This window comes from Acetobacter persici, assembly GCF_018256955.1.
In the GTDB taxonomy this organism is placed as follows: Bacteria; Pseudomonadota; Alphaproteobacteria; order Acetobacterales; family Acetobacteraceae; genus Acetobacter; species Acetobacter persici.
Genome location: NZ_JAERKU010000001.1, coordinates 112,561 through 169,303, shown reverse-complemented (window position 1 = coordinate 169,303; position 56,743 = coordinate 112,561). Strand labels below are relative to the sequence as shown.

The following is a 56,743-nucleotide window of genomic DNA, read 5'->3' as shown; positions in this document are numbered from 1 at the left end:
GGCGCGTTCATGGTCCAGCCAGCCATTCTGGATGGCGGCCATCAGCATCGCATATTCCCCGGATACCTGATACGCGAAGGTCGGCACGGCAAACGTGTCCCGCACCCGGCGGATAATATCCAGATACGGCATGCCGGGCTTGACCATGACCATGTCGGCCCCTTCAGCAATATCCATCTCTACTTCTCGCAGAGCTTCATCGCTGTTGGCGGGGTCCATCTGATAGGTCTTTTTATCGCCTTTCAGCAGGTTGCCGGAGCCCAGAGCGTCCCGGAACGGGCCGTAGAAGGCGCTGGCATATTTGGCGGCGTAGGACATGATGCGGGTATCAACAAACCCGTTTTTATCCAGATCCGTGCGGAAGCTGCCAATGCGTCCATCCATCATGTCGGACGGGGCGAGGATATCCACCCCTGCAGCAGCCTGATTGACAGCCTGCTGGGAGAGAATGGTGACGGACTCATCATTCACCACATACCCATCACGGATAATGCCGTCATGGCCGTGGCTGGTGTAGGGGTCGAGTGCTACATCCCCGATCAGCCCGACATTGGGGAATTCTTTTTTCAGCAGGCGGGCGGCCCGGCACATCAGATTGTCCGGGTTCAGAGCTTCGGACCCGGTTTCATTCCGCGCTTCTGACGGCGTGATGGGGAACAGGGCCAGAGCCGGGATGCCCAGTTTGGCGGCAGGCTCCACATGGGCGGCCAGCCGGTCCAGCGTGACGCGCTGCACGCCGGGCATGGAGGCAACATCCGTGACAGAGTTGGTGCCTTCCATAAAAAAGATTGGCCAGATCAGATTATTGATGCCCAGAGAGGATTCAGCGACCAGTCTGCGCGTGAAATCATCAAACCGGTTACGGCGAGGGCGGGCCTGAGGGAAGCGACCAGCCAGCATGGGCGGGATCTCCATTGCGTGTCGGGCGGGGTCGGATCAACTGGCCGGGCACAGGAGCATGCGCGGCCGGATCAGGCAGAAACCCGACGGGGGTGAACAGCGGGGAGGGAGTATGCGCCGCTCCCCGCGTTATGCAACCCCATGCGCGCGGGGGTCAGGACCGCGCCAGAACGCTCCGGTAGCGGCCATAGCCAAGATAAATGGCCATGCCGATGGCCAGCCAGACGATCAGCCGGATCCATGTCAGCTTGTCGAGTGAGACCATGACGGCGGAGCAGGAGATGATCCCCAGCACCGGAATGATATCCCCGCCCGGCACACGGAAGGCGCGCGGCGCATCCGGGGATTTGCGGCGCAGGACCATCACCCCCGCACAGACCAGCACAAACGCCAGAAGCGTGCCGATGGACGTCATGTGCCCAAGGTCAGAAATAGGCAGGAAGGCGCTGAGCAGGCAGGTTATCACCATAAAAAAGATGTTGGACAGCCAGGGCGTCTGAAATTTGGGATGCGTGCGGCTGAACATGGGCGGCAGCAGACCATCGCGCGACATAGCGAAGAACACCCGGCTCTGCCCCAGCAGCATGCCCATCAGCACCGAGGTAAAGCCGCAGATAATCCCGATTTTTACGGCAAGCTGGAGCCAGTGGTACGGCGTGCGGTTAATGGCGGTGGCCACGGGTGCGGCATCGCCCAGCATGTCCTTGTAATTGACCAGACCTGTCATGACGAAGGAGAAGGCAATATACGCCAGAGAGCAGACCAGCAGGCTGCCGAGAATACCTATGGGCATATCACGCGCCGGATTTTTGGTTTCCTGCGCCGTGGTGGAAACGGCGTCAAACCCGACATAGGCGAAGAAGATGGTGCCCGCGGCCCGCATGATGCCCGACCAGCCATAATGGCCGAACGTGCCATCATTGGGCGGAATGAACGGGTGGTAATTAGACGGATTGATATAGGAAAGCCCGAAGCCGATGAAGGCCGCGATCACCAGCAGTTTGATCACAACGATGATGGCGTTGACTTTGGCGGACTGGGAAATACCCCGGATGAGAATGAAGGACACCAGCCCGATAATGAAGACGGCGGGCAGGTTCATCAGCCCGGCTGTCACACTGCCATCAGGCATCTGCACGGTTTCAAACGGTGAGGCTGTGAGGCGTGGTGGAAGAACAAGCCCCCACGAATCCAGCAGCGAGACCACATAGCGTGACCAGCTGACCGCCACCGTGGCGGCCCCTACGGCATATTCCAGCACCAGATCCCAGCCGATAATCCACGCCATCAGTTCCCCTAGCGTAACATACGCATAGGTGTAGGCACTGCCGGCAATGGGGATCATGCTGGCAAGTTCACTATAGCACAGCCCTGCGAATCCGCAGGCGATCGCGGCGATCAGGAAGGAGAGAATAACGGCTGGTCCGGCATTTTCAGACGCGGCGATGCCTGTCAGGGAAAAAAGACCAGCGCCGATGGTCGCCCCGACGCCAAGAGCAACAAGACTACCCGGACCAAGAACACGCTTAAGACCCTGCGAGGTTTCCAGCTTGTCTAAAGGCATGCAGCGCGTAAGGAATGACGCTGCGGAAGATGCAGGCCTTTGCGTCATAGAGTTTTCTCTCCTGTCTCGACCGTGAACAAAACCACGTATAGAGCAATTGGTGGTCTTCGTCCCATAGAGAGGCTAGAGTGTCTCTCTTAGCAAGATGTGTTTTAAACGTAACGAACGGCCCGGCATTTCACAGGACAGTGTACGGGGCAGTTGAACGAGATAAATGAGGAGCTCCTGATGAGCCAGACGGATCTGGATCGTTTCTTTCACGCGCCGGTTACAAAGACGGATCCGGATGTTGCGGCCGCACTTGCCAGTGAACTGAAGCGGCAGCAGGACGGCATTGAACTGATTGCCAGCGAAAACATGGTGTCTGAAGCCGTGTTGCAGGCTCAGGGCAGCGTGCTGACCAACAAATATGCGGAAGGCTATCCCGGCCGCCGCTATTATGGCGGGTGCTCCGAGGTCGATAAAATTGAAACACTGGCTATTGAGCGCGTAAAAACGCTGTTTGGTGCCGGTTTTGCCAACGTGCAGCCGCACTCTGGCGCCAACGCCAATCAGGCCGCGTTCATGGCGCTCTCCAAGCCCGGTGACACCGTTCTGGGCATGAGCCTTGCGGCCGGTGGCCACCTGACGCATGGGGCCGCCCCGAACTATTCCGGCAAGTGGTTCAATGCCGTGCAGTATGGCGTCCGCAAGGAAGATGGCCTGCTGGACTATGAGGAAATGGAACGTCTGGCCCGCGAGACAAAGCCCACCCTGATTGTGGCTGGTGGCTCTGCCTATCCGCGGATCATCGACTTTGCCCGCTTCCGCCGCATTGCGGATGAAGTTGGCGCATTCCTGATGGTCGATATGGCTCATTTTGCTGGTCTGGTGGCTGCTGGCCTCTACCCGAACCCGCTTGAGCACGCGCATGTGGTGACGTCCACCACGCATAAAACGCTGCGTGGCCCGCGTGGGGGGCTGATCCTGACCAACGATGAAGCGCTGGCCAAAAAGATCAACTCCGCCGTCTTCCCCGGTCTGCAGGGCGGCCCGCTGATGCACGTTATTGCCGGTAAGGCCGTGGCGTTTGGCGAGGCGCTTGAGCCGGAATTCAAGGAATACCAGAAAGCCGTTCAGAAAAACGCCAATGTTCTGGCGGAAGTTCTGGTGGAACGCGGCTTTGATATCGTGACGGGTGGGACGGACTCTCACCTGCTGCTGGTTGATCTGCGGCCCAAGAAAGTGACCGGCAAGGCCGCCGAGCATGCTCTGGAACGCGCAGGCATTACCGCTAATAAAAACGCTATTCCGTTTGACCCGGAAAAGCCTGCCATTACCTCTGGCGTGCGTCTGGGCAGCCCGGCAGCCACGGCGCGCGGCTTCCGTGAAGCGGAATTCCGCCAGATTGGTGAAATGATTGACGAAGTACTGACCGCGCTGGCTGCGTCTGGCGGGGAAGGCGATGCAGCGGTTGAAAACGCTGTGCATGACCGAGTGCGTGCGCTGTGCGCCCGCTTCCCGATCTATAATCGCTAAAACAAAACCCCTCTGAGGCCGGGCTTCGGCTCAGGCCCCGGAGGGATGTTTTCAGGTGCAGCGGGCCAGTCTGACGGCTGTATGCCCGCGCATCGGCCTGAGGTTGGGCATGACCAGCAGGCAGTTCTCATACGGGGTGCGGATTTCTTCACACCCGTCAAATGCCAGAAGAGTCCCTGCTTTTTTAATGATCTCCCCGCTGCGGAAGGGCCTCGCAAAAACAAAGCGGGACGTACAGGCCAGCACATGATCTGTCACCGTGACCTGCCGGGTTTTCTGGCGGCAGGGGGACCGAAGATTTCTGGGCGAGACGGTGCCCATCTGCTCCAGAAACGTCTGACAGACATTCAGAGCCAGTGTCGCGGCCTCGGGCTGCCAGTGCTGCCCCGCCTCCAGCAGGCAGGCCCGGGCTGTTGTGCGGTTGGAGGCAAAGCGCACATAATCAATCAGCCGGGGGCCTTCTTCATGCCCGCTATCCTGCACAATAAGAGGCGGGGGCGGCTGGAAGGTGGCGAGTGCCGTGGCCAGCGCACAGCTTTTTTCTGTCAGGCCACTTAAAAAAAGCGGGTCGGCAGGCCAGAGCATGGAGTGCAGGTCCAGCAACGCATCCACTGTGTTGAGAATGGGGGCCACAGCGCGCACGCGCTCCATCTCATAGGATGTATGGCCAGAGGCCATCAGACCCGGCTCCCACAAGCGGTTCATATCCTCATCAATAAAGCGGGAGAGTGTGGGGCGGCCCGGATCGAATCGTGCAAAAGCCGCCAGATTGAGAAAAATCAGACTGAGGCGGCCACGTTCGGGGCGCACTTCCTGCATCAGCAGATGAGCCAGCGCGCAGGCTCCGCTATATTCATTGCCGTGCATAAGGGCGGTGATGGCAACATGGGGGCCGGGGTGAGAGGCTTCAAAGTGATAAGCGCCGGGAACCCCGCAATTGCCCTCCTGCCAGCGGCTGAGGTCAGGTGGCGGTAAGGCGATTTCAAACCGCGGCAGCGGAAGCTGGGGTGGCGGCAGTGTTTCTGAAAGCGTACGAAGACGGATGCGTCCCTGTTGCGTGCTCTGGCGACGGGACGCACAACTCATGACGAAACCCAGCCTGTTATGGGGTTTGGCAGGGGGGCGCTTTCGCCAGATGAGGGGGTAAGGCACAGCATGGCGAGGGAAGTATTATCTCCCTTGGCTCATGCTGCAATCCCGTCGCTCTCAGGACTCGCCGGCAAGGGTCACAATGCTGGGATGTGTGCGGGAGGTATCGTTACGGAACCCGTCACGCAGCCCGGCAAGCACGAGTGCCCGGATATGCGGGACTGTCCGGTTTTTCCAGTAGAGTTTCAGAATACTGAGCAGCAGCAGGGGGGCAAAAGGCAGAAACAGGCCGCCCGCAATTTTTTTGTAAAAAAGAATCCTGTTCCGCACGATGTAGTAAATTTTCCACCGGTTGCGAGCAAAGCTGACGGTGGTCTTGCAGTCATGATTAAAACGAACGGCGGGAACAAACAGAATTTTGCGGCCCAGACAGCGTAATTTCCATGCGTAGAGGGTGTCATCCGCGTAGATGAACAGGTCCGTCTGTGGCAGGCCCAGCGGGCCACGCACCAGATCAGAGCGGACAAAAAAGCCGACGAAAGATGCGTAATCAACGGGCAGGGGTTTGCTTTGCCGGTAGCTGGACGGGTCAATAGCAAACGTGGGTTTGCGGCTTTTGAGCAGGCGCAGGAGGCCGCGCCCGCTGGTAAAGGGGTTCAGGCCGGGGCGATTCATGTCACAGACCGCGTCACCGGGGAAATAGACCGCCGCGGCCACGCCGCCCACAGCAGGCGGCAGAGGCAGGGACTGAAAAACACTCAGGGCGTCGGGCTGCGGCCAGGCATCATCATCAAAACAGACCATCCATTCACAGTCTGTATGGTGCGCAGCATACTCCATGCCCCGCGCAAACCCACCAGCGCCCCCGCTGTTGACTGTTTCATGCAGGCAATGCAGGCGCGGGTCTGTCTGGGTTTCCAGCCAGTCCTGTGTGCCATCCTGACTGGCGTTATTCACCACCACTACGGCTGAAAACTTCTGGGCAAGCGTGTGGTCCAGAACCGTTTTCAGCATGGCCAGCCGGTTACAGGTGACAATAACGGCTGCCACTGTGCACGGCGTGTGTCCTGCCGGTGTGGAGGGGGGCTGGGGCATGCGGGTTTACAGCGCCTGTTTGAGGCGGGACGCCACGCCGGACAACGGCCTGCGCAGCGGGCGGGGGAGCAGATGCCAGCCACGTGTCAGCACACGGCGGAGCAGGCTGTGGCGGAAGGGGGCCGGATCATCCCCCGGTCCGGCCTCACCATTAAAGACGGATTCATACCAGAAGGTTCTGCGCAGGAAGTACCAGTAGAAAAAGCTCAGCGGCGCGCGGCGGTTGTTCCAGGGTTTGGCTTCATACCCGGCGTAGTGCACAATTTTGGGGTCCTTGAGGTCTTCAAGGACCTTGGCACGCCAGTCGGCATTCAGGTGCGGGAAGATCTCGCGGATGCTGTTCACGCAGTTCCAGGACGTATCCAGCATTTTCACTTTGCCGATCAGATATTTGTTCAGAATATCCTGATCAAGGAACCAGTAGCGCCGGTTGCTGAGGTCTTTGATGGCGGCGTCGGAAATATTGGCGGCCCGGAAGGCGTCAAGGTCGAACAGGATCACGCCCGCCTGAAAATACGCATCGCCCCGGCCTTGCAGGCCCAGATACTCGCTCAGATACTGGCTGGCGGGCAGGGCGCCCGTTTCTTCCATGGAGCGGATCCCGGCCTTCACGAAGTTCTTCATGATCAGGTCAGGCGTGGCCCCAATGACGGCGCCGTTCAGAGGGGTGTCCCACAGGCGGCACAGGTCGGCCAGAACAATGGTGTCACAGTCAATATAGAGGGCGCGCTTATGGTTTTGCAGAAGCTGGCCCAGCGAGAGCCTGTAGAATGTCGCCGGTGAAAAATGCATATGCGTGCTGATGCCGCGATACATATGCTGGCAGTCCAGAAAGGTCAGGCTGCCTTTGCTGGCAGGCAGGCCCATATGGAACTGCCGCCGCAGAAGATTGCGTTTGAGCGGCGGGATGCCGCCATCCAGCACAATCAGGTCCAGAAAGCGGTCCGGATTGAAGGACGCCTTGATGGATTCCAGCAGAGCGGCCAGATGCGGTACAAAGTTCTCATCCGCCGCAGTAACAAGGGTGACAGCGTTTGCCGCTGGCGCCGCAGGGCTTTTGGGAAGGGCAACTTCCTTCCCGGTTTTAGTATTTTCAAAAAAGCAGCGCGCGCGTTCAATCACGCCTGTTTTAGGCACATGGGGCGAGGCCATGAAGACATTAAACAGCCGCTCCCCCAGATAGCCGTAAATGCGGCGTGCCTGAGCGGAATAATTGGTCAGATCGGCTTTGCGTTCCACTTCAGCCAGAATGGCAAAGAGCCACGCGCAATAGGTGTCAAACAGGTCCCGCCGGAAGACAAAGACGTTGGTGAAGTAGCCTTCGTCTGCTGCCATGACCGTATCAAACGCGGGCAGATCATCGGGATACAGGTCGGCAATGACGGACCGCGTCAGCGCGAGGTCATGCGCGAAGTGGTAATCGGCTTCCACATAATGCTGGTAGAAGGATGTGAAGCCGACATTCCGCACGGACCATTTCTCGGGGAGAATGGCGCAGGCGTCCGGTGTGTTTTCAATCGTCTTACGGACCGTGGCGGCGTTCAGGCCCATCTGTTTGAGGGTCTGGGGCGTCATGTCCGGCAGAGGAATACAGCCGAACTGGTCAGTCTTCAGCCCTGTGCAGGCAAAGTCCAGAAAGCGCCGGTAATGCATGAAGCCGATCCACGCGGCATCCGGGTCATTTTTCCAGGCCCAGTAGAGTGCTGTCAGCTCACAATATTCCCGGTTTTTGCTGGAAATATTGTCACCGGTGTCATCCCCGCGCATTGGCAGAGTGGTGGTGGCAAGCGCACGACCAACCTGAATGGGGCGGAAGACATCATCTTCAAACGCAATGCCCGCAGCATGATGGCAGACATAAATATGAACCGGGCCTAAGCCGGGCTGGCTGGCGCTCATCGGGCGTTCTCTGTGCAGATCATGGCGCTATGGTCCACTCTTTTGGGGCCGTGTTCAAGAGGCAGATGGGCGGCGGGGGGCAGGTTTTCCGCTGCGTGGTGGGCGGCTGGCGGCGTCCTGCCCAGAGGCGCCCTTTCCGGTGGCGTCCTTTCCAGTAGCGTCCGGCAAAGCCTGATCCTGTGAGAGAATACGCAGGCGCACCGAGGCCCCGAGTTCAATCTGCCGGAGCTTTTTGCGTTCCGCCGCCGCGCAGAGTGTCAGGGCAGAGCCGGTCTGGCCAGCGCGGCCTGTGCGGCCAATACGGTGCAGATACGCTTCCGGCTGATCCGGCGGGTCATAATTCACCACGGTTTTAACGGCAGGAAGGTCCAGCCCGCGTGCCGCAATATCGGTTGCCACCAGCACCATAAGCTTGCCTTCGGCATAGCTGGCGACGGTTGCGTTGCGCTGCGCCTGAGACAGATCGGCATGCAGAGGAGCTGCCTGAATACGGGCTTTTTTGAGGGTGGCCGCCAGAAGATCAGCTTCCGCTTTGGTTTTGACAAAGACAATGGCGCGGTTTGTGCGGTCACGCATAAAAAACTGCCGCAGGAAGCCGGTTTTCTGCGCGGGTTCCACAAAGACTGCGCCCTGACGGATCGGCCCGCGTTTTTCAGCCGACCGGGTAATCCGGATCTCTTCGGGCCGCCGCAGAAGCTGCTGCACGGTCTGCTTCAGGGCATCCGGCAGGGTGGCGGAAAAGAACAGTGTCTGCCGGACAGGCGGCAGAAGGCTGACAATGGCCGCACTTTCCTCAAAAAATTCAGGGGAGAACAGGCGGTCCCCTTCATCCATCACGACGCGGGTGCAGGAGGCGAGCAGAATTTCTCCGCCATCGGCAAAATCCAGCAGGCGTCCGGGGGTGGCAATCAGCACACGCGGGCCATCATGCAGCAGGCGCTCGGCCTGATGCGCGCGGTCCGCACCGCCATAGAGCGGGATAACGGCAATGCTGCCGGCTTTCTGGCGGGAGTTGTCGGCCTTCAGGCCCAGACAGGTTCTGAAAACACGGGCCGTCTGCAAGGCCAGTTCCCGCGTCGGGACCATAACCAGCACGTCCTGCGCGCGTTTGCTTTCCAGAAGCTGTTGCAGCATGGGCAGGGCATAGGCCGCCGTTTTGCCCGTGCCCGTAGGGGCAATGGCCAGAATATCTTTCCCGGCGAGGGCTGCTGGAATGGCGGCCTGCTGGATGGGCGTTGGCTCTTCCATGCCAGCCTGTGCGGCCCATGTGCACAAAGACGGCAGAAGGCCCATTGCCTCAAAGCTGTTGGACATGCTGTGTGGTATCCGTCCTGACCGGGTGTGAAACGAGAAAAAAGCAGGGGAGCCTGATGGCTGAAGACGTATATGCCGGAAAGGTGCCGGGTTCAAACCCTGTCTCTGCTCTGGTGGTGGGGGAAGATTTTGCAGGCATGCGCTCTCAGGCGCTCGGGCTGGCAGGCCGTGCCGGGTGGGAGAGCCGTTTTCAGGCGGTCAGCCCGTCCCGTCTGGCGCGGCTGATGCTGGCCGGACCGCAGGTTCTGGCCCGGCCTTTCCTTCGCACGGCTTCCGGTACGCGGCTGGCGGGCATGGCTGATCTGGCGCAGGCGGATGTGGTGATCAGCATTGGTGGTAAAGGGGGGGCAGTCGGTGCGGCTTTGCGCGCACCGGGGCGTCGGCCTGTGGTGCAGGTGCAGAACCCGCGCCAGTCTCTGGACCGGTTTGATCTGATTGTGGCCTGTGAGCATGACGAGATTACCGGCCCCAATGTTCTGCTCGGGCGTACAGCCCTGCACGGTCTGACGCCGGAGGTGCTGGCACAGGCTCGTGCGCACTGGGCACCCCGGTTTGCGGCTCTGCCGCGCCCGCTCATTGCCGGGCTGGTCGGTGGTTCCAACGGGCGTTTTACATTTGGTGTGCCGGAAGCGCACCGGCTGGGCACACTGCTGGCGGGGGCCGTAACGGCGCAGGGCGGCAGCCTGATTGTTACCCCCTCCCGCCGGACGGACCCGGAGGCTCTGCGGGTGCTGACTGAACTGGTTGAAGGAGCCGGAGGCACGGTCTGGAACGGGGAGGGCGATAACCCGTATCAGGGGCTGGTAGCCTGTGCGGATACGCTTGTGGTGACGATGGATAGCGTCTCCATGGTGTCCGAAGCGGTGGCCGGGTCAGCCAGCGTATTCATTTTCCCTCTGCCGGGCCGGTCCCGGCGCATTACCCGCTTTCTGCAAGGGCTGGAAGCCGCCGGGCGTATCCGTATGCTGGAGCCAGAGAGCCCGGCGCAGAGACTGACGCCGTGGGTTGCGGCTCCGCTGGATGATACGCCGGAGCTTGTCGCGGAGATGCACCGTCGGCTGGGATTCTAGGGGCTGTGTTTCGCAGATCGGTCAGTGACTTCCCGCCCGCAGGCGCGTAAGTGAAACAGGCAAAGCAGAACCAGAGGAAAAGCCATGAACAAGCAGCAACCCGGTGGCGTGGTGTTCAGAACCCTTGTGCAGATTAATGCCGGACGGTCCTTTCTGGCCAATCTGGGTGGTTTTGTCTGCGTGGCCTTTATGCTGGGGCTTGCCAATATTTTTTGTCGGGGTGTGCTGCATACAGACCTGATGTTTGAGCTGCGGCTGCTGATTGTTGCTGTTGCGCTGTATTTCTTTATCCCGCCGCTTGTCCTCTGGCTGTGGACGGGCCGGACGTCTGATACGCAGTAAATAAAGTCTGAAAGCTGCCGCTCTTTTTGTTGCCGGTGTTGTCTGCCCGGCAGGCGGAGGGGTAGGAGCCGCGCGTTATCCGTGCTTTAGGACAGGACCATAACAACGAGGTTGATTATGGATAGTAATGTTAAGTGCCCCAAATGCAGTTCCGCCTATGCGTATCAGGATGGCGCATTGTGGATCTGCCCGGAGTGCGGGCATGAATGGAGCCAGCAGGATCAGGCCGCAGACGCGGACGGTGCGGACGGCGTTGCAGAAATCCGGGATGCGAACGGCAATGTGCTGGCAGATGGGGATACTGTGACCGTGATCAAGGATCTGAAAGTCAAAGGATCGTCTCTGGTGGTCAAAGGCGGCACGAAAGTAAAAGGCATCCGCCTGACAGATGGCGGGGACGGGCATGATATTGCCTGCAAGATCCCCGGGATCGGCGCCATGAACCTGAAATCTGAATTTGTGAAGAAGTCCTGAGGTCAGGGCGGGGCAGCCCGCCCTTTTTAAACCCAGATTGTTCCAAGCAGAATGAGCGTGCCGACAATCAGGGCGGCCACATGCCGCATGACATGCTCCGGCGAGTCCGGCGGCAGTACCAGATAATACTGAACGCAGTAGGCCATCAGGGCGCAGCCGATAATCACCAGAATGATGCGGACAATGGGGAAGGAAGAAAAATCACGCGGGTCAAGCTGCATGGTGTGGTTTTCTCCCTTCGGGCGCTGGTCTTTGCGTTATGTGCCTGAAAAAGCCGATGCCGGGTAGCCTTGTGCGAACAGGGCTGTCCTGAGAGACGTCTGGTTGATCTGGGCTGCAATGGCTTTGCGCACGACCGGCTTGGCGTGGAAGGCCAGCCCCAGCCCGGCTTTTTTCAGCATCGGCAGGTCATTCGCGCCATCCCCGATGGCCAGTGTTTCCGCGACGGGAATATCGCGCTCGGCCGCCAGACGCTCCAGCAGGGCCAGCTTGGTGTCCGGCCCCAGAACCGGGTGGCCGGTCTCGCCGGTCAGAACGCCCTGTGCATCATCGAGCATCAGCGTATTGGCGTGGTCTTCATCAAATCCGCACAGGCTGGCTACGCGGGCCGTGAAGAAGGTGAATCCGCCGGACACAAGGGCCGTATGGGCCCCGTGGGCATGCATGGTCTGCACGAGGGTTTTTGCGCCCTCATTCAGCGTGACATCGTTCCATGCTTTTTCCAGCAGAGCGGAGGGGAAGCCCTTGAGCAAAGCCACCCGTTCCCGCAGAGCCGTGGCAAAATCCAGCTCACCATTCATGGAGCGGGTGGTAATAGCGGCAATTTTTTCGCCAATGCCTGCGTGAGCCGCCAGATCATCCAGCGTTTCATTCGCGACGATGGTGCTGTCCATGTCAGAAACCAGCAGGCGTTTGCGTCGGCTGGCCTGATGTGTCAGGACCGCATCAATCGCCCGGCCTTCCAGCGCAGCATGCAGGGCAGGCAGACGCTCCGCTGCTGTGGCGGGGCAGGGGATATCCACCGCTTCTTCCGGTGAGAGAAGGGTGACGTCCCGTGCGCCATCCAGTGTATCGCGCGCAAGGGCGATGGTGGCGTTATCAAGGGTGGTGGCGTCGCGTTGTGCGACAAGTGTCAGAACAAAGCTCATCATTTCAGATCGGTGTGTGACAGGAATGCCTGCATGAAGCAAGCGGAAGACCAGACAACCCAACCCGCAGCCCTGATCCCTCCAGCCCTGATTATTGCCGGCCCGACCTGCTCGGGTAAATCTGCTCTGGCGCTTGCCGTGGGGCGGGAATTGGGTGGCACAATTATCAATGCGGATTCCATGCAGGTCTACCGGGACCTGCATGTGCTGACAGCGCGCCCGGGTGCCGACGACGAGCAGAGCGTGCCGCACCGGCTTTATGGCGTGCTGCCCGCGGCGGAAAAAGGAAGTGTGGCCTGGTGGCGTACGCAGGCGCTGGCCGCCATGCAGGAGGCATGGGCTGCTGGCCGCCTGCCTATTCTGTGCGGCGGGACGGGCATGTATCTGCGTGCCCTGACAGATGGTCTGGCGGAAATTCCGGACTGTGGGGAAGCCGCACGGACGGAGGCCCGCAGGCTGGTGGCGGAAGAAGGTGCGCCCGCCGTGCATGCCAGACTGGCCGAGGTCGACCCCGATATGGCGGCGCGCCTGCAACCGGTTGATGCGCAACGTGTCTCCCGCGCGTGGGAGGTGTGGCGCGGCACGGGCCGCAGTCTGGCGTGGTGGCAGGCTCAGCCGGGGCTGCCGCCTGCGCCGTGCCGGTTTGTGGCGTTGCGCCTGCTGCCGCCCCGGCCAGACCTGCGCGCCAGAATCGCTTTGCGGTTTGAGGCTATGATGCAGCAGGGCGCGGTGGACGAGGTGCGCGCTTTGTTATTACAAAAACTGGACCCAGCTCTGCCTGCCATGCGGGCGCACGGTGTGCCGGAACTTGCGGCCATGCTGCGCGGCGAGATCCCGGAAGAGGAGGCAATCCGCCTCGCGACCCTTGCAACTGGCCGTTATACGCGGCGTCAGGCAACGTGGTTTGCGCATCACGCCCTGACACAATCCGGTCTCACATATGATCTTGATATGTGCATGCCGGATTTTGAGAAATTTTCGGAAAGAAAATGGCATGAAATTATTTCTTTTATTCTTTCCGGGATTGACGCTGGTGCGCAGGTTCCCTAAAGATGCGGCCCACCCCCTTCCACGGGAGAACAGGATAAGATGACACCGCAGACCGCCTCCTCAGCACCCGATGCACAGAAACCGCAGACCCTTCCGGGCGCGGAAGTGCTTATGCGCGCGCTAGATGAGCAGGGTGTGGAGGTTATTTTCGGCTATCCCGGCGGTGCTGTGCTGCCGATTTATGATGCCCTGTTTAAGCAGAACCGCATCCGCCATGTGCTCGTCCGGCATGAGCAGGCGGCTGTGCATGCAGCGGAAGCCTACGCCCGCTCTACTGGTAAAGTGGGCGTAGTACTGGTCACCAGCGGCCCCGGCGCGACCAATGCGGTAACCGGCCTGCTGGATGCGCTGATGGATTCCATTCCGCTGGTCTGCCTGTCCGGGCAGGTGCCGTCCTCCCTGATTGGCAATGATGCGTTTCAGGAAGCGGACACCACGGGCATTACCCGCCCAGTGACCAAATACAATTATCTGGTGCGCCGCCCGGAAGATCTTGCTCCGGCAGTGCATGAGGCCTTTACCATTGCCCGCTCCGGCCGCCCCGGACCGGTGCTGATTGACCTGCCGAAAAATATCACGGTGGGCGATGCCCCTTATGTTGCCGCCAGCCAGACCCAGATGCGCGTTGCCAAAGGCACGGCAGAGCCGGACCGTGAGGCCGTAAAACGTGCGGTTGCCGCCATGAAAAAGGCGCGTCGTCCGCTGTTCTACACCGGGGGCGGTGTGATCAATGCTGGCCCGGAAGCGTGTGAAAATCTGCGCAGGCTGGTCAGGCTGACGGGCTTCCCCATTACCTGCACGCTGATGGGCTTTGGGGCTTATCCGGGGAATGATAAGCAGTATCTGGGCATGCTGGGCATGCACGGCATGTATGAGGCCAATCTGGCAACCCACGGCTGTGATGTTCTCATTGCGCTGGGCAGCCGGTTTGATGACCGCGTGACGGGCCGGGTGGATGCGTTCTCCCCTGACTCTTTCAAGATCCATGCGGATATTGATGCCTCCCAGATCAACAAGATCATTCCTGTTGATCAGCCGATTGTGGGTGATGCCGGGCGCATTATCGAAATGATGATCGAAGAGTGGGAAAAAGAACCCGCTTATGCGCATCAGGCTGATCTCGCGGCCTGGTGGGAGCAGATTGAGGCGTGGCGTGCGCTCAACTGCCTGCGCTTCTCGCAGGATCAGGCGCCGGACGCCGTTATCAAACCGCAGCAGGCCATCCGCCGGATTTATGAACTGGCGCGTGAAACGGGCCGGGATACGTATGTCTCAACGGAAGTCGGGCAGCATCAGATGTGGGCGGCGCAGTATTTCCGGTTTGATGAGCCGAACCGCTGGCTGACGTCTGGTGGTCTGGGCACCATGGGCTATGGCCTGCCTGCCGCCGTGGGCGCGCAGATTGCGCACCCGGACGCACTGGTGCTGGATATTGCCGGTGAGGCCTCCACCCTGATGAATATTCAGGAACTGGGCACCATCGCGCAGTATCGCCTGCCTGTTAAGCTGTTCATTATCAACAACCACTATATGGGCATGGTGCGCCAGTGGCAGGAACTGCTGCACGGCTCCCGCTATTCCGAAAGCTATAGTGACGCCCTGCCGGATTTTGTAAAACTGGCGGAAAGCTTCCACGCAAAAGGCCTGCGGGCAACGCGCATGGAGGAACTGGATGATACCATTCGTGCCGCCCTTGAGCATGATGGCCCGGTGGTGGTGGATCTGTGCGTGACGGAAGGGGAAAACTGCTTCCCGATGATTCCCTCAGGTGCAGCCCATAATGAAATGATCCTTGGCCCGGAACAGGAAGGACGCGACGCGAAAGTCACGCGTGAGGGCATGATGCTCGTCTGATCGTCCCACCTTTCTCCTCTGCCGTGTGAGGCACACGGCGTGTTCTGGCGTGTTTTCAGGAAGTTTTTCAATGCAGCAGGAAGCTCCCGGCTCTGCGGTCATCTCTCTTCTGGTCGATAATGAAAGCGGGGCGCTGGCCCGCATTGTCGGCCTGTTTTCCGGCCGTGGCTATAATATCCAGAGCCTGACTGTGGCTCCGGTGGATGAACATGGCGTGCAGTCCCGCGTCAATATCGTCACGACTGGCAGTCTGGCTGATATCCGCCAGATCAAGGCGCAGGTGGCGCGTCTGGTGCCGGTCTCCCGCGTGGTGGATCTGACGGCGGAAGGCCCGCATGTGGCGCGTGAGATGGCAATGATCAAAGTCGTCTCCTCCGGCGAACCCCGCACCGAGGCGCTGCGCATTGCGCAGGCGTTCCGCGCGCGGGCGGTGGACACAACCGCGACGTCGTTCGTGTTTGAACTGACAGGCTCCACCGACAAACTTGACAGTTTCATCGAGCTGATGCGTCCGCTTGGGCTGGTTGAGGTCTCCCGTACCGGAGTCGCTGCAATCTGCCGTGGACCCCAGACGATTCAGTCCCTCTGAAGGTGAAAGAGCAGAGCGTGCGCGCTCTGACAGAATAAGGAAGAAAGCAATATGACAATGCGTGTGTATTACGACCGCGATTCCGACGTGAATCTGATCAAATCCAAAAAAGTTGCTGTTATTGGCTATGGCAGCCAGGGCCACGCCCACGCCAACAACATGAAGGACAGCGGCGTTAAGGAAATCGTGATCGGCCTGCGTGAAGGCTCTTCCGCGATTGAAAAGGCACAGCAGGCTGGCTTTACGGTTATGACGCCGGACAAAGCCGCCGCATGGGCTGACGTTGTGATGGTGCTGACGCCGGATGAAGGGCAGGGCGCTCTTTATAAAGACTCTCTGGAAAAGAACCTGAAGCAGGGTGCTGCTCTGGCTTTTGCACACGGTCTGGCAATCCATTTCCGTATTATTGAAGCCCGCCCGGATCTGGACGTGTTCCTGATCGCCCCGAAAGGCCCCGGCCACACGGTGCGTTCTGAATATCAGCGTGGTGGTGGCGTGCCCTGCCTCGTGGCAATCGCGCAGGACAAATCCGGTTCCGCTCTGGATATCGCGCTGTCCTACGCTTCTGCCATCGGCGGTGGCCGTGCAGGCGTGATCGAAACCAGCTTCAAGGAAGAAGTTGAAACCGATCTGTTTGGTGAACAGGCTGTTCTGTGTGGTGGTCTGGTCGAACTGATCCGCGCTGGCTTTGAAACGCTGGTTGAAGGCGGTTACGCTCCGGAAATGGCATATTTTGAGTGCCTGCACGAAACGAAGCTGATTGTGGACCTGATTTATGAAGGCGGTATCGCCAACATGAACTACTCCATCTCCAACACGGCTGAGTATGGTGAATATGTGTCCGGCCCGCGCGTGATTACGCCGGAAACCAAGAAGGCAATGAAAGGCATTCTGACGGATATCCAGAACGGCACGTTTGTCCGTAACTTCATTCTGGAAAACCAGTCCGGCAATGTCGGCTTCAAGGCAACGCGCGCCCGTAATGATGCGCACCAGATTGAAGCGGTTGGCGCAAAACTGCGTGGCATGATGCCGTGGATTGCAAAATCCCGTCTGGTTGACAAAACCAAGAACTAAAAAGCCAGCCAGTCTCTGGGTGTCTTTAAAAAAGGGTCTGCCGGTTTGTTCCGGCAGGCCCTTTTTCTATGGCGCGGGATCACGCTTGCTAAGACTGTTTGAAAAAATTTCGGGCCGACAGACTGGAAAAGCTGTTTAGGCAACGGATGGATTTTCAAACGCGAGCCTTACGGGAGTGTCGGGCTGGTCTCGCCGAGAAAAATACTGGCTTCGTCGGGTCGCCACTCGCCGGTATTTTCATCACGCCCTTGCAGGACAAAGCGCGGGGAGGATGTGCCCCGTTGTTTGACGGCGTCTTGCAGAAAAGGCTGCATATCCGCTGTCTGTTTGCGGTTGATCAGGCAGCAGAGCGGGGTCTGCGGGAAGGCGGAAAGCAGATGGCCGGAACTGTCCTCGCCTGCAAAAATGATCAGTGGCGGCTGTTTGCGGTGGGCCATATGGGTGTGGATGATAGCGGTTTTCCCAACCCCGAACGGGAATGGGTAATTGGCTTCTTCCGTTGCGGCATAGACGCTTTTGTGCTGGCTGAGCCGTGCGCCAAAAATATGCTCACGGCGTAAATTATAGCCATATTCCGCAGAGGTTGCGAAAATAGCGACGCTTTCTTCCAGTGAGGATGTGCAGATAACCGGGTCTATCCCCTGTTCCTGCAAAATCTGGAACAGGTCAGCCATTTCCGGCGTCAGGCGCAGCGCCTGCGTGAGGGTGACGCTTAGGGGGCCGGTTCTGCCGGGGCGGGTGGCCGGGCTTTTCCATGTCACGCGCTCTATGGACTGGCCGAGGGCGCTTTCATTCGCAGCGCGGGTCAGAGCCACAACATCCTGCACGGTCTGCCCTGCCAGCAGGCGGATCAGGCCACGCTGGGCAGCTTCCTCCCCATGCATGGCGCGCAGGGCCTGATGATAAAGCGTCATACGGGCACGGAAGGCCTGCAACGCGGGATCATCCGCCAGTTCCTCACGCGGGAGCGGGTGCGGCATATGCCCGTAATGCGCGGCGAGGGCGCGGTAATCTTCAAGAATATCCTGTATCAGCTCGGAAAAAATAATGGGCCGACCAGCAAGATTCTTAAACTGCGCGGGTAGGGGGTGCTCAGAGCCGCCAACATGCAGCAGATGCCGGAACTGCTCGGCAGGGAGCAGAAAGCTGAAATGCTCCAGCATGAAGTGGAACAGCGTTTCCTGTACATTGCCGACAATTGCGGTTTCGTCCCAGTCAAACACGGCGTAGGGCCGCTGGTTTGGGTCATATCCTTCCGCATAATGGCCGTGTGCGTCCATAACGGTTTGCAGGGCGGCGCGTGTTGCGGGTGCCCATTTCAGGACTTCCAGCGTGGGCGGCGGCACATCTGATGTCATGATGGGCGTTGAGGCCCCCGCACTGCGCGGGAGGGCAAGCAGACCGGTCAGGCCAAGACCAAAAGAGCGGCGGGATAAAGGCGGTAACATGCGGTTTCCGGACTATCGAACACTGTTCTGATCACAACTGACGAAAAGAGTGCCTGATGTTCCGGGGGCTGTCACGGCCAGAAAACTGGAAACGGAGTAATCTTCAGTGCTGTATGCCCCAACCGGAAGCCTTTTGCGGGACCGGAAGCGTTTCTAGTTGCGGATATCGGGTGCAAGATCCTGCGATGTGCAGAGTATTACGCCTGCGGTCTGCAGGGCGGTAAGAGCAGGCGTGAGATCATGCGCAATGCCCCGGCAGGCATCTGTCAGCACAACAGTTTCTAAACCAGCCTTGCACGCGTCCAGTGCGGAGGCCTGCACGCAGTAATCAAGCGCCAGTCCGCAGAGAAAAATGCGGTTTATGCCGTGGCGCTGCAACAGTGCCGCCAGAGACACATCCTGTGCATCTGCCCCGCCAAACGCCGAATAACTGTCCTGATCCGTTTGCGTGCCCTTGAAAACCGCCAGTGTATCTGCGGGTAACGTCAGATCTGCCGCCAGTGCGGCACCGTGCGTCCCGGCCACGCAGTGGGGCGGCCAGGGGCCTGCCGGTGTCGCTGTTTTAAAAGAGACATGCTGTGCGGGGTGCCAGTCCTGCGAGGTTATAATCAGACCAAAGGGGAGATAGGTCAGTTGCCGGATAACCGGCAGAATGGCGTCTCCGTCCGGTACGGCGAGAGCGCCGCCGGGCAGGAAATCATTCTGCACATCAATAATCAGCAGCGCATCAGCGGGGCTGGGTGTCAGGCCTGTCCTGTGGTGCGGGGTTGTGTGCGGGAGAGAGGGGGAGCCGGATATCATGACGCACACTCTCTCCTGCTTTAGGGGGTAAGGGGTTCAGGCCTTGCCGGGCACCAGACGGGACAGGGCACGGGTACGGCCAATCAAAGGCAGCAGGTCTCTGAGTTCTGGCCCCTGTTCCTCACCCGTCAGTGCGAGGCGGAGCGGATGGAACAGCGCTTTGCCGGAGCGGCCTGTCTGCTCACGCAGGGCGGTTGTCCAGATCTTCCATGTCGTGGTGTCCCACGGTTCCGCAGGCAGCAGATCAGCGGCCTGTTTCAGAAAATCCTGCTCCTCCTCCTGCACCGGCGGGATCAGCGTGCCATCCGTCACGGTGTGCCACAGCCGGGCTTCAGAAAGCAGGTCGAGATTACCGCGTACGGCCAGCCAGAAAGTCTCGGTTGCGCCTTCCGGCAGGCGGTCTTTCACCGCCTCAAATGGCAACTGGCCCAGCAGTTTGTGGTTCAGCCCGAGCATCTGATGGGTGTCAAACCGCGCGGCAGAGCGCGAGATGTGGGAAATATCATAGACTGCGGCCTGTTCGGCAAACGGCAGCAGAACCGGATCATCCGAGCTGCCAAGACGCGCCAGATAGGAAATCAGGGCTTCGGCCTCAATCCCGTCCTGCCGCAGGGTGCGCAGGGAGAGCGCATCAAAGCGTTTGGACAGCTTGCCACCGTTTTCATCCAGCAGCAGCGGCAGATGCGCAAACCGGAAATGGTCCGGGCGCGCGCCCAGTGCTTCCGCAATATCAAGCTGAACACCCGTGTTGGTCACGTGATCTTCACCCCGGATAATGTGGGTCACGCCTGTTTCCAGATCATCCACCACGGAGGCCAGTGTGTAGAGCACGGTGCCATCGGTGCGGACCAGAACAGGGTCGGACACGGAGGGGAGTTTGACCTGACAGTCCCCCATCACCAGATCACGCCAGTGGACGACGGTATCCGAGAGTTTAAACCGCCAGTAAGGGACTTTCCCGTTTGCTTCCGCAGAGGCCCGCTGCTCGGGGGTCAGCTTGAGCATGGCGCGGTCATACACCGGGGCGCGGCGCTGGCGGATCTGGGTTTCCCGCTTGGACGCGAGTTCATACTCGCTTTCAAAACAGGGGTAGAGGCGGCCAGAGGCCTTCAGCTTTTTGATGGCCTGCGCGTAGCGGTCCAGCCGGTCAGTCTGGCGGAAGGTTTCGTCCCACGTAATGCTCATCCATGTCAGATCAGTCTGGATGGCTTCCACATGGCTCTCGCGGGAGCGTTCTGTATCCGTATCATCAATACGCAACTGAAAGCTGCCGCCGTTGCGTTGGGCAAACAGGGCATTGGCAAGAGCAAGACGGGCATTGCCAACATGCAGCATGCCGGTGGGGCTGGGCGCAAAACGAAGCTTCATAGGGTCTCTATGCCGTGGGCAGAGGGGAAATACCAGCCTCCGCCGGAGTGGAAGACAGGATTAGTGAAAGGAGGGCTCTTCCGGCTCATCCGTGGCACCGGGCAGGTCCTCGTCCGCATCCTCATCTTCCACCAGACGGCGGGGGTCCAGAGCGCGCCAGTCCCGTTCCATGGGGGTGGCGCGGGTGGCGGCAAAATCATCCAGTTCATTCGCGGAGTGCCAGCCACTTTCGCCTGCGTCGATCACCAGCGCATCTTCCCCAAAGCTCATCCATGCCGTCAGCACGTCCTTAGCGGAGGAGCCGGGCATGCGGCAGCGTTCCACACTGTCCCGCACATAGGTGCGGGCAAAGGCGTTGGCATGGGCAAGGTCATGAAACCCGCCGACTTCTTCAGAAATATTATCTTCCGCACCGCCGGACAGATCCATAATGCGCACGCGCCAGGTTTTATCCTCGGGAGGGGAGGTTTCCGTCATGCCTCTTTGCCTTTCTGTGTCTTCTGTGCGGACGGGAGCAGAAACTCACGCCCGATTTTTACGCGTTCCACGCCGTTGTAGGAGACAATATCGGCTGTGGCGTATGTTTCGTTCCATCGGTCCGGGATAAAAGACCCGGTGCCAACAATGTCAATCGGCGCACGGGCATCGGCCATACAGGCGCATTTGGTGACGCCAAAACCGGAAGAGGCGATAATTTTCACCTGCGGGAAACCGGCCTCATTCAGCGCATCCCGCATCCGCCAGACCGCAGCGGCGGAAACGCCAGTGCCAATCAGATAGCGCAGTTCTGAATCCGAGCGGTAGCGGCGTAACGACTCCGGTGCGTGCCGGTCCAGCACGGCGTAAGAGAGTTGCGGGTTCAGCCCTTCGAGAAAGCGGCCGCCGTGTGTGTCCAGCCGCACGGCCAGCCGGCCTTCCGCCGCAAGGTGCGGAAAGCGGCGGCAAACGGCCAGAGCATCCGTAATTTCCTGCCCGAAATAATCCACCAGCACGACCAGTGTCGCCTCTGGATACATCTCATGGAACATTTCGGCAGCCCGCACGGTTGAGCCTGCATAGCCAATGAGCGCATGCGGCATGGTGCCCGCGCCATCCTGCGTGCCGAAAAAGGGGGCTACGGCATCATTCGCGGTGCCAACAAAACCGATAGCGCCGTCGCGCTGTGCGGTACGCCCGCCAACAGAGGCGGCGTAGGCCATCAGCTCCTGCATTTCAAACCCCGCACAGTGGCGGGCATCCATCGCCAGAAACCGCGTCTGGGGCAGGGAGATGGCAATCTGATAGGCGCGGTGCGCCGCCACACAAGGGCTACCGAGCTTTTGCAGCAGCAGCGTTTCCAGATCCGCCAGATGGGTGAAGGAGCCGGTGATGTACATCAGCGGTTCACCCGCGCCGACCCAGTCCCCTTCGGGGTGAACCAGATCAACCGAATAGGGGCTTTTGCGTTCGGCCATGACGTTTTTCAGCCATTCCAGCATCAGCCCCGGTGCGGAAATAACCGGACGACGGATGAAGAAGGCATACGTCACCTGCGCATCGCCAAAATGGGAGACAATTTCCCGCGTGCGATTGAAGTAGGAATCCGTCCGCGCATGAATGGTAGCGTCAGCCAGCGGGGCCGATGTGTAGGCGTTCGTCAGGCCGGGCGCATCCGTGCCTTTGGGGGAATGCGTCATGCTCTCAGCGCTCCGTTCCGGTTTTAGGTGCACGGATCATGGTCTTTCCGGAGGGTGCGGTAAAGACACCCCCCGGTTCTGTGATGAAGAGACCCGTCAGGCAGCGCTCAGCGTTTGCCCGTCAGTTCCTCAGCCAGCAGGAACGCGATTTCCAGAGACTGTTCCGCATTCAGGCGCGGGTCACAGAAGGTTTCGTACCGGCTGCCCAGATCATCTTCCGTCAGGCAGTTGGCGCCACCGACGCATTCCGTCACGTTCTGGCCTGTCATTTCCAGATGCACGCCGCCTGCATGGACGCCCTCGGCTTTGCTGACATCAAAGAAGCCTTTGATTTCTTTCATGATGGCATCAAAGGAGCGCGTCTTCACCTTGTGAGAGGTGGAGATGGTGTTGCCGTGCATCGGGTCTGTCAGCCAGGTCACGGTACGGCCTGTGCCTTTGACGGCCCGCATCAGCTGCGGAAGGTGGTTGCCCAGCTTTTCCGCTCCCATGCGGGAGATAAGGGTAATGCGCCCGGCTTCATCCTGCGGATTCAGGATTTCCAGAAGCTGCTCCAGATCCTCGATAGAGGTCGTGGGGCCCACCTTGATGCCGATGGGGTTGCGCACACCGCGCAGGAACTCCACATGCGCGCCGTCCGGCTGGCGGGTGCGGTCCCCGATCCACACAAAATGCGCAGAGCAGTCATACCATTCGCCAGATGTGGAATCGATGCGGGTCAGAGCCTGCTCATACGGCAGCAGCAGGGCCTCATGAGAGGTATAGAACTCTGTCTCATCCACCTGCGGGGCGGAGGCGGCGTCAATCCCGCAGGCCTGCATGAAGGAGAGCGTCTCGCCAATCCGTTCGGCCATCACGCGGTAACGGTCGGCCAGTGGTGAGCGTTCCACAAAGCCCAGATTCCAGCGATGCACTTCATGCAGGTTGGCATAGCCCCCGCGGGAGAAGGCGCGCAGCAGGTTCTGGATACCAGTGGACTGGAAATAGCCGGTTTCCATCCGCTGCGGGTCCGGGATGCGGGCTTCTTCCGTGAATTCCGGCCCGTTGATGATATCGCCGCGGTAGGACGGAAGCGTCACATCGCCCTGCGTTTCCGTATCGGAAGACCGTGGCTTGGCGAACTGCCCGGCCATACGGCCCAGTTTGATCACCGGCACTTTTGCGCCAAAGGTCAGCACAACCGCCATTTGCAGCAGGACACGGAATGTGTCGCGCACAACGTCGGCTTTGAATTCCCCAAAGCTTTCCGCGCAGGCACCGCCCTGCAGAACAAAGGCTTCCCCTTTGGCGGCTTTGGCAAGCTGTGCGCGCAGGCGGCGCACTTCACCGGCAAAAACCAGCGGCGGGTAGGAACTCAGGCGGCCTTCAACCGCTTTAAGAGTCTCCTGATCCGGATAGGTGGGCATCTGCCGGACCGGAAACGACCGCCAGCTATCCGGCATCCAGGCTTTAGACGTCGGGTGGGGCTGGTTGAGCGAGGCACTCATAGGTCGATCCTGTCTGTTCATTCTTGAATAAAAGGGAAGGCCGGATGGAAAAAGAAAGGCCCTTACACGTTCAGTGAGCGTGAGGGCGTGACTTTATGTCTAAAACCGCCGCAATACGCAAATTTTGTTAGGGTTAAATGGTGCTGTTCTTTAATGACTGCAATACGCATTGCGCATGAGGAATGGCCCCCGTGTTGCTGGGGTATGGCTACCGCAAAGGGGCGTGGGGTTCTCGGTTTCCCTCTGTTTCCAGCAGGATAGCCAGCGGGGCGGCCCACAGGATCGGCGGACTGTTTCGTGATGAAAGCTGATTGGATTTTTTCGTGGGTTGGTGCGATACTGGCTGCTTGTCGCCCGCGCCAGATCTCTGAGTGCAGGTTAGGGTTCATTTTTTTTCGCGGGGTGACGCGCAATGGCGCAGCTGCGTAAACCGTCTTTACTTCTGCTCACTGGGCTTTGTCTTGGGTTCAGTCTGGCTACGGGTCTGTCCGCTGCCTACGCTGACCCGGCTCTGACGCCTGATGACAATATTTCCTTCGGGGATGATGCCTCTTCCCAGTCCGGCCAGAAATCGGCTGAAAAGAAGACTGTGCATGGTCACCGTAGCCTCCCGCCGGGCTATCAGGATGCGCCGTCCATGGAATTCAACCACGGTGCGGACCCGGACCATCTGGCAAAAGTGCATCGTGATGCCGTGACCGGCTCTGATCTGTCCCGTTATGGCTCTGCCTATGAAAGCAGCGGCCCGTATGGTTCCGGCCAGATGGGTGATGCAACCGGGAACGGCTGGGTTACACCGCGCTGACGTGACCGGAGGGTTTGAAGCCTGCCTGTGCGGAAAATTGTGCAAGCGGCGCTTCTAGTCCTCCACCACGCTGACAGTGGCTTGCCCGCTGGTTAAATCCTGAATGCGATGTGTGATGCTCTCCTGCTGTTCAACGGGCAGGCTCAGCACAATCAGGGCTCCCGTGCTGTCAAACTCCGGCGGTGCGCTTTCTATTCCTGTCCACTCCTGCAGTCTTGCCTGCATGAGAGCCAGCAGTGAAAACGGACAGTGGAAACTGAGCCGGATGCGCTCAATCAGTTCTTCCTTCGGGGCTTCCCGCAAGCACTCCGCCGCTGTGCCGCCATAGGCGCGCACCAGCCCGCCCGCGCCGAGCTTGATCCCGCCAAACCAGCGGGTGACAACGATGGCGACGAGGTCCAGCTTCTGCGCGGTAATCATTTGTAAAATAGGGCGTCCGGCTGTGCCGGAGGGTTCTCCGGCATCATGGCAGCGGCAGTGCGGCCCCACTTGCCATGCCCAGCAATGGTGCGTGGCATCCGGCTCTGCGGCCATAATAGCGGCAATAAAGGCGTCGGCTTCCTCACTGCTCTGCACGGGCGCGGCACGGGCCACAAACCGGCTTTTTTTGATATCCCGTTCCAGCGTGAACGGCCCGGTCAGTGTTTCCGTCATGACGCGCATGATAAAGGCCCGCCCGGAGGACCGACAAGGTCCTTGCGGGTGAAAAAACAAAGCCTTGTGGGCAAGGGGCTGGCTGTGCGCATGATGCATGAACGATAGGTGCTGGCAGGCGTTGTCTGTTTTGTTCCGCTCTCGCATCCTCAAGGCCGCCTGATGGAGGATGGATGCGTGCCACATGAGTGGAAATGAACAGGCCAGACCTGCCGGAACAGGGCTGAAACGGAGAGATATCTGTATGGACGAGTCCGTAACGCGCGCGATTAACGCCATGAAGCGTTCTGAGTTTATAGCGACATTCGGGGCTGTTTTCAGGGAAGCACCCTGGGCTGCGGAAGAGGCTTATGAATGTCGGCCTTTTGCGGATATCTCCGCGCTGAAAAGCACCCTGATGGCTATGGTGCGTGGCGCACCGCAGGAAGCCCGTCTGCGGGTCCTGCGGGCTTACCCGGGGCTGGAAACTCTGCTGGCCGTGGCCTCCCCGCGGGAGCGGATTATGTCAGGCACGACGGCTCCCGCCGGGCTGGACCAACTCTCACCGGAAGAATTCGCGCAGTTTCGGTCCCTCAATAAATCCTATAATGAGCGGTTTGATATGCCTTTCCTGCTCTATGCTGAGGGCAATACGGCAGCGGGCGTCATGAAGCTTCTGGAGCAGCGGCTGCGGCACGAGCCGGAAGTGGAGGAGGCCATCGCTTTCCGGGAAGTAGGGCGTTTTGCAGACCCGGCCTTTGAGGCCATTTTTCAGAAGCTCGCACCCAGAAATGGTGACTGATTTGCAAGCCTGTGCTGTGAGTGGCGGAGAACAGCCCTCCTGCATTGCGCCCGGTGCTAAAAACGGGCAAAGATCAGGGCGTTAAAGGCTGTTTGAACGCGGGAGGTCAACGCGCTATGGCACAGTGGTTCCGTAAAGGGTGTGTTCTGTTTGCTGGTCTGTGGGCTGTTGCTCTGCCTGTTCTGACGGTCTCTCCCGCTCTGGCGGACGATGATGACGGAGAGGGCGGTGAGGAAGGCCACAAAGGCCCGGATATGCACCATCTTGCGGCCAAGCCCCCATTGCCGCGTGCCCACAAGGATTTCAGCAAATTCCGCTACCGTCCTGCCGGGGATAAAGTGCAGGAGCAGGCTGACGCCAACCGTCTGCTGTTCTGGACACAGGATGGCAAGCCCGATGGCTATGCTGAACGCCGTGGCAGCAGCATTATCTATTATAATGCACAGGGGCAGGCCATTCGCGTCCAGCGGCTTGAAGCCTCGGAACTGGAAGACTGAGCCTTCTGGTTTCCTTACAAAAAAAGCCCCGTTGACCGGGGCTTTTTTTACGTCTGCGCACAGGAGGCGGGGTTTATTGCGGCGCTATCAGATCCAGAATGGAGGCTGATGTTTCCTCAATAGAGCGTCGGGTCACGTCAATAACCGGCCAGTTGTGGTGGCGGCACAGGCGGCGGGCCCAGCGCAGTTCTTCCTGCACTTTTTCAAGGTCAATATAGGCGTAGTCTGCTGAAGGATCGGCATGGCGGCTGTTTGGCATCATCTGGGAAAGACGAGTCCGCCGGATTTCAATCAGGGTCTGTGGGTCAATCGTCAGCCCGATCACCGGGCGTTTCAACGTGAACAGGGAAGGGGGCGGTTCAATCCCCATTACAAGCGGGACGTTGGCCGCTTTAATGCCGCGGTTGGCAAGATAAAAACAGGTTGGCGTTTTGGACACGCGGGAAACCCCGACCAGAACGAGGTCCGCCTCGTTCAGATCATCCGTTTCCTGTCCATCGTCATGAGCCAGCACGTAATGCATGGCCTCAATCCGCTGATAATAGTTTTCATCCATGATATACTGGCCGCCGGGGTGACGTGTGGCGGTCTCACCTGTTTCTTCGGAGAGAAACGTCACAGCATTATCCAGCACATCCAGCAGGCGCACCTGTAGGCTCACACATCCGGCTTCCATATCGGCCTGCAAAGCCGGGTCTGTCAGGGATGACATGACAGGCCCGCGGTCCAGCGCAATATGGCGCAGAACGCGGCGGAGTTGCAGGCGCGAGCGGATCAGATTCCAGTGGCGCAGTCTGACATCGGTATTGGGGAACTGGGCAATACAGGCCCGTGCGACGGCATCTAGTGTCTGGCCAGTGGCTTCAGAAACAAGATGCAGAGTGATGGTGTTTTGCTGCATGGCTGGTCACTCAGGGTCATGGCCGCCCCGAAACAGGGGCGGCCACGCTTTTCTTCAGGCTTTTACCGCTTTGCGTGCAGCCAGAGCAGCCTGTGCGCTTGCCAGCCGTGCAACAGGCACACGGAAGGGGGAGCAGGAGACGTAATCAAGCCCGACAGATTCGAAGAACGTGATGGAGAGCGGGTCCCCGCCATGTTCACCACAGATGCCCAGCTTGATATCCGGTTTGGTAGCCCGGCCCTTTTCAACACCCATCCGCACCAGAGCGCCAACGCCTTCCTGATCAATGGAGATGAAGGGGTCCTGCGGCAGCAGGCCTTTTTCCACATAGTCAGGCAGGAAGGACCCGGCATCATCACGGGAGAGGCCGAGTGTGGTCTGAGTAAGGTCGTTCGTGCCGAAGGAGAAGAAGTCAGCACTTTCCGCAATCTTATCGGCCGTGATGGCTGCGCGCGGCAGTTCGATCATGGTACCGATGCGGTATTCCAGAGTGGCGTTCTGTTCCTTCAGAACATCCGCAATCACGGCCTCACTGGCTTTACGCACCAGATCCAGCTCGGCTTTGGTGCCAACCAGCGGGATCATGATTTCCGGGATCACAGCCTTGCCGGTTTCCTTGGAAATGGCGAGGGCGGCTTCCGTAATGGCGCGCACCTGCATGGCGTAGATTTCCGGGTAGCTGATCCCCAGACGGCAGCCACGGTGGCCGAGCATCGGGTTGGCTTCAGAAAGAGCTGAGCGACGTGCGCGCAGAGCTTCTACATCCTGACCCAGTGCCTTGGCCACTTCCTTCAGCTCGGTTTCCCCATGCGGAAGGAACTCGTGCAGCGGCGGGTCCAGCAGGCGGATAGTGACGGGCAGACCGGCCATGATGCGGAACAGAGCCGCAAAATCATCACGCTGGAACGGCAGCAGAGCGCCGATGGCTCTGGCGCGCGCGCCTTTTTCTTCCGTCATGATCATCTGGCGGATATGGCCAATACGGTCCGGACCGAAGAACATATGTTCCGTGCGGCACAGGCCAATGCCTTCCGCGCCAAACCGGCGGGCGGTTTCAGCATCTTCCGGTGTTTCCGCGTTGGCGCGGACGCCAAGGCGACGCACGGAGTCCGCCCAGCCCATCAGGGTGGAGAAGTCACCGGACAGCGTGGGCGGAATGGTCGGCACGCGGCCGAGATAGACGGCACCCGTGCCACCATCCAGCGTCAGCCAGTCACCTGCTTTCAGCGTGTGGCCGTTCACGGTCATGGTCTGGGCTTTGTAGTCCACCATGATGCTGCCAGCACCGGCAACGCAGACGCGCCCCATGCCACGCGCCACAACGGCGGCGTGAGATGTCATGCCGCCACGGGTGGTCAGCACGCCACGGGCGGCATGCATGCCATGCACGTCTTCCGGAGAGGTTTCGATACGGACCAGAATGACGTCTTCGCCCTTGCTGGCGCGATCTTCCACATCTTCCGCAGAGAACGCAATCACGCCGGTTGCAGCACCCGGAGAGGCGGGGAGGCCACGGGCAAGCTGCTTGCGCTCGGCTTTGGGGTCCAGAATCGGGTGAAGAAGCTGGTCAAGAGACGCAGGCGGGACGCGGGCGATTGCTTCTTCTTTTGTGATCAGCCCTTCCTGCGCCATGTCGATGGCGATGCGCAGGGCAGCGGCAGCCGTGCGCTTACCAGACCGGGTCTGGAGCAGGTAGAGCGTGTTGCTCTGCACGGTGAATTCAATGTCCTGCATGTCCTTGTAGTGGCGTTCCAGCAGGTCACGCACCTTGAGCATTTCCTGATAGGCTTCCGGCAGGGCCTTTTCCATCGGGTTCTGGTCAGGCGTTGCGCGCTCGGCCGCCATGGGCTGCGGTGTGCGGATACCGGCCACCACGTCTTCACCCTGCGCGTTGATCAGATATTCACCGTAGAACACGTTTTCACCCGTGGACGGGTCACGCGTGAAGCAGACGCCGGTGGCGCAATCCTGCCCCATATTGCCGAACACCATGGACTGTACGTTCACAGCCGTGCCCCAGCTTGCCGGAATATCATGCAGCTTGCGGTAGGTGTTGGCGCGCGGGTTCATCCAGGAGCCGAACACGGCCCCGATGGCACCCCAGAGCTGGTCCTGCGGGTCTTCCGGGAAGGCTGTGCCGGTTTCATTCAGCACGATGTCCTTGTAGCCTTTAAGGACAACTTTCCATTCTTCGGCTGTCAGCTCGGTATCATCATCTTTGCTGAGTTCACGCTTGGTCTGTTCCAGCAGATCTTCAAAGCGATGATGAGAGACGCCGAGCACCACAGAGCCGTACATCTGGATAAAGCGGCGGTAGCTGTCCCATGCGAAGCGCGGGTCACCGGAGGAGCGGGCAAGTCCTTCAACCGTCTGATCATTCAGGCCGAGGTTCAGCACCGTATCCATCATGCCGGGCATGGAGACGCGTGCACCGGAGCGCACGGAAACCAGCAGCGGGGCGTCCGCATCGCCAAAACGCAGGTTCATCGCCTTTTCCACGCGGGCCATCGCTTCGTTAAGCTGGTCCTTGAGGTCAGACGGATATTTGCGGCCGTTTTCGTAAAAGGCGGAGCAGACTTCAGTGGTGATGGTAAATCCGGGCGGCACTGGCAGGCCGATATTGGACATTTCGGCCAGGTTTGCGCCTTTGCCGCCGAGGAGATTGCGCATTCCGGCGTTGCCGTCGTTCTGGCCTGCGCCGAAACTGTAGATCCACTTGGTCATGTTGCCGTTCACTTTATTGTTGCGAACGCAGAGGCCTCATTTGCCCGCACGAGGGGGAAAACAACGAGGAAACAGGCTGGTCTGCGAACGAAATTTTATTTTTATTCTGGACGACGAATTCCACCCCTTCGCTGCCCGGTAGCATGGCGCAGATTTCTGGTCCGGGCAACGACTCTTTTTGTGTTATCAGGCAGAAAAATCAGGTCCCTCACCTGCGCAAAAAGCATTCCAGCCGGCCTCATCCAAAGTGGCAATTTTAAGGTCTTCGGCCTTCTTGGCTTTTGATCCCGCTTTTTCTCCCAGAATGACCAGATCGGTCTTTTTGGAGACGGAATCAGACACTTTTGCCCCCATGCGTTCAGCCATGGCGCGGGCTTCCTGCCGGGTGAGGGTGTGCAGGGTGCCGGTAAAGACAACCGTCTTACCTGCCAGAGCCCCGCCGGACACGGCCTCTTCATCCGTGATGTTCAGGGAGGCGCGCAGGTCCGCCAGGGTTGCGAGATTGTGATCTTCCTGCATGAAGGCCACCAGATCCTCCGCGATCACACTGCCAATCCCGGTGATGGACCCGAGTTCCAGCCGCTCGTCCGAGCCGATCAGTGCGGCCTTACGGAGCTGCTCCAGCCAGTTTTCATACGATCCGTAATGCCGGGCCAGCAGGCGGGCATTACTGTCCCCGACGCGCCGGATACCCAGTGCATAGATAAAGCGGGAGAGGGGGATGGTGCGCCGGGCCTCAATGGCCTGCATGAGGTTGCGCACGGACTGCTCCCCCCAGCCATCCCGCTTCATGATCTCCTCCGCATGGTCCTGCAAGCGGAAGATATCGCCCGGTGTGTGCAGGAACCCGGCATCGTAAAATTCGCGGATGCTGCGCTCTCCCAGCCCGTCAATATCAAACGCGGTGCGGGAGACAAAATGGATCAGCCGTTCAACAATCTGGGCCGGGCAGGTCAGGCCGCCAGTACAGCGCCGCACGGCTTCCCCTTCCGGCCGCACAGCGAGGGCCCCGCAGGCCGGGCAGTGGTCGGGGAACCGGAACGGTTCCTGCCGGGGAGGGGCATCCGGGCCGGGAGGGATCACGCACAGGATCTGCGGGATTACATCCCCGGCGCGCTGGATCTGTACGGTATCTCCGGGCCGGACGTCCTTGCGGGCTATTTCATCTTCATTATGCAGGGTGGCGCGCGTAACCAGAACACCGCCCACATTGACCGGCTCAAGATGCGCAACAGGGGTCAGCGCGCCGGTGCGGCCAACCTGAATTTCAATGGCTTTCAGGGTCGTGACAGCCTGCTCCGCCGGGAATTTCCACGCAACCGCCCAGCGGGGCGCACGCCCGGCAAAGCCCAGCCGCTCCTGAAGGGTCAGGTTGTCGATTTTATAAACAACCCCATCAATATCGTAAGCGAGTGCGGCGCGTTTCTGGCTGACTGTCTCAAAAAACGCTTCCGCGCCACTGGCGGCTTCCAGACGCACGGACAGCGGATTGACCGGAAAGCCCCACGTTTTGAGCTGCTCCAGATAATCCCAGTGGCTCAGGGTCAGTTTTTCCGAACAGAAGCCCATGGCATACGCAAACAGTGAGAGCGGGCGTCGGGCCGTAACCCGCGCATCCAGCTGGCGGAGAGACCCGGCGGCCGCGTTGCGCGGGTTGGCAAACGGTTTGCGCCCCAGCTCTTCCTGTGCTGCGTTAAGCGCCAGAAAATGCTCTTTGGAGAGAAAGACCTCGCCGCGAATTTCAATCAGTTCCGGCACGGGGCCATGCAGGCGTTCCGGCAGATTCTTCAGCGTGCGCAGGTTGGCGGTAACGTCTTCCCCCTCAGTCCCGTCGCCGCGTGTTGTGCCGCGGACAAACACGCCATTTTCGTAGGTCAGGCTGATGGACAGTCCGTCAATCTTGGGTTCGGCTACAAACGCAAGCTTGCCAGCGTCCGCCTCGCTCAGACCCAGAAAGCGGGTGGCGCGGCTGATAAAGGCTTCAAATTCCGCCTGATCAAACACGTTATCCAGTGAGAGCATGGGCACCAGATGCCGGTGCTTGCCAAAAGCGCTGTCTGGTGCGGTGCCAACAGCGCGTGCGGCACTGTCCGCTGGTTCTGCATCCGGGTGCAGAGCCAGAAGAGCGTCGTAGCGTTTACGGAGCGCGTCATACTCCGCATCGCTTACCTCGGGGGCATCCTCTGCGTAATAGGCGGTATTGTAGCGGCCAATGAGGTCTGCAAGCCGTGTGAGTTCGGCTTTGGCCTGTGCGGCGGTCAGGGCAGTAAGATCCGGGAAGTCAGTCATTCTCATGTTTCAGCAGGCTGGCGGCTGCGGCGCGGGCGGCATCGGTAATCACATCCCCGGCCAGCATACGGGCAATTTCTTCCTGTCGTTCTGCGTGGCTGAGGGGGGCTGCGTGGGTGGCAGTCTGCCCGTCACGCACAATTTTGCCAATGCGCAAATGGGCATCCGCACTGGCGGCAACCTGCGGGCTGTGGGTAACGGCCAGAACCTGTACGGAGCGGGCCAGACGGTGCAGGCGTTCCCCAATAGCGGCGGCTGTTGCGCCGCCAACGCCTGCGTCAATTTCATCAAACACCAGTGTGCCAATACCGGACTGGCCTGCCAGCACCAGTTTGAGGGCCAGCATCAGGCGGGAAAGTTCCCCGCCGGAGGCTACCTTTGCCAGCGGGCCGGGCGGCTGGCCGGGGTTGGCGGCAATCAGGAACAGGACCTGTTCCATCCCCTGCCGGCTCCAGTTGTCCGGTGAGAGCGGTTCGATCTGCGCAAAGAACCGGGCCTTATCCAGTTTGATCGGCTTGAGTTCTTTGGTGACAGCCTGTTCCATCTTGCGCGCGGCTTTTTCCCGCGCGGCAGAAAGGCGGGTGGCGGCCTGTTCATACTGCGCGCGGGCCTCTTTAACGGCCTGCTCCAGCGCATCAAGCTGTGTGGCTCCTGTTTCCAGCGCAGTCAGGCGGGCGGACAGATCCGCCAGCAGGGCAGGAAGATCATCCACCGTTACGTCATGCTTGCGGGCTGCGGCACGTAGCGTGAACAGGCGTTCCTCAATGTCTTCCAGCAGGCGCGGGTTGGCCTCTGACTCATCCGCCAGACGGGAGAGGAGGTTTTCCGCTTCCGCCAGAGCGTTTTCTGCACTTTCCAGCGCACTCAGGGCCTCGTTTGTGCGGGCTTCCAGCGGGTCAATGGCTGTCTGTTCCGCTGTGGGGGCAGGGAGCAGGCGTTGCAGGGCACGGCTGGCCCCACGCAGGGCAGCTGCCGGGCCGCTGTTTCGTCTGTCACGCGGGGTCAGTTCCGCAAGGGCGGCCGCAATGGCTTCGCCGCGGCGTTCGGACTGTTGCAGGCCGTGGCGCTGCAAGGCCAGTTGTTCCTCTTCCCCCGGTTGCGGATTAAGAGTGGTGAGTTCTTCCACCGTATGCCGGAGCCATTCTTCTTCCCGCGCGGCTTCAAGGAGGTTTTTCCGGGCCGTGTCCAGATCCCGCCGCAAGCTCTGCCAGCTATCAAACGTGGCGGAAACATCGCGGAGCAAAGAAGCCGGGACACCATAGGCATCCAGCAGGCCGCGATGCGTGCTGGAATCAGCCAGCCCCATCTGTTCATGCTGGCCCTGAATTTCCACCAGAGACACCGCCACCCGGCGCATGAGGGTAATGCCTACCGGCTGATCGTTGATCCATGCGCGTGAGCGGCCTTCCCGGGAGACAATGCGGCGCAGCATGAGCGGCTCACCCGCTTCCGCCGGAATGCCCTGTTCTTTCAGCAGAGCGTAAGCGGCATGTGTCTGGGGGATATAGAAACTGGCGGTAACGCGGGCCTCTTCCGCCCCGGCACGGACGAGGCCCGCGTTGGCGCGTTCCCCCAGAGCAAGCCCAAGGCTGTCCAGCAGGATGGATTTACCCGCCCCCGTTTCACCCGTGAGGGCGGTAAAACCGGCATGCAGGGAGAGATCCAGTGCTTCAATCAGCACGACGTCCCTGATGGAAAGGTTTGTCAGCATGATGATGTCCGGTCCGAAAGACTGTTCACTATACGTTCTTGCGGCTTATAGCTCTCATCCGCCGCGCTGTCTGCCCATAAAACAACAAACCCACGCGGAAGCGGTAGCTCCGGCGTGGGTCTGATGTGTGTGCCATGTCGTTCTGCTTAACGCAGGACCGGAGCCTGATCGACCTGCGGTTCAATACGCTGCTTTTTAACAGGCTGAACAGGTGCGGCTTTGATATCCAGAGCCGAGGGAGCCGGGGCGGTGCCCGTGGCGGTCGGCGGCTGTGTTGTTGGGGCAGGCTGGGTCTGCGCTGTAATCACCTTGCCCGGAATGGGGAAGTTGTTGCTCAGCAGCTTATAACGCTTCAGGTCGCTATAAGCGTAACGATACCATTTGCTGCCGGGATAGTTGTAGCCCAGCACAATACCGGATTTACGCGCCTGATCCGTCAGGCCGAGGTCCAGATAGACTTCGACCATACGCTCAAGAGCTTCAGGCACATGGTTGGTTGTCTGGAAGTCCTGCACAACGCGCTGGTAGCGGTTGATTGCGGCTTCATAGTTCCGTTCCTGCTGGTAATACCGGCCAACCAGCATTTCCTTACCGGCCAGATGGTCCCGGCACAGGTCAATTTTCAACTGGGCATCCCGCGCATACTGAGACTGCGGGAAGCGGGTAATCACTTCTTCCAGCGCATCCATGGCTTCCACAGTGCCCTGCTGGTCACGCTTGACGTCCGCAATCTGCTCATAGAAGCACAGCGCGCGCAGGTAATAGGCATAAGCGGCATCAGCACTGGTGGGGTGCAGGCCAATAAAGCGGTTAAGCTGCTGCACGGCTTCCGGGTATTTGCCTTTCAGGTAGTAGGCATACCCTTCCATCAACTGGGCGTTCGCAATGTAGCCGGAATAGGGATAGTTCTGCTGTAGAACTTCAAACTCTGCGGCCGCCAGCGTGTAACGCTGCGTGCGCAGAGCATCAATCCCGTTATTATAAAGGGTTTCCGGGGATGCAAGCTTGGGAGCCGGAGCGGGTTTCCCGCCGCCAAAAAGGCCGCACCCGGACAAGCCCAACAGCAGACCAGCCGATGCCAGATGGCGTATGCGGCAGCGAACGGAAAGAGAATTAATGAGGCTCACAGGCATCCCGGCTCTTCAGTTTGAACTCGTCTTATAGCACGCATGGCGCTCAAGAAAAGGGAATGAAGGCGCTCTTTATATTTTGGGCGCAGGCACCTTACGCCGCGGCGAGGGAAAAGCCCGCATGGGCAGGCACATAGCGCCAGGCTGATGGGTCCGCAAACAGGGCGCGCAGCACCTTGTTGTTCAGGCAATGGCCTGACCGGTGGCCGGTAAAGCGGGCGCGCAGGGGGGCTCCAGCCAGATACAGATCGCCCACGGCGTCCATCACTTTGTGGCGGATAAATTCATCCGGGCAGCGCAGGCCAGACGGGTTGAGAATCTCGGCTCCGTCCACAACAATTGCGTTTTCCAGAGAGCCGCCACGCGCCAGACCGGCTTTGTGCAGGGCTTCAATTTCCTGCCGCAGCGTGAAGGTTCTGTTGCGTGCCAGATCCCGACGGAAGGTGGCCGGGGTCAGCTCGGTTGAAAATGTCTGTTTGCCGATGGCTTCCGCCGGGAAATCAATGCTCATATCCAGATGCAGGCTCTGCACGGGCGCCGGGCTGAGTTCCACAAACGCGCCATTCTGCTCGACCCGCACCGGACGCAGGACGTCAATCCGGTGCCGCACAGCGTCCTGCGCCACGCGGCCTGCGCAGTCCATCAGGAACACAAAATCAGCGGCAGATCCGTCAAAAACCGGAATTTCCGGACCGTCCACCAGCACCAGAACATTATCAATCCCGCAGCCATTCAGCGCGGCCATCAGATGTTCAATGGTGGCAATCCGGTTGGCGGGGTTTGTCGGGTCCCCCAGCACCGTGCTGAGGCGCGTATCCACCACGTAATCGAATCGTGCAGGCAGAAACGCTGCGTTCAGATCGGAGCGTTTGAACACAACCCCATGCCCGGCAGGGGCAGGCTGGAGGGTGAGGGTAATGCAGGCTCCGGTATGCAGGCCTGTGCCCACACAGGAAATGGTGTGGTGCAGCGTATGCTGGACAGCAGGAGAACGTGGAGCTGATGGCAGGGCAGCGGGACCAGTAACGGACTCCGGCGGGGCGGAGTAGGTGATGGGTTCCATAAGCAGACTGTCCATGGCTCTGGCTTCTTTCCTGCGCGGTTTAAAAGACGTGCAGGGTAACGCTAAAGCCCGCCTTCTGTTCTGGCGAGTCAATCATTATTGCCGTCTATTACATAAAAAAACCGCGCTGCCCTGATGAGCAGCGCGGCAGAAAACTGCGCCTGATTACTGGCGACGCAGGAAGGTCGGAATTTCAAGCCCTGCATCATCCGTGTCAGCCGGACGCACGCTCGGGCCCTGCTGGCCAGCGGGGCTGACCATGGGGCGCTGCGGTTCAGCCGCCGGTTCATGCCGCTGTTCTTCACCCATGCCCGTCCGGCGGAAGGCACCGGTCACGCGGCCAAACAGGCTGCGGGAGGAGGGCTGGCTGGATTCAGGCAGATACGGGGAGCGCGGGGCTTCCGTAAACAGGCCTGCACGCGGGGAGGCTGCGGGGCGCTGCTGCTGGGGTTGTGCAGGGGCGGCAGCGGCCGGAGCCGTGTTGATCTGGCCGGGGACGCTATGAGCAGGCGGCGGGGAGACATGCTGCCCACCCGGCTGCGGCTGATACGCCTGCGGGGCCGGAGCGGCCGGGCGGGCCTGCTGCATGCCGAGGTCCATACGCGGCGCAGACGGCTGCTGCATGTGGCTGCCAGAGGCAGGCTGGGCCGGGGCCCCCATGACGGACGGACCCGTGCCCGTTGCAACGGCCTGCTGTTCAGCCTGACCTTCGTTTTCAACCGGCACCAGATGCAGGCGGTCATTGGCCTGCGTGCCAATATCAATCCCCGTAGCCACAACGGACACGCGGATCTTGCCGTTCATGTTTTCATCAATAATGGAGCCGAAGATCATGTTTGCGTCTTCCGCCACTTCACGGCGGATGCGGTTACAGGCTTCATCCACTTCAAAGAACGTCATGTCTTCACCGCCGGTCACGTTGACCAGCAGGCCCTGCGCGCCGGACATGCAGGTATCTTCCAGCAGCGGGTTGGCAATGGCGGCCTCGGCGGCTTCAACAGCGCGGTTTTCACCTTCGCCTTCACCCGTGCCCATCATGGCCTTACCCATTTCCGCCATGACGCTGCGGATATCGGCAAAGTCGAGGTTGATGTAGCCCGGAGCCATCATCAGATCGGTCACGCCACGCACACCCATGTAGAGAACATGGTCAGCCATCTTGTAGGCTTCACGCAGAGTTGTCCGTTCACTCGCGACGCGGAACAGGTTCTGGTTCGGAATGACAATCAGCGTATCAACATACTGCTGAAGTTCCTTGATGCCTTCTTCCGCAATACGGGCCCGGCGCTTGCCTTCATAATCAAAAGGCTTGCTGACAACACCAACCGTCAGAATATTCCGCTCACGCGCCATGCGGGCAATAACAGGAGCCGCCCCGGTGCCCGTGCCGCCACCCATACCCGTGGTGATGAACACCATGTGGCAGCCATCCAGATACCGCGCCAGTTCATCAGCCGCTTCTTCCGCAGCGCCCCGGCCCACTTCTGGCTTTGCACCGGCACCCAGCCCATGGGTCAGGTGCGGGCCAAGCTGCACGCGGCGGTCCGCCCGGCTTTTGGCAAGGCTCTGCGCATCCGTGTTGGCAACAACAAATTCCACACCCTGAAGGCTGGACGCAATCATGTTATCAACTGCGTTTGTGCCACCGCCCCCAACACCGAAAACCGTAATTTTCGGCGAAAAATCAGCATGTGTCTGAGGTGGAACGGTCAGGTTCAGTGTCATGAGGCTCTCCCGGGCAAGTGGGGCAAACTAACGAAATTTTTAGGTTGAGGCTAGAGTGAATCTACCAATATTTCTCTGACTGTATCAAACTCTGTCACGAATAAAAGCGACGAGTTTTTGTAACATCCCCGAGGGTGGGGCTGCACGGAATTCAACATCTCCAAACGGGCGTTCCGCACTGGCGGCCCATGAGAGCAGGCCAGCGGCTGTTGCAAATCCTGCCGCTGCCGCCGTGTTTTCCGGCAAACCCAGAATATGTTTGGGCCGCCCGAGCCGGACGGAGCGCGTAAAGGCCGGCCCCCCGCTGCGCCCACGTGCTGCGGAGGCGCCAAGAATACGTTCAGCCAGCGGGCGCATCCCGTCCAGCAGAGAGGCGCCGCCTGTCAGCACAATCCGGCCGCTGGCGGCATTGCCCAGCCCTGCGCCGTCCAGTTTTTCACGCACCAGTTCAAGAGTTTCCTCCATGCGGGGGCGGATGATACGGCCAAGCTGTGCACGTGAAATCTGTTCAAAATGAGGAACGTCATTCCCCAGCAGTTCAACAGTCAGAATTTCATCTTCCACGTCAGACGAAAGATCCGCGCTGCCGTAAACTGTTTTGAGTCGTTCCGCATTTTCCAGAGAGGTGCTGAGGCCGCGTGCAATATCGCGCGTGACGTGCAGCCCGCCGACGCTGATCTGCGCGGTATGCAGGATCTGGCCTTCTCCAAAAACAGCCAGAGAGGTCGTGCCGCCGCCCATTTCCACAACGGTCGTGCCAAGTTCACGTTCATCCGCATCGAGCACGGACAGGCCGGAGGCGAGGGGGGAGGACACCAGCGCTTCCACCTTGAGTTCCGCACGGCTCAGCACGGTTTCAAGGTTGAGCAGCGCGGTGGAGGCGGCGTCAATAATATGCAGGCGCGCCTTCAGGGTTTCGCAAAGGTGTCCGCGCGGGTCCGCCACACCTTCCGTATCATCCACCGTAAAATCAATCGGCAGGGTATGGACAACGTCACGCCCCTCGACTGTGGCCTGCACACGGCCTTCTGTGACAACCCGGCGGATGTCAGCTTCCGTCACTACGCGGCCACCCACAGGCCAGCGCACGTTGAACAGCCGGCTGGCCGGATGCCCGCAGGAGAGGTTGACCACCACGCGGTCAATCGTGCGTTCAGCCATCAGTTCTGCCTGCCCGACAGTCGCCCGGATGGCGGCTTCCGCAGCGTGCAGGTCCGTAATCGCTCCGTTACGGACCCCGGCGGACCGTCGCCAGCCACAGCCGATCACTTTCAGGCTGCCATTTGGCTCGCCTTTGCCAATCAGGCAGGTGATTTTGGTGGAGCCGATATCCAGCACGGCCGAATAGCCATTGCGCCAGGTGCGGGGGCGCTTGTTGGTCTCGGACGGGGGCAGGGGGAGAATGGTGTCATCCCCGCTCATCCGCAGGCTGGATGAAGAGGAGGGTGTACCGGCTTTCTTGCGCAAACGGGACTGAGCGTCAGAGTTGAGCGAAAAGGACGGGCGCGCGCGGTTGATCATGCGGGACTTCCCTGCCGGCCAGCGGGTTGTGGGCTGCCGGGTTGTGATGGAGGCTGTGGAGCGTGGCCGCCGGGAGCGGCGTCCGTGCCGGGCTGGGGTGCAGGGTCAGGCTGCGGCGGGCGTTCCCGGATGGTCAGGCGGTCGGGCAGACGCATGTCAATCAGCACCACCGGGCGGTCAAGCAGATGGGTGCTGGCATCCAGCTTCGCCAGACGATGAATGGCGGGGATTTCCTCACCTTCTGGCAGGAAAACCGTTGCACCGTCCCGCAGGGTCAGGTTCCAGCGCCGGTCGCTCACACGCACGGCGGCTGTGACGTGGTCGCGCACGGAAGGTTCCTGCCCCAGTGCGTCAATCAGGGCGGCAGCGGCCTCGTTCGCGCCATCCCCTACCACCAGCGGCAGTTTGGTAAAGGCTTCGGCATCTTTGCCTGTCATACCCTGATCAGGCACACGTTTGCCCTGCCGGTCGATCAGTTCAAAATGCCCTTTATGCTGCCAGACGGCAAAAGGAGGCCGCTCGGTAATGGTGACGTTAATCTCACCCGACAGATGGCGCTCGACCGTTACGTGATCCACAAAAGGCAGGGCGTTCAGGCGGTCCCGCGCGTCGGAGACGCTGAAATTCAGCACAGGGTCCCCCACCGCAACGCCAAGGGCTTTGTGAATGGCGGCGTCACTGGTGAGCTGCGCGCCCTGCACCTGAATTCTGGTAATCCGCAGCGGGGCGGAACTGAGAACCTTGTCCCGCAGTGGGGCAAGGCGTTCCTGTGCGCCCGGCTGCTGAAGATACAGATAGACTCCTCCCCCCAGCGCAGCCAGAACCAGCACGCCAAACAGCGGGCGGAACAGCCGTTTCTGGCGTCTGGCAAACAGCCCGAGGCGTGACGGGCGGTCGGACGGGGAGGACGGGGGTCTCATTGGCGGCAGGTCGCCTGATCAACCAGCCAGCCACACAGTTCCGGGTAGCTGATGCCACAATAGGCAGCCTGTTCCGGCAGCAGGGAGGTCGCCGTCATTCCCGGCTGGGTGTTGACTTCAAGCAGGATCAGCCGGGCCGGGCCGGGGCCGGTATCATCCAGCCGGAAGTCCGAGCGGGATGCGCCGGAGCAACCAAGCGCCTGATGCGCGGCAACCGCGACGGCGCAGGCCTGCTTGCTCACGGCATCATCAATGTCCGCAGGCAGAACATGGCTGGAGCCGCCACTGGTATATTTTGCGTCATAATCATAAAAATCACGGCCCGCGCCGGGGGTGGGCGTAATGTCCGTAACGGTCAGGGCACGGTCTCCCAGCACACCGACCGTAATTTCTTTGCCGGGGATGAAATCTTCCACCAGCGCATGGGGGCCGTAGCGCCAGTTTTTAATAATTTCATGCCGCGTATTGGACCCGGCGCGCACGATGGACACGCCAACGGAGGAGCCCTCGCTTACCGGTTTGACGACATAGGGGGCGGGCATGGGGTCGGCTTCAGCCAGATCCTCAATGGCAATCACCTTACCCTCTGCAACCGGCAGACCAGCTGAGAGAAAAACAGCACGGGCGGCGGCTTTGTCCATGGCAGTGGCAGATGCCCGCACGCCGGAATGGGTGTAGGGGATGCCGAGCCAGTCCAGCACGCCCTGAATACAGCCATCTTCCCCGAACTGCCCGTGCAGCGCGTTGAACACGACGTCCGGTTTCTGCTCGGCAAGGGTCGTAACCAGTGCAGCCAGATCAGCCCCGGCGTCCAGCGTGGTTACGGTATGGCCAAGGCTGCGCAAGGCCTCAACAACGCCTTTGGCGGAAGAGAGGCTGACATCCCGTTCGGAAGACATGCCGCCCATCAGAACGGTAATCCGTTTGCTGTTGCTCATGCGGATGGTCCTTCTGCCTTGCCGATGCGTTTGATTTCCCAGTGGAGCTGCACCCCGGACTGCTGAGCAACGCGCTGCCGCACTTCATCGCCCAGACCTTCCAGATCGGCTGCCGAGGCCTGACCGAGATTGATCAGGAAGTTGCAGTGTTTCTCGCTCACCTGCGCATCGCCGCGCCGGAGGCCACGGCAGCCCGCGGCGTCAATCAGTTCCCATGCCTTGCGGGGGGAGAGATCCGGGTCCGGGTTGCGGAAGGTGGAGCCGCCGGTTCTGGCCCGGACTGGCTGGGAGAGTTCCCGTGCTGCGCGAATATCCGCAATACGGGCGGAAATATCCGCCTGCTTGTCCGGTGTGCCGCGCAGACGGGCGCGGACAACCAGCGCGCCTTCCGGCAGGCCGGAGCGGCGATAGCCAAATTTCAATGCGCCCGCATCCAGCCGCATCAGGCTGCCATCGCGCGTGATGATCTCGGCCCAGTCCAGCACGGTTGCAATATCGGACCCGTAGGCCCCGGCATTCATCCGCACGGCTCCGCCAATGGAGCCGGGAATCCCCGCCAGAAATTCCAGCCCGGCCAGACCCGCCTGCGCGGCGTATTCGGCCACGGTTGCGTCCAGACAGGCGCTGCCGACCACAAGCCCGTCTTCTTCTACCGTGATGTCAGAAAAGCCGCGCGCCAGACGCACGACAATGCCGTCCAGCCCGCCATCCCGGATAATCACGTTTGAACAGGCCCCGAGTGCTGTCACAGGCAGTTCGGGCGAGAGGCGCTGCATGACGGAAGCGAGATCTTCCGCATCCGCAGGCTGATACAGCCATTCCGCCGCTCCGCCCACGCGGAACCATGTGCGCGGGCCAAGGGGGGCCTGAGGCGTGAGGCGACCACGGGTTTCCGCAAAAGCCTGCTGCACCAGATCCGTCATGGAGGCAGAAGACAGGCTCATGCCGCCCGCCCGCCGTCCGCTGCGTGCAGGGCCTTGAGCTGTTCCGGCAGCGCCTGCGCCCAGTTGGTGATGGTCCCTGCGCCGAGGCAGACAACATAATCGCCCGGTTTGGCGATGGCGTTGATCATTTCCGCCAGATGGTCCGGGCTGGACAGCGGCACAACAGAGCGATGCCCACGTTCACGCAGGCCTTCAATCAGCTTGTCGCGCGTCACATCCGGGTCCGGCTGCTCACCCGCGGCATAGATGTCCGCCACAATGACGGTATCAGCATCATTCATGCAGGTGCAGAAATCCGAGAACAGCATTTTCAGGCGGGAATAACGGTGCGGCTGCATGACGGCGATAACATTGTTCGCCCCGGCCTGCCGCGCGGCTTTCAGCACGGCAGCAATTTCCACGGGGTGATGGCCGTAATCATCAATCACCGTCACACCATTGCATTCCCCGGTGCGGGTAAAGCGGCGTTTCACACCCCGGAAGGCGGCCAGACCGGAGCGGATCACATCATCACTGATATCCATCTCGGTCGCCACGGCAATGGCGGCCAGCGCGTTCTGCACGTTGTGTGAGCCAAGCATGGGCAGGCGGAACGGGCCAGCCTTACGGGTGCGGCGGGTGGAGCGGTCCGTCAGCGTGACCTCAAAGGTCGCGCCCATCTTGTCGGTAATCAGTTTTTCCGCCCGGACGTCCGCCTGCGGAGAGAACCCGTAGGTGACAATCCGGTGGTCGGACATGCGCGGGATCATCTGCTGCACGGCAGGATGGTCAATGCACAGCACGGCAAAGCCATAAAACGGCACGTTGGAGACAAACTGGTCATACGCCGCTTCCATCGCCTCGGCGGAGCCCCAGTGGTCCAGATGTTCCGGGTCCATGTTGGTCACAACGGAAATCACGGAGGGCAGACGCAGGAAGGAGCCGTCGCTCTCATCCGCTTCCGCCACCATCCAGTCCCCTTTGCCCATGCGGGTATTGGTGCCGTAGGCCTCGATAATCCCGCCATTGATCACGGTGGGGTCCAGCCGCGCGGCTTCAAGTACTGCGGCAATCAGGCTGGTGGTGGTTGTTTTACCGTGTGTGCCGCCAACGGCCACGGACCAGCGCAGGCGCATGAGTTCCGCCAGCATTTCCGCACGCCGCACAACCGGGATCAGGCGACTGCGGGCCGCAACCACTTCCGGGTTATCCCGGCTGACGGCGGTGGAAATGACAACAACCTGTGCTTTGCCCAGATTTTCCGCATCATGACCAATGGTGATGGGAATCCCCGCTGCGCGCAGCCGTTTGACATTGGCGTTTTCCGCAATGTCAGACCCCTGCACGGAATAGCCCAGCATGGACAGCACCTCGGCAATGCCAGACATGCCGATGCCACCAATCCCGACAAAATGAATCGTTCCAATGGAAAGGGGCAGGGCTCTCATGCGCTGAACTCCGTCTGGCTGGGGGGTGGCGGACAGGTGGGCGAGGGGGAAAGGTGCAAGCATTCTTCTACAACATCGGCAAGGCGTGTGGCGGCGTCCGGGCGGGCGAGTGAGGCTGCGGCGACCGCAGCGCGCGCCAGCTCTTCCGGGGCCGTAAGGAGGTCATTCAGGCGGTCTGCCAGAGCAGCGGGGGTAAAGTCCGGCTGGCGGATCATCCAGCCCGCGCCTGCGGTGGTGATGGCGCGGGCGTTTTCGCTCTGTTCATCGCTCGCGGCAATGGGCAGGGGCACCAGAATGGAAGGGCGGCCCGCCGTGGTGATTTCCGCAACGGAAGAGCCACCCGCCCGGCCAATCACCAGATGCGCGCTCTGCAACAGGGCGGGCACATCATTCAGAAACGGTTCCACGCGCGCGGTAATGCCCATCTCGGCATAGGCTCTGCGGGTGGCTTCCACATCATCCTGCCGCGCCTGCTGCGTCACGCGCAGGCGTGCGCGCAGGTCTTCCGGCAGCTTGCCAAGCGCTGCGGGCACAACCTTTGCAAATACGCTGGCGCCCAGAGACCCACCCCAGACCAGCAGGGTGATGGTCTGATCCGGTGCTGTCCAGCCTTCACCCGCCAGCGCGGCAATCGCGGGGCGGACCGGCATGCCTGTAAACACAGTGCGGGCGCCAATCGGCAGTTTGGCGACGGAGGGGAAAGACGTCGCGATCACATCCGCAAAGCGGGAGAGCACGGCATTGGCCTTGCCCAGCACGGCGTTGCCTTCATGGATAATCAGTGCCGGATGTTTCCGGCCCAGCAGGCGGGCGCCCAGCAGTGGGGGCACGGAGGGATAGCCCCCAAACCCCACCACGGCGTCCGGCTGTACGCTGCGCAGAATGGCACGGGCTTTCCACGCGCTGCTCAACAAAGTGAGACCGGCCTTAAAGGCCCGCATCGGGCCACGGCCGGCCACACCAGCGCCGGGCAGCACATATTGTTTGCCGCCTGAAAAAACACCTGTCGTGCGCGCGCCAGCGCGGGCGTCCGTCATGAGCACCAGCCGGTGGCCACGTTTTGCCAGAGCATCGGCCAGCGCTTCAGCCGGGAAGAAATGTCCGCCGGTGCCGCCTGCGGCAATAACGATCGTGCGTTGGGTCATACAGGCCGCCCTTGTCTGAGAGTGGTCATGAAGCCTCCGCTACCCGGCGCCCGTTCACCCGGCTGGTGCCGTGTGAGAGCCAGTACCATGCCAATGGCCAGCGCCACGGACATGGCGGAAGACCCACCATAGGAAATGAAAGGCAGCGTCATGCCCTTGGTTGGGATGAGATGCAAGGAGGACGCCATATTCACAAACGCCTGCAGGCCAAAACCTGTGACAAGGCCCGTGGTGGAAATGACGATAAACGGGTCATCCTCGCGGATCAGCCGGAGCAGGGTTCGGACCACAATGACGCCAAACACGCAGATGATCAGCATGCAGACAATCAGACCATATTCCTCCCCCGCCACGGCGAACACAAAGTCCGCATGGGCGTCAGGCAGCAGATCTTTCACGCGGCCCTCACCGGGGCCACGGCCTGTCAGGCCGCCATTGCCAAAGGCGCGGAGGGCGGTGTCAATCTGGTAATGGTCCCCCACATTCGGGTGCAGGAAGCGTTCCACGCGGGAGCGCACATGCGGGAACAGGAAAAAGGCCGCAATACCCGCACCAATCATGATGGCCACCCCGAGCCCGAACAGGATCAGGTTCAGCCCGTCCACAAAAAGCTGCGTCAGGAAAACGGTGGTGATAACGGTGAGCATCCCGATATCCGGCTGGGATTTCAGCAGCATCAGAATGACGCCAAATAGGGCGAACGCCAGCAGCATACCCGGGAAATAGCGGGAGACGCGGCGCCGGGTGAGCAGCCAGCCAGTGGCGACGGCAAAGCAGGGCTTGAGAAATTCTGAAGGCTGAAGGGACATCATCGGCAGGGCGATCCATCGCCGCGCGCCTTTGATTTCAATGCCGTGTACCAGCGTCAGAGCCGTGGCCCCCAGCATCAGCGCGCCGCCCACAAGAGACAGCCTGAGTACCGTTTTGCGGGAAAGCATGGAGACGCTCACCACAATCAGCCCGGCAATGGTGAGGAACATCACCTGCTTGAAAATAAACATGTTGCGGGAGGCGCCAATACGCACCGCAACAGCCGGACTGGCGGCCAGCATCAGAATATAGCCAAAGCCGATCAGCACGAACGCGCAGATCAGCGTCGTACGGTCCACATTGCGCCACCAGCGCCCGAACAGGGAGTCATCAATGCGGGAGCCTGCCATCAGTCGGTCTTTCCTGTTCCGGTTTGCGGCTGTTCCGTTACCGCGCGCGCCAGTTCCAGAAAGCGCAGTCCACGGGCCTCAAACCCGGAAAACTGGTCAAAACTGGCGCAGGCAGGGGACAGCAGCACGACAGGGGTGCCGGTGCTTCTGGCCGCCGCATAAGCTGCGGGCACAGCATGTTCCAGCGTGTCAGAAAGCGTAAAGGGTACGCCGTGCGCTGTGAGTGTCCCGGCCAGTTGTGCGGCATCCCGCCCGATCAGGAACGTGTGGACAATGCGTGGAAAATAGGGCGTGAGCGAGGCAATGCCCCCCTCTTTCGCCATGCCGCCCGCAATCCAGATCAGCCGGTCATAGCACCCAAGCGCACGGGCCGAGGCATCGGCGTTGGTGGCTTTGCTATCATCAATAAACGCCACGCCATTCTGTTCCGCCACCAGCTTCTGCCGGTGCGGCAGGCCGGGGAAGGAGAGAACAGCTGCAGACAGTGCGGCATCCGGCACGCCCAGAAAACGTGCCATGGCACAGGCGGCAGCGGCATTTTCCGCGTTATGGCTGCCGGGCAGCGCCGGGCCGAGGCGGGCGATACACTGGCCCGTGTGCCAGATGGCATTGTCCTGCCCGTACAGGTCGCACTCCGGGCTGGCGCCGGAAATGGTGACGCACTCTGCGGGGCCAGCTTTAAGTGTTCTGGCAATCTCGCGGCAATACGCATCATCCACGCCAATCACCGCCAGATCCTGTGCGGTCTGGCCGGTAAAGACGCGGGTTTTGGCGCGGGCATAGCCCTCCATGCCTGCGTGGCGGTCCAGATGGTCCGGGGTCAGGTTCAGCAGGCAGGCGGCGTCAAAACGCAGGGTATCGAGCCGTTCCAGCATGTAGGAGGACATTTCCAGCACATACACGCCGTTATCCGGCAGCAAGGGGAGGGCAAGTGCTGCCGGGCCAAGATTGCCACCTGCCGCTACGGGCACCCCGGCCTCGGCCAGAATGTGGGCCAGCAGCGTTGTGGTGGTGGACTTCCCATTGGTGCCGGTAATGCCCGCAAACCGCGCTTTGCTGCCTGCTTTCCGCACGGCGCGATAGAGCAGTTCCGCGTCGGACAGGATCGGTACCCCCGCCTCCTGCGCCATAATGGCGACCGGGTGCGGTTTGGGCAGCACATGCGGGATACCGGGCGAGAGCACGAGGCCATCCGCCCCGCTCAGGCTCTCAATAGGCGCGCAGGTAATCCGGGCCGCCACATCCTGCGGGAGCCCTGAGACAGCTTTGGCGAGTGCTGCGCGGGCAGCCTCGCCATCATCCCATGCCTGCACTGTGGCCCCGCTTTGTGCGAGGGCACAGACGGCGGGCAGGCCGTTCCGGCCCAGACCCAGCACTGCAAAATGCTGGCCGGAAAAGAGGGTGGGCGGGAAAGGATTCATCGCAGTTTAAGTGTGGCCAGACCACACATCCCCAGAATGACAGACACAATCCAGAAGCGGATGACAATTTTAGGCTCGGCCCAGCCCTTTTTTTCAAAATGGTGATGGATGGGAGCCATCAGAAACACGCGGCGTCCGGTGCGCTTGTACCAGAACACCTGAATAACGACAGAGAGGGTTTCCACCACAAACAGGCCGCCCACAATGCACAGCACCAGCTCGTGCTTGATGGCGACAGCCAGCGCACCCAGCGCCCCGCCCAGAGAGAGGGACCCGGTATCCCCCATGAATACGGACGCCGGAGGAGCATTAAACCACAGGAAGCCGAGACCCGCGCCGACCAGAGCCGCGCAGAACACCGCCAGTTCCCCGGTGCCGGGCACGGCATGAACCTGAAGATAGTCGGCAAAAACATGGTTGCCGACCACGTAGGACAGAATGGCGAACACAAGGGCGGCAATCACCACCGGCACAATCGCCAGCCCGTCCAGCCCGTCCGTGAAGTTCACGGCGTTGCCGAAGCCGGTAATGGTGATCATGGCGAAGATAGGATACGCAAACCCGAGCGGAAGCAGCAGGTCTTTCACAAACGGGAAGGCCAGCTGATTGGTCAGGTCATCCGGCATCAGGCTTTGCAGGAACCAGCCGCACAGCAGGGAGGCTGAAAACTCGCAGCCCAGCCGCATCCGTTTGGAAACGCCGTCTGTATTGCGGCGGGCCAGCTTGCGGTAATCATCCGCAAAGCCCACAGCGCCAAAAGCCAGCGTGGTGAGCATGACGGCCCAGACAAAGCCGTTTTCAAGATCCCCCCACAGCAGCGTGGAGCCGAACAGCGCAATCAGGATCAGCACGCCGCCCATTGTCGGGGTGCCGGTTTTTTCCAGCAGATGGCGTTCCGGCCCAAGTGCGCGGATGGGCTGACCACCACGCTGAATCCGCCGCAGCATGGCAATCAGCGGGCGGCCCAGAAGCAGGCTGATGGCCAGCGCCGTAAAGCAGGCGGCACCCGCCCGGAACGTGATGTAGCGGAACAGGTTGAGCAGCGGAATATGCGCATCTGTCAGCGGGTGGGAGACCAGAAAATATAGCATCAGACAGGCTCCACGTCGCTCAGAGTGTTCAGAGCCGTAATCACATCCCGCATGCGGCTCCCCAGACTGCCCTTGACCAGCACGGCGTCTCCCCTGCGCAGCGTGGCGCAGACCAGAGGAGCCAGAGTGGCGGCGTCTTGCGCCCAGCTGCCCTGTGCCGTTTTGGGCAGGGCTTCAAAAAGGGATTTCATGTGGGGTCCGCAACAGAAAACAAGGTCGGCACCATCAGCGGCGGGCTGGGCCAGCGCCTGATGCTCGGAGGTGGAAAAATCACCCAGTTCACGCATATCGCCCAGAACGGCAATGCGGCGCGTGGCCGGGAGGTGATGGAGAACATCCAGCGCCGCACGGATGGAGGCGGAGGAGGCATTATAGCTTTCATCCAGCAGGGTCACGGTCCCGCCAGCAATCTGCGCCAGTGCGCCGCGGCCCTTGCCGGGCCGGAAGCTGGCCAGTGCGTCTGCGGCTTTGCTCAGGTCTCCGCCCAGAGCGGCGCAAACGGCCAGTGCCGTCAGGGCATTCCGCGCCAGATGGGTGCCGGGAGCATGCAGGGTGACGGGCACGGAGCGGCTCCCTGCGTGGGCGGTAAACTGGCTGCCCCCTTCAAGGCTTTTCAGGCCGGACAGATGCACAAAGCTGTCACGTTTGAGGCCCGTATGCCACAGAGTGGCATTGGCCTGCCGCGCGGCAGCGGCAAAAAATGTCTGACCGTGTGCGTCATCCGGCACAATGGCCACACCGCCTGCGGGTAGGGCAGTAATCAGGTCCGCCTTTTCCTGCGCAATGGCGTCCACACTGCCCATATAGCCCAGATGCGCGGAGCCAATGGTGGTAATGACGGCAATATCCGGGCGCACCATGCTGGCCAGCGGCAGGATTTCCCCCGGATGGTTCATACCAATTTCACTGATGCAGAACGCGGCCTCACGCGGCAGACGCGCCAGTGTGAGCGGCACGCCCCAGTGGTTATTGTAGGAGGCTTCCGCCGCATGCGTTGGCTCGAGTGCGCCGAGGCACAGGCGCAGCATTTCCTTGGTGGTGGTTTTGCCCACGCTGCCGGTCACGGCCACCATCTTGCCGGTAAAGCGCGCACGGGCCGCATGGGCCAGTGCCTGAAGGGCCTTCATGGTGTCGTCCACCACCAGCAGGCGCGGGTCGGTATTACCTGTGGTGTCATGCACCAGAACGGCGGCGGCCCCTTTTGCAAGGGCTACGGCAATGTGGGCGTGCCCGTCACTGTTGTCGCCTTTCAGGGCAACAAACAGGTCACCGGGGGCGAGTGTGCGCGTATCAATGGAAATACCGCTGACAACCGGGTCACACGGGCCTGCGAATCTGCCGCCGGTTGCTGCTTCCAGTTCGTGGCGTGTCCAGAGTGCCGTCATGCCCGGTCTGCCTGTTCTGAGGGTGCGTTTGTCCGGGCCGCAGCAAGGTCCCGCAGGACGGCGGCATCATCAAACGGATGGACTTCCGTGCCGATAATCTGCCCCTGTTCGTGGCCTTTCCCGGCCACAACCAGCACATCGTCCGGCCCGAGCATGGTCAGGGCCTCGGCAATGGCCCGTCTGCGGTCCCCGATTTCCAGAGCTTCGGGCGCGCCGGCGCGGACTTCCGCGCGGATGGCGGCGGCGTTTTCCGTGCGCGGATTGTCGTCCGTAATAATGGCGATATCCGCTCCGCGAGCGGCTTCCTGCGCCATGAGCGGGCGTTTGCCCCTGTCACGGTCACCGCCCGCGCCAAACACCACAACCAGCTTGCCGTGGGCGTGCGGGCGAAGAGACGCCAGCAGGCGGGCAAGGGCGTCCGGCGTGTGGGCATAGTCCACATAGGCACTGGCCCCGTTGGGCAGAACCACGGCGCGCTCCATGCGTCCCCGCACACCCGTAAGCTGTGGCAGCAGAGCGATGATGCCGGGCAGGGAGGCCTCATCCGGCGCGGCCAGAGCCGCGGCCAGCAGGGCGTTATCTGTCTGGAAGCGGCCCGGCAGAGCCAGCGTGACAGTCTGGCGCTGCCCGCACACCTCCAGCTCCAGTTCCTGCCCGGCAGGCAGAGGCGTGTGGCGCAGCAGGCGGACGGTGGTGCCGTTCTCGCCTGTCAGACGCAGGGTCAGGCCGCGCCGGGCGGCAATGGCGCGCAGCTCTGTTAATGTCTGCGCATCCATATCCGCGTTGGCGGCGGCCAGAGCGCCTTCTGGCAGAACGGTTTCAAACAGTTTCAGCTTGGCAGCGCGATAGGCGTCCAGCGTGCCGTGATAATCCAGATGGTCGCGCGTCAGGTTGGTAAACCCGGCCGCGGACAGATGCAGCCCGTCCAGCCGCCCCTGCTCCAGCCCGTGGGAGGAGGCTTCCAGCGCAACATGCTCAACCCCTGCCTGCGCGAGGGCCGCCAGCCCATTGGCCAGAGCCACCGGGTCCGGTGTGGTGAGGGAGGGCATGGTTATGCCCAGACCGTCCACGCCTGTCAGACCAAGCGTGCCAACCCCAGCGGCGTTTAGCCCCTGTAACGCCCAGATCTGGCGCAGGAAATCTGTCGTGCTGGTTTTGCCGTTTGTACCGGTAATGGCCACAAGGCACTCAGGCTGACGCCCGGCAAAGGCGGTTGCCAGAACAGCCAGCACATGGCGCGGGGTGTCCGTCAGTACCAGCGGGCAGGCCGGAATATCCGCAGGCCAGACGGTGCCCGTGGGGGCCAGCACAGCGGCGGCCCCGTTCTGCACAGCGGCGGGAATAAAGGCCCGGCCATCAACTTTGGTGCCGGGCAGCGCCACAAACAGCGTGCCGGGTTTTACGGCGCGGCTGTCTGGCGTGATGGCGGTAAGAACCGGATCATCCTGCGGGCCAGTGGCCTGAAGGCCGAAAGTCTGGAGAAGGGTGGAAAGGCGTGTGGTCATTCGTCCATCACCTCCTGAGCCTGTTTTTTCAGAGCCGCTTTTTTGTCGGCCAGTGCTTTGCGTTCTGCGGCTTTGGCGGCCTGACGCTCAGCCTCTGCCTTGCGCGGGTCTCCGGGGTCATTTCCCGGCCCAAGCGGACGGACGCCACGCGGCACAGCCGGATGCATGGGGAGCGCCATGCTGGCGTCAATCTGTTCCGCATGCGCGGTATCAGGGAAGATTTGCAGCATTGGCCCGATGCGCGAGACAATTTTGGAAACCGTGGGGGCTGCGTTCCAGCCTGCCGTGGTCCAGCCATGGGTCTGCGGCGTTGGTTTGGGGCTGTCCAGCATGACATACACGGCGTAGCGCGGCGCGTTCATCGGGAAAATGCCTGTAAATGCCGAGATGTTGACGTGCTTGAGGTAGCCGCCGTGCGGGCCGATTTTTTCCGCTGTGCCGGTTTTACCACCCACGAAGTAGCCGGGAGATTCCGCGGTCCGCCCTGTGCCGCCCGTCACGTCCAGACGCAGCAGGCGGCGCAGCAGGGCGGAGTTTTTCTCGGAAATCACACGTCGCCCTTGCGGGATAGCCAGCCCGTCCGTCCCGAGGGTCAGCTTGCTGGCGTCAGGATCCGGGTCACTCTCCGCCTGTGCCTGTGCCTGTGCCTGTTCCAGTGCTGCGGTCTGCACGCCCTGAGCGAGAGCCGCGTCCTGCGTGGGGGCCTGGGTGTTCTCTTCTTTTTCCAGCAGAGTGGGGGTTACGAGAATACCGCCATTCACCGTGGCGGCGGTGCCGCGCACAATGGCCAGCGGCGGTTCAGCCATACCGTGCCCGAAGCCGACCGTCATGGTGGTGGAAATCCCCCACTGGTGCGGCACAAGCGGGCGGGCGGCTTCCGGCAGTTCAATCGGCACAGGCGCGAAAAAGCCCATATCCCTGAACCACTGGGCCTGCCGTGTGCCGCCAACATCCAGCGCGATATGGGCCGCTGCCGGGTTGGATGAGAAGGCCATCACTTCCGGCAGGCTCATCCACGGTGCAAAATGGTCGCTCTTCATGTCAGAGATGGTGAAGCGGCCAATATGGATGGGGATGGAAGAAAAGCGGTCCCAGATATGAATGGTCCCGGTTTCCAGCCCCATCGCCGCCGTTTGCAGCTTAAAGGTTGAACCGGGTTCATACAGGCCGGTCACGGCGCGGTTGAAGCGCGCATCGTTCGTGGCGTGGGAAAATTCGTTTGCGTCATAGTCCGGCAGGCTGACCATGGCGATAACTTCACCCGTCCGCACATCCATCACAATGGCGCAGGCCCCAATGGCCTGAAAGGTGGTCATGGCATTTGCCAGTTCGTCGCGCACCACGGATTGCACACGCACATCCAGTGACAGCCGCAACGGGCGGTGGTCGCTCATCAGCCGTTTGTCGAAATACCGCTCAACCCCGGCCACGCCGTGGTCATCAATATCCACTGTGCCCATAATCTGGGCGGCCATGTGGCCCAGTGGATAATGGCGGCGTTCGCCGGGTTCAAAATAGATGCCCGGAATCCCCATGCTGTTAATAGCAAGTTCCTGCTGGGGTGTGATGTTTCGGGCGATATATACAAACTGCTTGGGCAGGGAGAGTTTGCGGGTGGTGTCTTCCTCGTTCAGGTCTTTCAGAACGGTTTTCAGCTTTTTGGTGACGTCCTGTGGGTCAATCAGTTCCTGCGGGTTGGCATAGACCTGCGCCACCGGCAGGGAGAGCGCGAGTGTCTGACCGTTACGGTCCATAATGGACGCCCGGTGTACCTGCGGAAGAGAGAAGTCTCCCGCCAGACTGCCCTTGGGGTCAATTTTGGGAATTTCGGGCACCTGTGAGGCAATCTGCCGCTTTTCCGGTGCCATGGGGTGCAGAACGGTCGCCACGGACAGTTTGAGCGCCACAACAGTAAAAAGCAGGCAAAACCCGCCTGCAACGCCCAGCAATCTGACATGCATCTGGTCCCGGTGGGCGCGTGCACGAAGGTCCTCACCTGTGACGCGCACAGTGCGCGTCACAGGGGGTGGCGTATCATAATCGTGCGGCTGAACGGCCATATCGGGATGTAGTCACCTTAAAATACGTCTGGAAAAATCAGTTGGTCATCGGCACCGGGGCTGGCAGCGCATCTTCACTGTGGCTCAGCAGAGAGCCACCGCTGTACGAGGATGTGGCCCGGGCTTCAACATATCCGGCGGACGGCGTTGCGGCCCGGTGCTGCCGGGTGGCATGCCAGCTTGCCACCGTGACTGGCAGCGGATGGCGCACCTGAGAATCCCCGTCGCTGTCCGCCAGAGAGGCTCTGGGCGTTGCCGCAGCCACACGGACCGGAGCAGGCGTGCTATGGCGCACAGGCTGCGGTGCATCAGCAGCACTTGCAACAGTAACCGGCGTGCGGGCGGCTGGCTGGCTGCTGCGCGAAGAGGCTTCCGCAATCTGGGACGGCGCAGCGCGGCGCGTTGCCGCAGGCCGTGCGGCCGGAACAGGGGCGCTGAGCTGTGCCATGCGGACAGCCACGTCATCCGTATCGTCCGCAGCCGGGCGGGGTGCATGTTCATGATGCACCGCAGGGCGGAGAACAGGCGTGGCGCGTGCCGGTGCTTCTTCGGCAACGGTTACAGCCGCACGGGGGGCAGGCACGGTGTCTTCATCCGCCACAATACGGTCCCGGCGGGCAGCCGGGGCGGGGCGGGCCGGTTTGACATCGGCCACCGCTACCACAGCCGGACGGGCGGCGGGGGCAGATGCCGGGGGGGCGGAAGCGGCAGGCGCAGGCGTGGTAGACTGAGCGGAGGCCAGCGTTGCCGCGGTCATGCCGGCGCGCGGGTCTTCAACCGGTGCTTTTGTTGCGGGTGCGGGGAGGCGGGCCGCCAGATCCGTCATGCGGACAAACTGCGCGGGGTCCATGGTGTGCAGGTCCGCCAGATGGTGCTCGGCCAGACGGCTGAGCCTTTCCGGCTGGTTTTCCAGCGCCCATTCCGTGCGCAACATGGCGGTCTGTGCGCGCACACGCTCTGTGTCAGACACGATTTTGGAAATCTGCTGATCTAAAAGCGTGGTCTGATGCTTCTTCGTATAAAGGAAAAATCCCGAAGTAATGGCCAGGACAGCGCAGCAGCAGGTAAAGGGCCGGGGGATCATGGGATCAATCCTTTGCCGAAGGAGGAAATATCGGTCGGGCGTTTTTCCACAGCGCGGAGGCGGGCGCTGCGGGCGCGCGGGTTGGCAATGCATTCCGCATCACCAGGACGAAGGGGCCTCCCGGTGAGCGCGATAAAGGCGGGTTCATCCCCCTTCGTCAATGCCGCACGCGGGTCATAACGTGAAAAACTTGCGGTTTTGCCGGTCGCGGTGGCCATCACCCGTTTGGCAATGCGGTCTTCCAGAGAATGGAAGGAGACCACAACCAGCCGGCCACCGGGGGCCAGCAGATCAAGCGCCTGCGTCAGGCCGCGCTCAATCTCGCCAAGCTCATCATTGACGGCAATGCGCAGCCCCTGAAAAGAGCGGGTTGCGGCATCAATACCGGACCGGTCGCTGGGCACCACGCGGCGGATCAGCCCGGCCAGTTGCGCAGTCGTTTCAAACGGCGTGTCCACGCGGTCGGCCACAATGGCGCGGGCCACGCGGCGGGCATGCCGTTCTTCCCCATAAAAATGGAAAATATCCGCCAGTTCGCTTTCCGGCGCGTTATTCACGATATCCGCAGCGGAGGGGCCGCTTTTTGCCATCCGCATATCCAGCGGGCCATCCATGCGGAATGAAAAACCGCGCTCGGCTTCATCAAGCTGGAAAGAGGACACGCCGAGGTCCAGCACAATGCCATCAAACGCCGGAGCATGGGCTGCGGCCGCAAGGTCCGTCATGCTGCCAAATCCGCCGTGCAGCATATGCAGGCGCGGCTGCCCCGCCTCAGTCACAAAAGCCGCGGCCATGGCCTGCCCGCGTGCAATGGCGTCCGGGTCCCGGTCAATAGCCCAGACGGCGCAGTCTGCCTGCTTCAGAATGGCGGATGTGTAGCCGCCACCGCCAAAGGTGCAGTCCAGAATGGCCTCGCCATCGGCGGGTTTCAGAGTGTCCAGCACTTCACGCAGCATAACGGGCACATGGCCCGGCGCGGGTGTGCCGGAGGCGTCGTGCAGGGCGGGTGGAGATGTCAGCGCATTCATGCAGCCCCTCCGTCCTGTCCATCGCGTGCGGCGGGAATGCTGATGCGGCGGGAGCGCTGGCGTGCGTCCTCACGGCGCTGGCGTGCGGCTTCGGGCTCCCAGATCTGGAAGGTGCGGCCAACACCCATAAAAGCCACCACGGCACTTTCTGTAATGCCAGCGTGTTCGCGCAGAAAATCGGGGATGATGATGCGGCCTTCGCGGTCCGGATCAAGCGGGTACGCATCGGCATACAGGGCTGCCGCAAGATCATCATGCTCGTCAGAAAACATATCCAGCCGGTCCAGCGGCTGGGTCAGGCGAGAGAAGGCTCCGGCAGGCCACGCTTCAATGCAGGGCATTGTATGGGATGGTCGCAGGATCACCAGTGAATCGCCTTCCGTATGCTGCGCCTTCAGAACAGTGCGGAATCCGGCAGGAATCGAAACGCGACCTTTCGCGTCGAACCGATTCTCATGCGTGCCGAGAAACACACTCACGTAAGACGATGTCCTTCTGATTCAGGCCTTTCCGTTCGCAGAACAGCGGGGAACGGAGCCGCTTCCACCACCTGCATGGTGTTCTGTGGGATAGCATGGGATTTTATGGGACGCAAATTAAAAAGGCAGAAAAAACAGCAGAAAACTGCCATTTGTGAAGTAGTTCGTGAGAACTGTTCTGCAAGATGCAAAGCAATGTTGAAATAGAGAGCAACAACACTTTGCCATGCCATGTTCTGTAAATGTTCTGGTTATATCTGCAAAGACTGGCTGCACAGCGCTGGCTGCGGCCCGAAATGAGGCAGAAACAGAAATGCCAGACGGTCTGTAAGCCGGGTTCTGTCCAGCTCCGGAGAGCCTGGACGGTCATTCGTCTGGGACACACCTCACGATGTGCCTCGCGCAACCAACCCGAGCAGCGGGGCGGGAGAACCCCTGAAACCCTCGCAGGTTTCCGCCGCTCCTATTCGGTCTTGCTCCCGGTGGGGTTTGCCCTGCCTCCGCTGTTACCAGAAGAGCGGTGCGCTCTTACCGCACCGTTTCACCCTTACCTTCAGCTTTGTCCCATGGTTTCCCATGAAACATCGCCCGG

At 60.8% G+C, this 56,743-nt stretch carries 49 protein-coding genes and 1 other RNA gene (2 of these 50 running past the window's edge); 12 read left to right on the top strand and 38 right to left on the bottom strand.

Translation table 11 applies throughout. From position 1 onward, the window contains the following. Positions 1-900: the 5' portion of a porphobilinogen synthase gene (hemB, locus tag JK199_RS00765; protein ID WP_212354146.1), read on the bottom strand. Its footprint begins 105 nt before the window's first position; the window shows 900 of its 1,005 coding nt (coding positions 1-900); it begins with the start codon at positions 898-900; its stop codon lies beyond the left edge, outside the window. A gap of 154 nt (positions 901-1,054) precedes the next feature. After that, the gene (locus tag JK199_RS00760) at positions 1,055-2,512 is read right to left on the bottom strand and encodes an amino acid permease (protein WP_025827134.1); all 1,458 of its coding nucleotides are present in this window, start codon (positions 2,510-2,512) and stop codon (positions 1,055-1,057) included. A gap of 180 nt (positions 2,513-2,692) precedes the next feature. On the opposite strand from JK199_RS00760, the gene glyA reads away from it, so the two are divergent. Beyond that, positions 2,693-3,982: a serine hydroxymethyltransferase gene (gene glyA, locus JK199_RS00755; RefSeq protein ID WP_086655052.1), complete on the top strand. Its 1,290-nt coding sequence runs from the start codon at positions 2,693-2,695 to the stop codon at positions 3,980-3,982. Positions 3,983-4,033: 51 nt separating this feature from the next. On the opposite strand, the gene JK199_RS00750 is transcribed toward glyA, so the two are convergent. From JK199_RS00750 to JK199_RS00735, 4 genes are all read right to left on the bottom strand, one after another. Further along, a complete protein-coding gene (locus tag JK199_RS00750; protein ID WP_212373047.1) occupies positions 4,034-5,068 on the bottom strand; it encodes a M14 family metallopeptidase in 1,035 nt (344 codons plus the stop codon). Positions 5,069-5,188: 120 nt separating this feature from the next. Then, entirely contained in the window at positions 5,189-6,166 is a 978-nt protein-coding gene (locus JK199_RS00745) for a glycosyltransferase (protein WP_212373045.1), read from the bottom strand. Between the two features lie 6 nt (positions 6,167-6,172). Then, positions 6,173-8,065 carry a DUF4422 domain-containing protein gene (locus tag JK199_RS00740; RefSeq protein ID WP_212373043.1) on the bottom strand — a complete coding sequence of 631 codons (1,893 nt, stop codon included), beginning with the start codon at positions 8,063-8,065 and terminating at the stop codon, positions 6,173-6,175. A gap of 54 nt (positions 8,066-8,119) precedes the next feature. Further along, positions 8,120-9,379 carry a DEAD/DEAH box helicase gene (locus tag JK199_RS00735; protein WP_212373041.1) on the bottom strand — a complete coding sequence of 420 codons (1,260 nt, stop codon included), beginning with the start codon at positions 9,377-9,379 and terminating at the stop codon, positions 8,120-8,122. 56 nt (positions 9,380-9,435) lie between these two features. On the opposite strand from JK199_RS00735, the gene JK199_RS00730 reads away from it, so the two are divergent. From JK199_RS00730 to JK199_RS00720, 3 genes are all read left to right on the top strand, one after another. Further along, positions 9,436-10,449: a mitochondrial fission ELM1 family protein gene (locus JK199_RS00730; RefSeq protein WP_212373039.1), complete on the top strand. Its 1,014-nt coding sequence runs from the start codon at positions 9,436-9,438 to the stop codon at positions 10,447-10,449. 84 nt (positions 10,450-10,533) lie between these two features. After that, entirely contained in the window at positions 10,534-10,791 is a 258-nt protein-coding gene (locus JK199_RS00725) for a hypothetical protein (protein WP_208864089.1), read from the top strand. Between the two features lie 117 nt (positions 10,792-10,908). Then, on the top strand, positions 10,909-11,265 hold the full coding sequence (locus tag JK199_RS00720) for a zinc ribbon domain-containing protein YjdM (RefSeq protein ID WP_025829554.1): 357 nt from the start codon (positions 10,909-10,911) through the stop codon (positions 11,263-11,265). 26 nt (positions 11,266-11,291) lie between these two features. Here the strand turns inward: JK199_RS00720 and JK199_RS00715 are convergent, their stop codons facing one another. Both JK199_RS00715 and serB read right to left on the bottom strand, forming a co-directional pair. After that, on the bottom strand, positions 11,292-11,486 hold the full coding sequence (locus JK199_RS00715) for a hypothetical protein (protein WP_077931294.1): 195 nt from the start codon (positions 11,484-11,486) through the stop codon (positions 11,292-11,294). Between the two features lie 36 nt (positions 11,487-11,522). Further along, positions 11,523-12,416, bottom strand: a complete 894-nt coding sequence (serB, locus tag JK199_RS00710; RefSeq protein ID WP_212360947.1) for a phosphoserine phosphatase SerB — start codon at positions 12,414-12,416, stop codon at positions 11,523-11,525. A 30-nt stretch (positions 12,417-12,446) separates the two neighbouring features. On the opposite strand from serB, the gene miaA reads away from it, so the two are divergent. The 4 genes from miaA (at position 12,447) to ilvC (ending at position 16,983) form a co-directional block, all read left to right on the top strand. Continuing rightward, positions 12,447-13,463, top strand: a complete 1,017-nt coding sequence (gene miaA, locus JK199_RS00705; protein WP_212373037.1) for a tRNA (adenosine(37)-N6)-dimethylallyltransferase MiaA — start codon at positions 12,447-12,449, stop codon at positions 13,461-13,463. 39 nt (positions 13,464-13,502) lie between these two features. Further along, the gene (ilvB, locus tag JK199_RS00700) at positions 13,503-15,317 is read left to right on the top strand and encodes a biosynthetic-type acetolactate synthase large subunit (RefSeq protein WP_212354129.1); all 1,815 of its coding nucleotides are present in this window, start codon (positions 13,503-13,505) and stop codon (positions 15,315-15,317) included. A 70-nt stretch (positions 15,318-15,387) separates the two neighbouring features. Next, a complete protein-coding gene (ilvN, locus tag JK199_RS00695; RefSeq protein ID WP_025828340.1) occupies positions 15,388-15,906 on the top strand; it encodes an acetolactate synthase small subunit in 519 nt (172 codons plus the stop codon). Between the two features lie 57 nt (positions 15,907-15,963). After that, entirely contained in the window at positions 15,964-16,983 is a 1,020-nt protein-coding gene (gene ilvC, locus JK199_RS00690; protein WP_077931821.1) for a ketol-acid reductoisomerase, read from the top strand. Positions 16,984-17,150: 167 nt separating this feature from the next. Here the strand turns inward: ilvC and JK199_RS00685 are convergent, their stop codons facing one another. From JK199_RS00685 to JK199_RS00660, 6 genes are all read right to left on the bottom strand, one after another. Continuing rightward, positions 17,151-18,431: a lipoprotein pyruvate-formate lyase gene (locus JK199_RS00685; protein ID WP_212373035.1), complete on the bottom strand. Its 1,281-nt coding sequence runs from the start codon at positions 18,429-18,431 to the stop codon at positions 17,151-17,153. A 153-nt stretch (positions 18,432-18,584) separates the two neighbouring features. Beyond that, positions 18,585-19,232, bottom strand: a complete 648-nt coding sequence (locus JK199_RS00680) for a nicotinamidase (RefSeq protein ID WP_212373033.1) — start codon at positions 19,230-19,232, stop codon at positions 18,585-18,587. Between the two features lie 36 nt (positions 19,233-19,268). Then, positions 19,269-20,600: a glutamate--tRNA ligase gene (gltX, locus tag JK199_RS00675; RefSeq protein WP_212373031.1), complete on the bottom strand. Its 1,332-nt coding sequence runs from the start codon at positions 20,598-20,600 to the stop codon at positions 19,269-19,271. A gap of 60 nt (positions 20,601-20,660) precedes the next feature. Further along, the gene (locus tag JK199_RS00670) at positions 20,661-21,077 is read right to left on the bottom strand and encodes a hypothetical protein (RefSeq protein WP_025828346.1); all 417 of its coding nucleotides are present in this window, start codon (positions 21,075-21,077) and stop codon (positions 20,661-20,663) included. Continuing rightward, positions 21,074-22,276, bottom strand: a complete 1,203-nt coding sequence (locus tag JK199_RS00665; RefSeq protein WP_244984786.1) for a nicotinate phosphoribosyltransferase — start codon at positions 22,274-22,276, stop codon at positions 21,074-21,076. The genes JK199_RS00670 and JK199_RS00665 overlap by 4 nt, the downstream gene beginning before the upstream one ends. Before the next feature lie 107 nt (positions 22,277-22,383). Then, the gene (locus tag JK199_RS00660) at positions 22,384-23,763 is read right to left on the bottom strand and encodes a class II 3-deoxy-7-phosphoheptulonate synthase (protein WP_212373029.1); all 1,380 of its coding nucleotides are present in this window, start codon (positions 23,761-23,763) and stop codon (positions 22,384-22,386) included. A 412-nt stretch (positions 23,764-24,175) separates the two neighbouring features. Between JK199_RS00660 and JK199_RS00655 the strand changes: the two genes are divergently transcribed. Then, complete coding sequence (locus JK199_RS00655; RefSeq protein WP_025828350.1) at positions 24,176-24,568, top strand: hypothetical protein; 393 nt, start codon at positions 24,176-24,178, stop codon at positions 24,566-24,568. A gap of 54 nt (positions 24,569-24,622) precedes the next feature. On the opposite strand, the gene JK199_RS00650 is transcribed toward JK199_RS00655, so the two are convergent. Beyond that, the gene (locus JK199_RS00650) at positions 24,623-25,222 is read right to left on the bottom strand and encodes an IMPACT family protein (RefSeq protein ID WP_212373554.1); all 600 of its coding nucleotides are present in this window, start codon (positions 25,220-25,222) and stop codon (positions 24,623-24,625) included. Between the two features lie 184 nt (positions 25,223-25,406). Between JK199_RS00650 and uraD the strand changes: the two genes are divergently transcribed. Next, entirely contained in the window at positions 25,407-26,003 is a 597-nt protein-coding gene (gene uraD / locus JK199_RS00645; protein WP_212373027.1) for a 2-oxo-4-hydroxy-4-carboxy-5-ureidoimidazoline decarboxylase, read from the top strand. A 116-nt stretch (positions 26,004-26,119) separates the two neighbouring features. Then, positions 26,120-26,500: a hypothetical protein gene (locus JK199_RS00640; RefSeq protein ID WP_025828355.1), complete on the top strand. Its 381-nt coding sequence runs from the start codon at positions 26,120-26,122 to the stop codon at positions 26,498-26,500. 73 nt (positions 26,501-26,573) lie between these two features. Here JK199_RS00640 and JK199_RS00635 read toward each other — a convergent pair whose 3' ends face one another. From JK199_RS00635 to lpxC, 6 genes are all read right to left on the bottom strand, one after another. Continuing rightward, positions 26,574-27,401, bottom strand: a complete 828-nt coding sequence (locus JK199_RS00635; protein WP_025828358.1) for a pyruvate, water dikinase regulatory protein — start codon at positions 27,399-27,401, stop codon at positions 26,574-26,576. 54 nt (positions 27,402-27,455) lie between these two features. Further along, positions 27,456-30,125: a pyruvate, phosphate dikinase gene (gene ppdK, locus JK199_RS00630; protein WP_212373025.1), complete on the bottom strand. Its 2,670-nt coding sequence runs from the start codon at positions 30,123-30,125 to the stop codon at positions 27,456-27,458. A 186-nt stretch (positions 30,126-30,311) separates the two neighbouring features. Next, on the bottom strand, positions 30,312-32,414 hold the full coding sequence (gene ligA / locus JK199_RS00625; protein WP_212373023.1) for an NAD-dependent DNA ligase LigA: 2,103 nt from the start codon (positions 32,412-32,414) through the stop codon (positions 30,312-30,314). Beyond that, positions 32,407-34,125, bottom strand: coding sequence for a DNA repair protein RecN (gene recN / locus JK199_RS00620; RefSeq protein ID WP_212373021.1), 1,719 nt, complete (start codon positions 34,123-34,125; stop codon positions 32,407-32,409). Before recN ends, ligA begins: the two co-directional genes overlap by 8 nt. Before the next feature lie 146 nt (positions 34,126-34,271). Next, positions 34,272-35,258, bottom strand: coding sequence for an outer membrane protein assembly factor BamD (locus tag JK199_RS00615; protein ID WP_025828363.1), 987 nt, complete (start codon positions 35,256-35,258; stop codon positions 34,272-34,274). A 91-nt stretch (positions 35,259-35,349) separates the two neighbouring features. Next, a complete protein-coding gene (lpxC, locus tag JK199_RS00610; protein ID WP_025828365.1) occupies positions 35,350-36,333 on the bottom strand; it encodes a UDP-3-O-acyl-N-acetylglucosamine deacetylase in 984 nt (327 codons plus the stop codon). On the opposite strand from lpxC, the gene JK199_RS15925 reads away from it, so the two are divergent. Then, positions 36,332-36,454 (top strand): hypothetical protein, encoded by a 123-nt coding sequence (locus JK199_RS15925; protein WP_255030265.1) that lies wholly within the window; start codon positions 36,332-36,334, stop codon positions 36,452-36,454. The genes lpxC and JK199_RS15925 overlap by 2 nt on opposite strands. A gap of 29 nt (positions 36,455-36,483) precedes the next feature. Here the strand turns inward: JK199_RS15925 and ftsZ are convergent, their stop codons facing one another. From ftsZ to rnpB, 17 genes are all read right to left on the bottom strand, one after another. Next, positions 36,484-38,043: a cell division protein FtsZ gene (gene ftsZ / locus JK199_RS00605; RefSeq protein WP_212373019.1), complete on the bottom strand. Its 1,560-nt coding sequence runs from the start codon at positions 38,041-38,043 to the stop codon at positions 36,484-36,486. 84 nt (positions 38,044-38,127) lie between these two features. Then, positions 38,128-39,564, bottom strand: coding sequence for a cell division protein FtsA (ftsA, locus tag JK199_RS00600; RefSeq protein ID WP_212373017.1), 1,437 nt, complete (start codon positions 39,562-39,564; stop codon positions 38,128-38,130). Then, a complete protein-coding gene (locus JK199_RS00595) occupies positions 39,561-40,484 on the bottom strand; it encodes a cell division protein FtsQ/DivIB (RefSeq protein ID WP_212373014.1) in 924 nt (307 codons plus the stop codon). The genes ftsA and JK199_RS00595 overlap by 4 nt, the downstream gene beginning before the upstream one ends. Next, positions 40,481-41,422, bottom strand: a complete 942-nt coding sequence (locus JK199_RS00590) for a D-alanine--D-alanine ligase (RefSeq protein ID WP_212373013.1) — start codon at positions 41,420-41,422, stop codon at positions 40,481-40,483. Before JK199_RS00590 ends, JK199_RS00595 begins: the two co-directional genes overlap by 4 nt. After that, positions 41,419-42,366, bottom strand: a complete 948-nt coding sequence (gene murB, locus JK199_RS00585) for a UDP-N-acetylmuramate dehydrogenase (protein ID WP_212373010.1) — start codon at positions 42,364-42,366, stop codon at positions 41,419-41,421. Before murB ends, JK199_RS00590 begins: the two co-directional genes overlap by 4 nt. After that, positions 42,363-43,793, bottom strand: a complete 1,431-nt coding sequence (gene murC / locus JK199_RS00580; RefSeq protein WP_077931312.1) for a UDP-N-acetylmuramate--L-alanine ligase — start codon at positions 43,791-43,793, stop codon at positions 42,363-42,365. The genes murB and murC overlap by 4 nt, the downstream gene beginning before the upstream one ends. Further along, positions 43,790-44,938, bottom strand: coding sequence for an undecaprenyldiphospho-muramoylpentapeptide beta-N-acetylglucosaminyltransferase (murG, locus tag JK199_RS00575; RefSeq protein ID WP_212373009.1), 1,149 nt, complete (start codon positions 44,936-44,938; stop codon positions 43,790-43,792). The genes murC and murG overlap by 4 nt, the downstream gene beginning before the upstream one ends. Then, positions 44,935-46,098 (bottom strand): FtsW/RodA/SpoVE family cell cycle protein, encoded by a 1,164-nt coding sequence (locus JK199_RS00570; protein ID WP_212357632.1) that lies wholly within the window; start codon positions 46,096-46,098, stop codon positions 44,935-44,937. Before JK199_RS00570 ends, murG begins: the two co-directional genes overlap by 4 nt. Beyond that, on the bottom strand, positions 46,098-47,519 hold the full coding sequence (gene murD, locus JK199_RS00565) for a UDP-N-acetylmuramoyl-L-alanine--D-glutamate ligase (RefSeq protein WP_212373007.1): 1,422 nt from the start codon (positions 47,517-47,519) through the stop codon (positions 46,098-46,100). Before murD ends, JK199_RS00570 begins: the two co-directional genes overlap by 1 nt. Continuing rightward, entirely contained in the window at positions 47,516-48,610 is a 1,095-nt protein-coding gene (gene mraY / locus JK199_RS00560; RefSeq protein ID WP_077931316.1) for a phospho-N-acetylmuramoyl-pentapeptide-transferase, read from the bottom strand. The genes murD and mraY overlap by 4 nt, the downstream gene beginning before the upstream one ends. Continuing rightward, positions 48,610-49,995 carry a UDP-N-acetylmuramoyl-tripeptide--D-alanyl-D-alanine ligase gene (locus JK199_RS00555; protein ID WP_212373005.1) on the bottom strand — a complete coding sequence of 462 codons (1,386 nt, stop codon included), beginning with the start codon at positions 49,993-49,995 and terminating at the stop codon, positions 48,610-48,612. The genes mraY and JK199_RS00555 overlap by 1 nt, the downstream gene beginning before the upstream one ends. Beyond that, positions 49,992-51,500: a UDP-N-acetylmuramoyl-L-alanyl-D-glutamate--2,6-diaminopimelate ligase gene (locus JK199_RS00550; RefSeq protein ID WP_212373003.1), complete on the bottom strand. Its 1,509-nt coding sequence runs from the start codon at positions 51,498-51,500 to the stop codon at positions 49,992-49,994. Before JK199_RS00550 ends, JK199_RS00555 begins: the two co-directional genes overlap by 4 nt. Next, positions 51,497-53,560, bottom strand: coding sequence for a peptidoglycan D,D-transpeptidase FtsI family protein (locus JK199_RS00545; protein ID WP_212373001.1), 2,064 nt, complete (start codon positions 53,558-53,560; stop codon positions 51,497-51,499). The genes JK199_RS00550 and JK199_RS00545 overlap by 4 nt, the downstream gene beginning before the upstream one ends. Before the next feature lie 37 nt (positions 53,561-53,597). Beyond that, positions 53,598-54,644: a cell division protein FtsL gene (gene ftsL, locus JK199_RS00540; RefSeq protein ID WP_212372999.1), complete on the bottom strand. Its 1,047-nt coding sequence runs from the start codon at positions 54,642-54,644 to the stop codon at positions 53,598-53,600. Then, entirely contained in the window at positions 54,641-55,672 is a 1,032-nt protein-coding gene (gene rsmH, locus JK199_RS00535) for a 16S rRNA (cytosine(1402)-N(4))-methyltransferase RsmH (protein ID WP_077931321.1), read from the bottom strand. Before rsmH ends, ftsL begins: the two co-directional genes overlap by 4 nt. Further along, complete coding sequence (gene mraZ, locus JK199_RS00530; protein ID WP_025825215.1) at positions 55,669-56,151, bottom strand: division/cell wall cluster transcriptional repressor MraZ; 483 nt, start codon at positions 56,149-56,151, stop codon at positions 55,669-55,671. Before mraZ ends, rsmH begins: the two co-directional genes overlap by 4 nt. A gap of 312 nt (positions 56,152-56,463) precedes the next feature. Then, positions 56,464-56,743, bottom strand: an RNA gene (gene rnpB / locus JK199_RS00525) — RNase P RNA component class A (it continues 134 nt past the right edge of the window).

Bases quoted from the DNA above. Each gene is read 5' to 3' on its own strand.
- uraD (WP_212373027.1), top strand. From the start codon at position 25,407: ATGAGTGGAAATGAACAGGCCAGACCTGCCGGAACAGGGCTGAAACGG.
- JK199_RS00720 (WP_025829554.1), top strand. From the start codon at position 10,909: ATGGATAGTAATGTTAAGTGCCCCAAATGCAGTTCCGCCTATGCGTAT.
- JK199_RS00750 (WP_212373047.1), bottom strand. From the start codon at position 5,068: ATGAGTTGTGCGTCCCGTCGCCAGAGCACGCAACAGGGACGCATCCGT.
- ftsL (WP_212372999.1), bottom strand. From the start codon at position 54,644: ATGATCCCCCGGCCCTTTACCTGCTGCTGCGCTGTCCTGGCCATTACT.
- JK199_RS00745 (WP_212373045.1), bottom strand. From the start codon at position 6,166: ATGCCCCAGCCCCCCTCCACACCGGCAGGACACACGCCGTGCACAGTG.
- JK199_RS00570 (WP_212357632.1), bottom strand. From the start codon at position 46,098: ATGGCAGGCTCCCGCATTGATGACTCCCTGTTCGGGCGCTGGTGGCGC.
- JK199_RS00595 (WP_212373014.1), bottom strand. From the start codon at position 40,484: ATGAGACCCCCGTCCTCCCCGTCCGACCGCCCGTCACGCCTCGGGCTG.
- recN (WP_212373021.1), bottom strand. From the start codon at position 34,125: ATGCTGACAAACCTTTCCATCAGGGACGTCGTGCTGATTGAAGCACTG.
- lpxC (WP_025828365.1), bottom strand. From the start codon at position 36,333: ATGGACAGTCTGCTTATGGAACCCATCACCTACTCCGCCCCGCCGGAG.
- ftsZ (WP_212373019.1), bottom strand. From the start codon at position 38,043: ATGACACTGAACCTGACCGTTCCACCTCAGACACATGCTGATTTTTCG.
- JK199_RS00760 (WP_025827134.1), bottom strand. From the start codon at position 2,512: ATGACGCAAAGGCCTGCATCTTCCGCAGCGTCATTCCTTACGCGCTGC.
- ftsA (WP_212373017.1), bottom strand. From the start codon at position 39,564: ATGATCAACCGCGCGCGCCCGTCCTTTTCGCTCAACTCTGACGCTCAG.
- murG (WP_212373009.1), bottom strand. From the start codon at position 44,938: ATGACCCAACGCACGATCGTTATTGCCGCAGGCGGCACCGGCGGACAT.
- ligA (WP_212373023.1), bottom strand. From the start codon at position 32,414: ATGACTGACTTCCCGGATCTTACTGCCCTGACCGCCGCACAGGCCAAA.
- JK199_RS00685 (WP_212373035.1), bottom strand. From the start codon at position 18,431: ATGTTACCGCCTTTATCCCGCCGCTCTTTTGGTCTTGGCCTGACCGGT.
- murB (WP_212373010.1), bottom strand. From the start codon at position 42,366: ATGAGCCTGTCTTCTGCCTCCATGACGGATCTGGTGCAGCAGGCTTTT.
- mraY (WP_077931316.1), bottom strand. From the start codon at position 48,610: ATGCTATATTTTCTGGTCTCCCACCCGCTGACAGATGCGCATATTCCG.
- murD (WP_212373007.1), bottom strand. From the start codon at position 47,519: ATGAATCCTTTCCCGCCCACCCTCTTTTCCGGCCAGCATTTTGCAGTG.
- JK199_RS00590 (WP_212373013.1), bottom strand. From the start codon at position 41,422: ATGAGCAACAGCAAACGGATTACCGTTCTGATGGGCGGCATGTCTTCC.
- JK199_RS00740 (WP_212373043.1), bottom strand. From the start codon at position 8,065: ATGAGCGCCAGCCAGCCCGGCTTAGGCCCGGTTCATATTTATGTCTGC.
- ppdK (WP_212373025.1), bottom strand. From the start codon at position 30,125: ATGACCAAGTGGATCTACAGTTTCGGCGCAGGCCAGAACGACGGCAAC.
- JK199_RS00660 (WP_212373029.1), bottom strand. From the start codon at position 23,763: ATGAGTGCCTCGCTCAACCAGCCCCACCCGACGTCTAAAGCCTGGATG.
- JK199_RS00555 (WP_212373005.1), bottom strand. From the start codon at position 49,995: ATGACGGCACTCTGGACACGCCACGAACTGGAAGCAGCAACCGGCGGC.
- serB (WP_212360947.1), bottom strand. From the start codon at position 12,416: ATGATGAGCTTTGTTCTGACACTTGTCGCACAACGCGACGCCACCACC.
- JK199_RS00650 (WP_212373554.1), bottom strand. From the start codon at position 25,222: ATGACGGAAACACTGACCGGGCCGTTCACGCTGGAACGGGATATCAAA.
- miaA (WP_212373037.1), top strand. From the start codon at position 12,447: ATGAAGCAAGCGGAAGACCAGACAACCCAACCCGCAGCCCTGATCCCT.
- JK199_RS00730 (WP_212373039.1), top strand. From the start codon at position 9,436: ATGGCTGAAGACGTATATGCCGGAAAGGTGCCGGGTTCAAACCCTGTC.
- JK199_RS00545 (WP_212373001.1), bottom strand. From the start codon at position 53,560: ATGGCCGTTCAGCCGCACGATTATGATACGCCACCCCCTGTGACGCGC.
- JK199_RS00665 (WP_244984786.1), bottom strand. From the start codon at position 22,276: ATGACGCATTCCCCCAAAGGCACGGATGCGCCCGGCCTGACGAACGCC.
- JK199_RS00680 (WP_212373033.1), bottom strand. From the start codon at position 19,232: ATGATATCCGGCTCCCCCTCTCTCCCGCACACAACCCCGCACCACAGG.
- ilvB (WP_212354129.1), top strand. From the start codon at position 13,503: ATGACACCGCAGACCGCCTCCTCAGCACCCGATGCACAGAAACCGCAG.
- rsmH (WP_077931321.1), bottom strand. From the start codon at position 55,672: ATGAATGCGCTGACATCTCCACCCGCCCTGCACGACGCCTCCGGCACA.
- ilvC (WP_077931821.1), top strand. From the start codon at position 15,964: ATGCGTGTGTATTACGACCGCGATTCCGACGTGAATCTGATCAAATCC.
- glyA (WP_086655052.1), top strand. From the start codon at position 2,693: ATGAGCCAGACGGATCTGGATCGTTTCTTTCACGCGCCGGTTACAAAG.
- JK199_RS00640 (WP_025828355.1), top strand. From the start codon at position 26,120: ATGGCACAGTGGTTCCGTAAAGGGTGTGTTCTGTTTGCTGGTCTGTGG.
- JK199_RS00670 (WP_025828346.1), bottom strand. From the start codon at position 21,077: ATGACGGAAACCTCCCCTCCCGAGGATAAAACCTGGCGCGTGCGCATT.
- JK199_RS00655 (WP_025828350.1), top strand. From the start codon at position 24,176: ATGGCGCAGCTGCGTAAACCGTCTTTACTTCTGCTCACTGGGCTTTGT.
- ilvN (WP_025828340.1), top strand. From the start codon at position 15,388: ATGCAGCAGGAAGCTCCCGGCTCTGCGGTCATCTCTCTTCTGGTCGAT.
- murC (WP_077931312.1), bottom strand. From the start codon at position 43,793: ATGAGAGCCCTGCCCCTTTCCATTGGAACGATTCATTTTGTCGGGATT.
- JK199_RS15925 (WP_255030265.1), top strand. From the start codon at position 36,332: ATGGCTCTGGCTTCTTTCCTGCGCGGTTTAAAAGACGTGCAGGGTAAC.
- gltX (WP_212373031.1), bottom strand. From the start codon at position 20,600: ATGAAGCTTCGTTTTGCGCCCAGCCCCACCGGCATGCTGCATGTTGGC.
- JK199_RS00735 (WP_212373041.1), bottom strand. From the start codon at position 9,379: ATGTCCAACAGCTTTGAGGCAATGGGCCTTCTGCCGTCTTTGTGCACA.
- JK199_RS00725 (WP_208864089.1), top strand. From the start codon at position 10,534: ATGAACAAGCAGCAACCCGGTGGCGTGGTGTTCAGAACCCTTGTGCAG.
- JK199_RS00715 (WP_077931294.1), bottom strand. From the start codon at position 11,486: ATGCAGCTTGACCCGCGTGATTTTTCTTCCTTCCCCATTGTCCGCATC.
- JK199_RS00635 (WP_025828358.1), bottom strand. From the start codon at position 27,401: ATGCAGCAAAACACCATCACTCTGCATCTTGTTTCTGAAGCCACTGGC.
- JK199_RS00615 (WP_025828363.1), bottom strand. From the start codon at position 35,258: ATGCCTGTGAGCCTCATTAATTCTCTTTCCGTTCGCTGCCGCATACGC.
- JK199_RS00550 (WP_212373003.1), bottom strand. From the start codon at position 51,500: ATGACCACACGCCTTTCCACCCTTCTCCAGACTTTCGGCCTTCAGGCC.